Source organism: Streptomyces sp. NPDC048420 (assembly GCF_040651535.1).
Lineage (GTDB): Bacteria > Actinomycetota > Actinomycetes > Streptomycetales > Streptomycetaceae > Streptomyces.
Genome location: NZ_JBEZKG010000044.1, coordinates 1 through 45,897, shown reverse-complemented (window position 1 = coordinate 45,897; position 45,897 = coordinate 1). Strand labels below are relative to the sequence as shown.

General features: G+C 69.2%; 42 protein-coding genes and 4 pseudogenes. 23 read left to right on the top strand and 23 right to left on the bottom strand.

Going from position 1 to position 45,897, the window contains the following annotated elements:
* Positions 1–107: pseudogene (locus AB0D34_RS44260) on the top strand (transposase); the annotation flags it as partial.
* Positions 108–166: 59 nt separating this feature from the next.
* A pseudogene (locus tag AB0D34_RS44255) lies at positions 167–322 on the top strand (transposase); the annotation flags it as partial.
* Positions 323–336: 14 nt separating this feature from the next.
* Here the strand turns inward: AB0D34_RS44255 and AB0D34_RS44250 are convergent.
* The 5 genes and pseudogenes from AB0D34_RS44250 to ilvA all read right to left on the bottom strand — a co-directional run.
* Positions 337–741: pseudogene (locus tag AB0D34_RS44250) on the bottom strand (helix-turn-helix domain-containing protein); the annotation flags it as partial.
* Between the two features lie 437 nt (positions 742–1,178).
* Entirely contained in the window at positions 1,179–1,979 is an 801-nt protein-coding gene (locus AB0D34_RS44245) for an ABC transporter permease (protein WP_362673146.1), read from the bottom strand.
* A 74-nt stretch (positions 1,980–2,053) separates the two neighbouring features.
* Positions 2,054–2,179 (bottom strand): annotated as a pseudogene (locus AB0D34_RS44240) (ABC transporter permease); the annotation flags it as partial.
* Positions 2,176–3,156, bottom strand: a complete 981-nt coding sequence (locus tag AB0D34_RS44235) for an ATP-binding cassette domain-containing protein (protein WP_362673144.1) — start codon at positions 3,154–3,156, stop codon at positions 2,176–2,178. The pseudogene AB0D34_RS44240 and the gene AB0D34_RS44235, both read right to left, overlap by 4 nt.
* Positions 3,157–3,318: 162 nt before the next feature.
* Entirely contained in the window at positions 3,319–4,548 is a 1,230-nt protein-coding gene (ilvA, locus tag AB0D34_RS44230; RefSeq protein WP_362673141.1) for a threonine ammonia-lyase, read from the bottom strand.
* A gap of 163 nt (positions 4,549–4,711) precedes the next feature.
* On the opposite strand from ilvA, the gene AB0D34_RS44225 reads away from it, so the two are divergent.
* The 3 genes from AB0D34_RS44225 (at position 4,712) to AB0D34_RS44215 (ending at position 6,279) form a co-directional block, all read left to right on the top strand.
* Positions 4,712–5,215 carry a MarR family transcriptional regulator gene (locus AB0D34_RS44225; protein WP_362673158.1) on the top strand — a complete coding sequence of 168 codons (504 nt, stop codon included), beginning with the start codon at positions 4,712–4,714 and terminating at the stop codon, positions 5,213–5,215.
* 121 nt (positions 5,216–5,336) lie between these two features.
* Positions 5,337–5,837: a sigma factor-like helix-turn-helix DNA-binding protein gene (locus tag AB0D34_RS44220; protein ID WP_362673155.1), complete on the top strand. Its 501-nt coding sequence runs from the start codon at positions 5,337–5,339 to the stop codon at positions 5,835–5,837.
* 193 nt (positions 5,838–6,030) lie between these two features.
* Positions 6,031–6,279 (top strand): hypothetical protein, encoded by a 249-nt coding sequence (locus AB0D34_RS44215; protein WP_362673139.1) that lies wholly within the window; start codon positions 6,031–6,033, stop codon positions 6,277–6,279.
* A gap of 11 nt (positions 6,280–6,290) precedes the next feature.
* Here the strand turns inward: AB0D34_RS44215 and AB0D34_RS44210 are convergent, their stop codons facing one another.
* The gene (locus AB0D34_RS44210) at positions 6,291–7,448 is read right to left on the bottom strand and encodes a cystathionine gamma-synthase (protein WP_362673136.1); all 1,158 of its coding nucleotides are present in this window, start codon (positions 7,446–7,448) and stop codon (positions 6,291–6,293) included.
* 193 nt (positions 7,449–7,641) lie between these two features.
* Between AB0D34_RS44210 and AB0D34_RS44205 the strand changes: the two genes are divergently transcribed.
* The 6 genes from AB0D34_RS44205 to AB0D34_RS44180 all read left to right on the top strand — a co-directional run bounded on the left by AB0D34_RS44205 (position 7,642) and on the right by AB0D34_RS44180 (position 14,621).
* Entirely contained in the window at positions 7,642–8,760 is a 1,119-nt protein-coding gene (locus tag AB0D34_RS44205; protein ID WP_362673134.1) for a hypothetical protein, read from the top strand.
* A 172-nt stretch (positions 8,761–8,932) separates the two neighbouring features.
* Positions 8,933–10,558, top strand: a complete 1,626-nt coding sequence (locus AB0D34_RS44200; protein ID WP_362673132.1) for a M48 family metallopeptidase — start codon at positions 8,933–8,935, stop codon at positions 10,556–10,558.
* On the top strand, positions 10,555–11,691 hold the full coding sequence (locus tag AB0D34_RS44195) for a hypothetical protein (protein WP_362673130.1): 1,137 nt from the start codon (positions 10,555–10,557) through the stop codon (positions 11,689–11,691). The genes AB0D34_RS44200 and AB0D34_RS44195 overlap by 4 nt, the downstream gene beginning before the upstream one ends.
* A gap of 96 nt (positions 11,692–11,787) precedes the next feature.
* A complete protein-coding gene (gene msrA / locus AB0D34_RS44190) occupies positions 11,788–12,456 on the top strand; it encodes a peptide-methionine (S)-S-oxide reductase MsrA (protein WP_362673127.1) in 669 nt (222 codons plus the stop codon).
* 353 nt (positions 12,457–12,809) lie between these two features.
* Positions 12,810–13,619: a HEAT repeat domain-containing protein gene (locus AB0D34_RS44185; protein ID WP_362673153.1), complete on the top strand. Its 810-nt coding sequence runs from the start codon at positions 12,810–12,812 to the stop codon at positions 13,617–13,619.
* Between the two features lie 3 nt (positions 13,620–13,622).
* Positions 13,623–14,621, top strand: coding sequence for a MerR family transcriptional regulator (locus AB0D34_RS44180; RefSeq protein WP_362673124.1), 999 nt, complete (start codon positions 13,623–13,625; stop codon positions 14,619–14,621).
* 47 nt (positions 14,622–14,668) lie between these two features.
* On the opposite strand, the gene msrA (AB0D34_RS44175) is transcribed toward AB0D34_RS44180, so the two are convergent.
* The 3 genes from msrA (AB0D34_RS44175) to AB0D34_RS44165 form a co-directional block, all read right to left on the bottom strand.
* Positions 14,669–15,181 carry a peptide-methionine (S)-S-oxide reductase MsrA gene (msrA, locus tag AB0D34_RS44175; protein WP_362673121.1) on the bottom strand — a complete coding sequence of 171 codons (513 nt, stop codon included), beginning with the start codon at positions 15,179–15,181 and terminating at the stop codon, positions 14,669–14,671.
* A gap of 650 nt (positions 15,182–15,831) precedes the next feature.
* Entirely contained in the window at positions 15,832–18,369 is a 2,538-nt protein-coding gene (locus tag AB0D34_RS44170; RefSeq protein ID WP_362673119.1) for a hypothetical protein, read from the bottom strand.
* A gap of 42 nt (positions 18,370–18,411) precedes the next feature.
* Positions 18,412–18,657, bottom strand: a complete 246-nt coding sequence (locus AB0D34_RS44165; RefSeq protein WP_362673116.1) for a hypothetical protein — start codon at positions 18,655–18,657, stop codon at positions 18,412–18,414.
* A gap of 395 nt (positions 18,658–19,052) precedes the next feature.
* On the opposite strand from AB0D34_RS44165, the gene AB0D34_RS44160 reads away from it, so the two are divergent.
* Positions 19,053–19,766: a hypothetical protein gene (locus tag AB0D34_RS44160; RefSeq protein ID WP_362673113.1), complete on the top strand. Its 714-nt coding sequence runs from the start codon at positions 19,053–19,055 to the stop codon at positions 19,764–19,766.
* Between the two features lie 68 nt (positions 19,767–19,834).
* On the opposite strand, the gene AB0D34_RS44155 is transcribed toward AB0D34_RS44160, so the two are convergent.
* From AB0D34_RS44155 to AB0D34_RS44145, 3 genes are all read right to left on the bottom strand, one after another.
* Positions 19,835–20,458, bottom strand: coding sequence for a hypothetical protein (locus tag AB0D34_RS44155; protein WP_362673111.1), 624 nt, complete (start codon positions 20,456–20,458; stop codon positions 19,835–19,837).
* Between the two features lie 622 nt (positions 20,459–21,080).
* Entirely contained in the window at positions 21,081–21,686 is a 606-nt protein-coding gene (locus AB0D34_RS44150; RefSeq protein WP_362673109.1) for a hypothetical protein, read from the bottom strand.
* Positions 21,687–21,918: 232 nt separating this feature from the next.
* Entirely contained in the window at positions 21,919–22,623 is a 705-nt protein-coding gene (locus AB0D34_RS44145) for an NAD(P)-binding domain-containing protein (RefSeq protein WP_362673107.1), read from the bottom strand.
* A gap of 27 nt (positions 22,624–22,650) precedes the next feature.
* Between AB0D34_RS44145 and AB0D34_RS44140 the strand changes: the two genes are divergently transcribed.
* Together AB0D34_RS44140 and AB0D34_RS44135 are read left to right on the top strand one after the other, a co-directional pair.
* Positions 22,651–23,073, top strand: a complete 423-nt coding sequence (locus AB0D34_RS44140) for a helix-turn-helix domain-containing protein (RefSeq protein WP_362673104.1) — start codon at positions 22,651–22,653, stop codon at positions 23,071–23,073.
* A gap of 343 nt (positions 23,074–23,416) precedes the next feature.
* Positions 23,417–23,830, top strand: coding sequence for a hypothetical protein (locus AB0D34_RS44135; protein WP_362673102.1), 414 nt, complete (start codon positions 23,417–23,419; stop codon positions 23,828–23,830).
* 87 nt (positions 23,831–23,917) lie between these two features.
* On the opposite strand, the gene AB0D34_RS44130 is transcribed toward AB0D34_RS44135, so the two are convergent.
* On the bottom strand, positions 23,918–24,301 hold the full coding sequence (locus AB0D34_RS44130; protein WP_362673100.1) for a VOC family protein: 384 nt from the start codon (positions 24,299–24,301) through the stop codon (positions 23,918–23,920).
* 117 nt (positions 24,302–24,418) lie between these two features.
* Here AB0D34_RS44130 and AB0D34_RS44125 point away from each other — a divergent pair, with 117 nt between their 5' ends.
* From AB0D34_RS44125 to AB0D34_RS44115, 3 genes are all read left to right on the top strand, one after another.
* Complete coding sequence (locus AB0D34_RS44125) at positions 24,419–25,459, top strand: iron-siderophore ABC transporter substrate-binding protein (RefSeq protein ID WP_362673098.1); 1,041 nt, start codon at positions 24,419–24,421, stop codon at positions 25,457–25,459.
* Entirely contained in the window at positions 25,456–26,448 is a 993-nt protein-coding gene (locus tag AB0D34_RS44120) for an iron ABC transporter permease (protein WP_362673095.1), read from the top strand. Before AB0D34_RS44125 ends, AB0D34_RS44120 begins: the two co-directional genes overlap by 4 nt.
* 125 nt (positions 26,449–26,573) lie before the next feature.
* Complete coding sequence (locus tag AB0D34_RS44115) at positions 26,574–27,650, top strand: iron ABC transporter permease (RefSeq protein WP_362673093.1); 1,077 nt, start codon at positions 26,574–26,576, stop codon at positions 27,648–27,650.
* Between the two features lie 45 nt (positions 27,651–27,695).
* Here the strand turns inward: AB0D34_RS44115 and AB0D34_RS44110 are convergent, their stop codons facing one another.
* The gene (locus AB0D34_RS44110; RefSeq protein WP_362673090.1) at positions 27,696–28,736 is read right to left on the bottom strand and encodes an NAD(P)-dependent alcohol dehydrogenase; all 1,041 of its coding nucleotides are present in this window, start codon (positions 28,734–28,736) and stop codon (positions 27,696–27,698) included.
* Positions 28,737–28,918: 182 nt separating this feature from the next.
* On the opposite strand from AB0D34_RS44110, the gene AB0D34_RS44105 reads away from it, so the two are divergent.
* A complete protein-coding gene (locus AB0D34_RS44105; RefSeq protein ID WP_362673088.1) occupies positions 28,919–29,815 on the top strand; it encodes a helix-turn-helix transcriptional regulator in 897 nt (298 codons plus the stop codon).
* Here the strand turns inward: AB0D34_RS44105 and AB0D34_RS44100 are convergent.
* Complete coding sequence (locus AB0D34_RS44100) at positions 29,806–30,576, bottom strand: antibiotic biosynthesis monooxygenase (RefSeq protein WP_362673085.1); 771 nt, start codon at positions 30,574–30,576, stop codon at positions 29,806–29,808. The two genes, AB0D34_RS44105 and AB0D34_RS44100, sit on opposite strands and share 10 nt — an antisense overlap.
* Before the next feature lie 710 nt (positions 30,577–31,286).
* Between AB0D34_RS44100 and AB0D34_RS44095 the strand changes: the two genes are divergently transcribed.
* Both AB0D34_RS44095 and AB0D34_RS44090 read left to right on the top strand, forming a co-directional pair.
* On the top strand, positions 31,287–31,754 hold the full coding sequence (locus AB0D34_RS44095; RefSeq protein ID WP_362673083.1) for a hypothetical protein: 468 nt from the start codon (positions 31,287–31,289) through the stop codon (positions 31,752–31,754).
* A 74-nt stretch (positions 31,755–31,828) separates the two neighbouring features.
* Positions 31,829–32,134, top strand: coding sequence for a hypothetical protein (locus AB0D34_RS44090; RefSeq protein WP_362673081.1), 306 nt, complete (start codon positions 31,829–31,831; stop codon positions 32,132–32,134).
* A gap of 410 nt (positions 32,135–32,544) precedes the next feature.
* Here AB0D34_RS44090 and AB0D34_RS44085 read toward each other — a convergent pair whose 3' ends face one another.
* The 4 genes from AB0D34_RS44085 to AB0D34_RS44070 form a co-directional block, all read right to left on the bottom strand.
* Entirely contained in the window at positions 32,545–35,868 is a 3,324-nt protein-coding gene (locus tag AB0D34_RS44085) for a S8 family peptidase (RefSeq protein ID WP_362673079.1), read from the bottom strand.
* A gap of 180 nt (positions 35,869–36,048) precedes the next feature.
* Complete coding sequence (locus tag AB0D34_RS44080) at positions 36,049–36,732, bottom strand: ABC transporter ATP-binding protein (protein ID WP_362673076.1); 684 nt, start codon at positions 36,730–36,732, stop codon at positions 36,049–36,051.
* 231 nt (positions 36,733–36,963) lie between these two features.
* A complete protein-coding gene (locus AB0D34_RS44075; RefSeq protein WP_362673073.1) occupies positions 36,964–38,421 on the bottom strand; it encodes an ABC transporter permease in 1,458 nt (485 codons plus the stop codon).
* 125 nt (positions 38,422–38,546) lie between these two features.
* Positions 38,547–39,407: a DUF3710 domain-containing protein gene (locus tag AB0D34_RS44070; protein ID WP_362673071.1), complete on the bottom strand. Its 861-nt coding sequence runs from the start codon at positions 39,405–39,407 to the stop codon at positions 38,547–38,549.
* A gap of 46 nt (positions 39,408–39,453) precedes the next feature.
* Between AB0D34_RS44070 and AB0D34_RS44065 the strand changes: the two genes are divergently transcribed.
* Entirely contained in the window at positions 39,454–39,714 is a 261-nt protein-coding gene (locus AB0D34_RS44065; protein WP_362673068.1) for a hypothetical protein, read from the top strand.
* Between the two features lie 79 nt (positions 39,715–39,793).
* Here the strand turns inward: AB0D34_RS44065 and AB0D34_RS44060 are convergent, their stop codons facing one another.
* Positions 39,794–41,056 carry an Ig-like domain-containing protein gene (locus tag AB0D34_RS44060; RefSeq protein WP_362673066.1) on the bottom strand — a complete coding sequence of 421 codons (1,263 nt, stop codon included), beginning with the start codon at positions 41,054–41,056 and terminating at the stop codon, positions 39,794–39,796.
* A gap of 216 nt (positions 41,057–41,272) precedes the next feature.
* Positions 41,273–41,617, bottom strand: a complete 345-nt coding sequence (locus tag AB0D34_RS44055; RefSeq protein ID WP_362673064.1) for a hypothetical protein — start codon at positions 41,615–41,617, stop codon at positions 41,273–41,275.
* 130 nt (positions 41,618–41,747) lie between these two features.
* Between AB0D34_RS44055 and AB0D34_RS44050 the strand changes: the two genes are divergently transcribed.
* Together AB0D34_RS44050 and AB0D34_RS44045 are read left to right on the top strand one after the other, a co-directional pair.
* A complete protein-coding gene (locus AB0D34_RS44050; RefSeq protein ID WP_362673151.1) occupies positions 41,748–42,029 on the top strand; it encodes an LPXTG cell wall anchor domain-containing protein in 282 nt (93 codons plus the stop codon).
* Between the two features lie 42 nt (positions 42,030–42,071).
* Positions 42,072–42,830 carry a hypothetical protein gene (locus AB0D34_RS44045; protein ID WP_362673062.1) on the top strand — a complete coding sequence of 253 codons (759 nt, stop codon included), beginning with the start codon at positions 42,072–42,074 and terminating at the stop codon, positions 42,828–42,830.
* Positions 42,831–42,873: 43 nt separating this feature from the next.
* Here the strand turns inward: AB0D34_RS44045 and hutH are convergent, their stop codons facing one another.
* Complete coding sequence (gene hutH / locus AB0D34_RS44040) at positions 42,874–44,412, bottom strand: histidine ammonia-lyase (protein WP_362673148.1); 1,539 nt, start codon at positions 44,410–44,412, stop codon at positions 42,874–42,876.
* A gap of 83 nt (positions 44,413–44,495) precedes the next feature.
* A complete protein-coding gene (locus AB0D34_RS44035) occupies positions 44,496–45,644 on the bottom strand; it encodes a sensor domain-containing diguanylate cyclase (RefSeq protein ID WP_362673059.1) in 1,149 nt (382 codons plus the stop codon).
* Positions 45,645–45,897: the final 253 nt, after the last annotated feature.

Sequence of the window (45,897 nt, the reverse complement as noted above, 5' to 3'; positions counted from 1 at the left end):
GCCGGATGTCGGCCGGGGTGGCTCCGCAGTACTGCGGGGCCTTGGGAAAACGGGCCAACTGCCAGGTCGCGGTCAGCGTCCACGCCGCGACCGATGGGACCTGTCCCCGAGTGGTGGACACCTCTGAGCCCGGCCCCGGCAGGGGGCTGGGTAGGAGGAATCTCTTATGGTGATGAAGGTCTACTCGCCCGAGTTCAAGGCGGACGCTGTCGCGCTGTACCTGTCGGACCCGAGCCACACCTTCGAGGGCATCGGCAAGGACCTGGGGATCAGCCGGGAGACGCTGCGTAACTGGGTCCGGGCCGAGCGGGCCCGCCACGGCGGGGGCAGGTCCCCCCGGCCGATCCGGACGGGCCGGGCGATGTTCCTGCGCAGGTGATCGGCGAGCTTGCGGATGGACCAGCGAGAGAAGGGCTTGCCCAGCACGGTCGGGCGGGTGGTGGCCGTCTGGACGACGAAGTCCTCGTCGTCACGATCGAGAAGGCGGGGACGACCTCCCGCCCAACGAGGGTCCAGGCATGCGAGCCCGATCTCGTTGAACTTGTGAATCACGTCGCGGACGGTGTCCTCGTCCGCCTGGACCAGACGTGCTATGACCGGGACCGTGCTGCCGCCGGCGGAGGCCAGCAGCATCATCGCCCGCCGGAACCGCACCGAGCTGGTACTGCCTCGCCGGACGATGTGTCGGAGTTTCTGCCCCTCCTGCTCGGTCAACCCGCGAACCCGGACCGGTTGCGCCATCCCGCCTCCCCCACTGCCCCGGGAAAGCATTACCAACCAGCACACGAGCAACCCGGCGAACCTTCCCAGTCACAGCACTAGCAGTCACCCGTGCTCGCCTTGCAGATGTGCATCAAGAAGAAATGGAGGCCCTCCGGGAGCAGAAGATAGGGCTGGAATGCCAGATTTCCGATGTCCGTGCCAGTGCGTCAGATGTGCACCATCTGAACCAGTCAAGAAGCTTGTTGCTGATGAGCATGCGAAGGGTTTCGTACCGGCGATACATTCGTTTTCTTTATTTCAGATCGTAGAGCGCCGGAAAGGCAGCGCCTCCACCGCTTTGAGCAGATCAGAGATTACTCCAACTTCACCTCGCCACGACCTTCTGAGGACGCCCGCCGAAACGGGCGTCCTCAGAACCACTTTCTAGACTCTCCGGTGCGAGGAAGAAACAACCATCAGCCATGCGCCCGGCGGTACTTGCGGACCGCCAGCGTGCGGAAGATCAGGACGATCACAACCGACCAAATCAGCGAGGCCCAGACCGGGTGCTGCATGGGCCAGGCGTCGGACGTCTGGAACCCTGGTGGAAGGTTGCCGAACAGTTCGCGGCAAGCCTGCACTGTGGCACTGAATGGGTTCCACTCCGCGATGTGGCGCAGGAAGGTTGGCATCTGGTTCGCGTCCACGAATGCGTTCGAGATGAACGTCAGCGGGAATAGCCAGATCAGACCGCCCGAGGTGGCCGCTTCAGGAGTACGGACGGACAGGCCGATGAGAGCGCCGATCCACGAGAACGCGTAGCCGAGGAGCAGAAGCAGGGCAAACCCGGCGAGCACCTTGCCAAAGTTCTCATGCGTGCGCCAGCCGACGATCACGGCGACGATCGCCAGGACGACGAGAGTGAGCGCTGTCTGTGCCAGATCGGCGATTGTTCGACCGGTCAGCACCGCGCCCCGGGTCATGGGCAGCGAGCGGAAGCGGTCGATAAGTCCCTTGTGCATGTCGTCGGCGATGCCCGCGCCGGCGCCCGCGGTGGCGAACGTGACGGTCTGAGCGAAGATGCCCGCCATCAGGAACTCTCGGTAGGCCTGGGTCGAGGTGGAGGAGCCAACCTGGATCGAGCCGCCGAAGACGTAGGTGAACAGCACCACGAACATGATGGGCTGGACCAGCCCGAAAATGATCATCTCGGGAATCCGGCTCATGCGGATCAGATTCCTGCGGGTGATGACCAGGGAATCGCTCACAGCACTCACTTCGCCTGCTCCTTCCGGGCGCTCACGTGCAGGTCTCGGATGCGCAGCGAGATGAATCCTGACCGACATGAGCGAACAGGATCCGGGATCCGGGACATCCGGATCAGATTGCGCTGGGCGACGACCAGCGAGTCCCGGACGGACTGGCTGAGGGGGTTGCCGGGAGCCGCGACCCGCGCGGTGTCGGTGACGGCGCTCACTTTGCGGTCTCCTTCTTGTCGTTCTCCTCGTTCTTCTCCTCGGCCACGTGTCCCGTCAGGGACAGGAAGACGTCGTCGAGGGTCGGGCGGCGCAGTCCGATGTCGTCGATCTCGATGCCGCGGGTGTCGAGTTCGCGGATGACCTCGGCGAGCAGCTTGGCGCCGCCGGTGACGGGCACGGTCAGTTTGCGCATGTGGTCCTCGACCGTGGTCTCACCCTTGCCGAAGCCGCGCAGCACCTCCGAAGCGGTCTGGATGTGCTCGCGCTCGTGCACGACGACCTCGACGCGCTCGCCGCCGGTGCGGGCCTTGAGCTGGTCGGAGGTGCCCTTGGCGATGACGTGGCCGTGGTCGACGACGGCGATGTCGTGGGCGAGGTGGTCGGCCTCTTCGAGGTACTGGGTGGTCAGCAGGAGGGTCGTACCGCCGGATACCAGCTGTTTGATGACCTCCCACAGCAGTTGCCGGTTGCGCGGGTCGAGGCCGGTCGTGGGCTCGTCCATGAACATCACGGGTGGTGAGACCACCAGGGCGGCCGCGAGGTCGAGTCGGCGGCGCATGCCGCCGGAGTAGGTCTTGGTGGGGCGGTCGGCGGCGTCGGCGAGGTCGAACTGCTCCAGCAGTTCGGCGGCGCGGGCCTTCGCCGGCTTGGCCTTCATCTGGTAGAGCCGGCCGACCATCTGGAGGTTCTCGCGGCCGGTGAGGTATTCGTCGACCGCCGCGAACTGGCCGGAGAGGCCGATGGAGCGGCGCACGGCGTCGGGGTGCTTGAGGACGTCGATGCCGGCGACGACGGCCGAGCCGCTGTCCGGCTTGAGCAGGGTCGTGAGGCAGCGGACGGTGGTCGTCTTGCCCGCGCCGTTCGGTCCGAGGAGGCCTAGGACGGTGCCCTCCGGGACATCGAGGTCGACGCCGTCCAGAGCCTTTACGTCGCCGAAGGTCTTGACCAGACCTTCGGCATAGATGGCGCCTGGCATATGAGTCTCCACGTCGTCGGGGATTCGTGAGAAAGCCTGGGTTGGTACGTTTTCTTCCGCCTGACGGACGGCGGTGCGATGAGCGGCACGGACACACCATAACGCGATGTATCGCGTCTCTCAATGGACTTACCCGAACGAGTGAACCCGAGCCTGGTGACCTCAGTCGATGACCGTGTAGCCCGCCTCGCGCAGGGCTCGGCCGACCTCGGCGCAGTGCTCCGGTCCCTTCGTCTCCAGGTGCAGCTCGACCTCCGCCTCCGCGAGCCCGAGCCGTGGGTCGGTCCGGACGTGGCTCACGTCGAGGACATTAGCGTCGACCACTGACAACACCCCGAGAAGCGTCGCGAGGGCACCCGGCCGGTCCGTGAGCCGGAGCCGGACGGCCAGGTAGCGGCCCTGCGCGGACATGCCGTGGCGCAGGACGCGCTGGAGCAGCACCGGGTCGACGTTGCCGCCGGACAGCACGGCGACGACCGGCCCCTCGAAGGCGCCCGGGTTGCTGAGCAGGGCCGCGACGGGGCTCGCCCCGGCCGGTTCGACGACCAGCTTGGCCCGCTCCAGGCACAGCAGCAGCGCGGCGGACAGCTCGTCCTCCGTCACCGTGCGGACCTCGTCCACGAGCTCGTCCACGATCCCGAACGGCACATCGCCGGGCCGGCCGACCTTCATGCCGTCGGCCATCGTCGCCGGGTTCTCGATCGACACCGGGCGTCCGGCGGCCAGCGAGGGCGGATACGCGGCCGCGCCCGCCGCCTGCACGCCCACGATCCGCACGTCGGGCCGCAGCGCCTTCACGGCGATCGCGACACCGGCCGCGAGACCGCCGCCGCCGATGCCGAGGACGACGGTGCGCACCTCCGGGCACTGTTCCAGGATCTCCAGGCCGACCGTGCCCTGGCCTGCGATGACGTCGGGGTGGTCGAAGGGGTGGATGAACACCGCGCCCGTCTCGGCCGCGTACTCCTGTGCGGCGGCCAGCGTCTCGTCGACCACCTGGCCGTGCAGGCGCACCTCGGCTCCGTAGTCCCTCGTGGCGCTGATCTTCGGCAGGGGGGCGCCCTTCGGCATGAACACCGTGGAGCGCACGCCGAGGAGTGTGGACGCCAGCGCGACGCCCTGCGCGTGGTTGCCGGCGCTCGCGGCCACGACGCCCGCGGCCCGCTCCTCGGGCAGCAGCCCGGCGATCCGGACGTAGGCGCCACGGAGCTTGAACGACCCCGTCCGCTGGAGGTTCTCGCACTTGAAGTGCACCGGTGAGCCCACCAGCTGGGTCAGGTGGCGGCTGCCCTCCATGGCGGTCGTCCGCGCCACGCCCGTCAGCATCTTCTGCGCGCCGCGCACGTCGTCGAGCGTCACCGGCGGCACGGGGTGGGCCTTGCGGTAGTTCATGACTCAAGTCTCGCAGTTCACACGTGCAGGCCCGCGCTGTGACCAACGTCCGAGACGGGTTTGCGCAGCGCTGGTACGGCCTGCCTCCCGGCCGCGTACTCTGTCCCCCAATCCAGCTCCCCCTTCATGAAGTGAGCCTCCGGCCATGCCCACAACACCTGGAATGTCGATGGACATGACGACCGTCGGTGACACCGGTCTTCTCGACACCCTGCAGCACGAGGTGGCGGTCTTCGCCCGTCGTGCCGAACAGACCCGGCTCGGTGGGGTGGGGCAGGTGCGCAACTCCATGGACCGCGCCGCGTACCTGCTGCTCAACCGGCTCGACAAGGAAGGTCCGATGGGCGTCAAGGCGCTCGCGGCGAGCATGGGGATCGACTCGTCGACGGTCACCCGGCAGGTGGCGCCGCTCGTCGACACCGGGCTGGTCAAGCGCACCTCGCACCCGGAGGACGGTCGCGCGGTGGTGCTCCAGCTGTCCCCGCGCGGTCAGTCCCGGCTGGAGGAAGTGCGTTCCTCCAGGCGTCAGTTGATGGCCGAGTTGACCGGCGACTGGGAGCCGGAAGAGCGCGAGGCCTTCTGCACGCTCCTCACCCGCTTCAACACCGCCCTCTCCTCCCGGATGGCCGCCCAGGGCGTGCCGGGTCCTGAGGCGCAGTCCTCGTAGGGACACGCGCGCGTGTACCGCCCCGCCTCTTGACCGGACGGCCATGCCGGGCCTCAGATGAGACTGGGTCCTCGTGGCCGTACGAGGCCGTCGTACGGCCCATCCGCAGGCGGGAGGTGCGGTGCGGCAACGGCAGGTGTCCCAGGGCGTGCGTCGAACCCGCGAGTTCGAGGCGTTCGTCGCGGGCGCGGCCGGGCGGCTGCTGCACGCCGCGACGCTTCTGACGGCGGAGGCACCGGACGACAACCCGCGGGCGCGGCGCCTGCTGACGCTGGCGCTCGCCCACACGTACGCGTGCTGGGACCGGCTGCGCGGCGAGGACCCCTATGACCGCGCCCGCCAGTACCTCGCCCTGCGCTTCGCCCACGGAACGTGGCGCCGCCACGGCATCCTGTTCCTCGGCCGCCGCCACCCCGTCGGCCCGCTGGCCCGGCTCGCCCCTCAGGAACGTCTGATCGTGGTCCTGCGCCTCTACGAGGGTGTCGCCGAGGAACAGGCCGCGGCTCTGCTCGGCCTCCCCACCGAGCGTGTCCGCACGATCTGCGACCGCGCGACGGCCGCCCTCCTGGACCCGCCGCGCGGGCCCGCACCGGCGGTGGTGGCGAAGGCGGCGGCGTCGTGAAAGGGCGGGGCGGCCGTACCGGGGAGCGGCACGGAGGGCACGGTGGCCGTGACGGCGGCCAGGCCCTGGGCCGGCACGACAGGAGTCCCGGAGGCGGCATGGACCGCCGGGACCGGAGCGACGGCCGTGTCACCGCGGGGGCCGACGGGAAGCGCCGCGCCCGCACGCGACAGCCGGGTGACGGGAGGTGCTGGTGAACCGGGGCCAACGGGAGTCCGCCGTACGTCAGCTCATGGAGCGGGTGTCGCCGCAGGTGCCGGCGGATCTGTACGGGGAGGTCGTGCGGCGCGGGTCGCGCATGCTGCGGCGCAGGATCGTGGCGCGCCGGATGTTGTGGCTGCTGCTGTTCGCCGCGAGTGTGGCGTTCGTGGTGTGGGCGCTGACCGCTCGCCCGTGGGTGGAGCCGCCGTCCACGACGACTCCACCGATGACGGACTGGTGAGTCCGGCTTTCCTACTCGGCCAGTGCCTGCTGCAGGTCCTGCAGCAGGTCGTCGACGTTCTCGATGCCCACGGACAGTCGCACCAGGTCGGCGGGGACCTCGAGCGCCGAGCCCGCCACGGACGCGTGCGTCATCCGGCCGGGGTGCTCGATCAGCGACTCGACGCCGCCCAGGGACTCTCCGAGCGTGAAGACCTTGGCGCGGTTGCAGACCTCGACGGCCGCCTCCTCGCCGCCCGCCACCCGGAAGGAGACCATGCCGCCGAAGGACCGCATCTGCTTGGCCGCGACCTCGTGGCCGGGGTGGTCCTCCAGGCCCGGATAGAGGACATGCGTCACGCGCGCGTGCCGGGTCAGCATGTCGGCGATCTTCGTGGCGTTCTCGCTGTGCCGGTCCATGCGCACCGACAGCGTCTTGGCGCCGCGCAGCACCAGCCAGGAGTCGAAGGGCCCGGCGACCGCGCCCATCGCGTTCTGGTGGTACGCCAGTTCCTCGCCGAGCGCCTCGTCGGCGGTGACCAGTGCGCCGCCCACGACGTCGGAGTGGCCGCCCATGTACTTGGTCAGGGAGTGGACGACGACGTCGGCGCCGAGCGACAGCGGCTGCTGGAGGTACGGCGTGGCGAAGGTGTTGTCGACGACGAGCTTCGCCCCCGCGTCCCGCGAGACCTGGGCCACGGCGGCGATGTCGGTGATGCCGAGCAACGGGTTGGAGGGGGTCTCCACCCACACGGCCTTGGTCTTCGGGGTGATCGCGGCCCGTACGGCGGCCGGGTCGCTGGTGTCGGCCACCGACCATTCCACACCCCACCGGGCGACGACCTTCGCGAAGAGGCGGAACGTACCGCCGTACGCGTCGTTGGGGATGACCACGTGGTCGCCGGGGCTGAGCAGCGTACGCAACAGGCAGTCCTCGGCCGCCAGTCCGGACGCGAACGCGAGGCCCCGGCGGCCGCCTTCGAGGGCGGCGAGGTTCTCCTCCAGGGCGGTGCGGGTCGGGTTGGCGCTACGGCTGTACTCGTAGCCGCCGCGCAGACCGCCGACGCCGTCCTGCTTGTAGGTCGAGACCTGGTAGATCGGCGGGACCACCGCACCGGTGAGGGGGTCCGCGGTGTTGCCCGCGTGGATGGCGAGGGTCTCGAAGTGCTGACTGATGTGCCTGTCGCTCATGGGCTCCGAGGGTAGTCCGCTCGGGAGGCCGATGACGGACGCCGGGCTCCCCACGGCCGGACGGCAGGGTTTTCCCCAGGTACGGAAGCCGGCCCGACGTGTTTTCCACAGGGGCGGACCGGTCCCGGGCAGGTTTTCCACAGGCCGCTGACGGGGTTGGGCAATTGTCGGTGGCGTCTGGAACCCTTGAGGCATGGAAATTCTCTGGGTCCTGATGGCGGCTGCCCTGCTGGCCTTCGTGCTGCTCCCGTTCCTGCGGCGCAGGCGGGGCGGGATAGAGCTGGTCCCGGCGGGCCACCCGGACGCCGCAGACCCGGCGGACTACGGCTTCGTACGGCAGGAGGAGCTGGACATCCGCATGCCCGGCCCCGACCAGGATCTGCTGGACGTACTGGACCTGGTGCAGCGCACACAGGACTACAAGGCGGCCTCCCAGCTCCTGGCCGGCACCGAGCGGGAGGGCGAGCCGCGCTGGCAGCGGGTGCAGGCCTTCGCCGGGGCCGCGTCGCTGGAGCTGCAGCAGCGCCCTGGCGGGGTGAGCGAGGCGCCGGGCGGGCAGTGGTTGCGGGTGTGGCGGGCCGAGCATCCCAAGGACGCGGGCGGCGCGGCCGTGCACGCGGAGTTCCTGGTCCAGCAGGCGTGGCGGACGTCGACGCCGGGCACGGACGAGTTCCGGATCATCATGGAGGAGGCGAAGGCGGCCTGCGGCGAGGCGGCGCTGCTGGCGCCCGGCGATCCGATCCCGTACATCGTCGAGCTTTCGGTGGCGCGCGGACTGGGCTATTCCCAGGCCGAGTTCGAGCAGCTGTGGCTGAAGATCCTGGACCGCGCCCCGAACCACATGGGGGCGCACCTGGCCGCGCTGCACTACTGGTGCGAGAAGTGGCACGGCTCGCGGGAGCTGGCGTACAGCTTCGCGGAGGCGGCGGCCGCCCGGGCGCCGCACGGCTCGCTGCTGGCAGCGATGCCGCTGTTCGCGGTCTTCGAGCACCTGCCGGAGGTGAACCTGGTCAGCGGGTTCTACCAGAGCGAGGTCGTGACGAAGGCGATCCACGGCGCTCTGCACGCGGTCCACTCGGCCCGCGCCGACGACCCGATGCTGGCCCATGTGCGGCACCTGCTGGTGTTCTTCCTGGTCCGCGGTGAGCGCTGGGCGGAGGCGATGAGCCAACTGGTGCACATCGACGGCCATGTCGGCGCCCTGCCGTGGACGTTGTCCGCCGATCCGGCCGCGGAGTTCGCGATATACCGGGCGCTCGCGGTGGCGGGGTACGAGGCGAACGGTGGGAGCCCGGCGACGCTCACGCAGTGACGTCCCAGCCCCTCCCCGGGCGCGATCTTGCCTCATGGCGGACCGTTCGGTCATACTCCGCGCTCACCCGTGTTTAGTCATGAGCACGACCTACTGCGCTCATTCGACCGGCCGGGCCGCCGTTCCTTGATCATTGATCTTTTGATCCGTCCTGTGGGGGGACCTCTGCCCAATGGGCACGACTCTGCGTGCGCTGCGCGCTCTTCTGCTGCTCGCCGGCTTCTATCTGCTCGGCGTCCTGTTGCTGGCCGCGCTGGCCGGTGCCGACTACCTACTGTTCCGGCATGCCCCGACCAGCCTCGCGGGCAAGTTGATCATTGTCTCCGTACTGCTGGCGATCCCGCTGGTGCGCGGCCTGTTCATGCTGCGCACCCCGCAGGAGGAGGACATGGCGGGCCTGCCCGTCACCGAGGCCGAGGAACCCGAACTCTGGCGGACGGTAAGGGAGTTGGCCGACCAGGTCGGCACCGCCGCGCCGTCCCGGATCGTCTTGACGGCCGACGTCAACGCCGCCGTCGCCGAGGACGCCCGGCTGCTCGGCCTGCTGCCCGGACCGCGCCGCCTCTATCTGGGCGTACCGCTCATGCAGGGGCTGTCGCAGGCCCAGTTGCGGGCGGTCCTCGCGCACGAGCTGGGCCACTACTCGAACTCCGACACCCGGCTCTCCGCCCTCACCGTGCGCGGCCGTGCCCAAGTGCTGCGCACCATCGAGCACTTCGAGCAGCGCGCCGACAAGACCGCGGCGCGCGAGAAGGCCAGGCAGGAGAAGAAGAACACCAAGGCCGAGGCGAAGGGCAAGCGGACCAAGGAGATCGACACCGACGGCGCGGGCATCACGTACCGCGCGATGGCGCAGCTCTACATCGGCTACGCCAAGCTGTACTTCCGCGCCACGCTCTCCGTTTCCCGCCGCCAGGAGTACGCCGCCGACGCCGCGGCCGCCCGCATCACCGGACGGGACGCGACCGCGTCGGCGCTGCGCGAGCTCCCTGCGCTGGACGGGGCGTTCGACTTCTACATGAACTGCTACGCCACCCTCGGCACCGGCCAGGAGCTGCTGCCGCCGCGCGGTGAGATGTTCGGCGGCTTCGGCCGGATGCTGAGCGCCCGGCAGCTCGAGCTGGTCGACCGGCGCGACAGTCTGCCGACGGGGCCCTCGTCGCCGTACGACTCGCATCCGCCGATCGCCGACCGGGTGCGCCGGATCGAGGAACTGCCCGACGACGGACGCGCGGACGAGGCCCGCGGCGCCGCCCTCGATCTCCTCGCCGACCCGCGGCGGACGCTGACGGAGCTGGAGGACGCGGTCCTGTCCGAGGAGGTGCGAGGGTTCCGCCGTACCGCGGACTGGCAGGAGCTGCTCGATCTGGTGATGGCGGAGTCGTTCCGTGCCGGCACCACGCCGCTGGACCGGGCGTACGTCGCCTACACGAACGAGCAGCCGACCCTGTCCGCGCTGCTCGACCTGATCGAGGACGGGCGGCTGTGGGAGCTGGCGAAGCGGCTGCCGTTGTCCGACGAGGCGGCCGCCGCTCAGGGGCGGGTGTTCCGTGAGTTCGTACGGCCGACCCTGCGCAGGTCGCTGGCGAGCACGGCGCTGGCCGAGCTGAACGCCCGGGCGCTGCTGCGCTGGGAGTTCTCCTGGGAGCGGTCGGCGATACCGCATCTCCCGCCCGCCGCCGACGGCACCGAACCCGATCTCGACGAGGTGGTCGCCCCGGCGGTCGCCGACACCCCCGACACCGCCCCGCTGCGGGCACTGCTCGCCCACGAATCCCCTCAGCGAGGTGCGCTGTGATCATCCTCTGGGTCGTTCTGGCCGTCATCGGACTGCCCCTGCTCGCGCTGGGCCTGTACTTCGCCAAGGCCATCGTCCAGGGCGCCGTCGAGGGCTGGCGCGGAGCGGACGAGTCCGACGACGACGCCGACAAGCCGTACGAGCTGCCCGCGGCGGCCGCCGCCCTCGGGCTGCTGCCGCCCGAGCAGCAGAACCGGGACTCCGCGGCGCCGGTCCCGGCCGTACTCACGGCGGCGCTCGACGCGGCGAAGGCCGGGGACTGGCGGGCCGCCGCGGATCTGCTGGCCGCGACGGCCGCCGAACGGGACTGGGAGCACCGGTCCTTCCACAGCTGGTCTCTCGCGGATGCCGCCGCCGAGGACGACACCTGGCTGCTGGCCTGGGAGTCCGCCCGCCCCGACGACCCGGGCGCGGCTCTGGTGCGGGCGCGCAGCACGGTGGCACTGGCAGGGAAGGTCCGTGGCGCGAAGCGGGCGAAGCACACCACCTCCGAGCAGTTCCAGGGCTTCCACCGGCTCATGGAGGAGTCCCGCGCGCACCACGAACGGGCGGCCGCGCTCGGCGTCGAGGGCGACCCGGTGCCGTACATCGGACGGATCTCGACGGCGCTGGGTCTCGGTGATCCGCACATCGAGGTGGAACGCATCTGGAAGGAGATAACCGACCGCGACCCGTACCACTACGAGGCCCACTACATGGCGCTGCAGTACTGGTGCGCCAAGTGGCGGGGCTCGGAGAAGCTGGCCCGGGACTTCGCGTCGGAGGCGGCGGCGAAGGCACCGCTGGGCAGCCTGATGACGGCGTTCCCGCTGATCGCGCACTTCGAGCACGACGAGTCGGATTCGACGGACGCCGACCGTACGCCCGAGATGCGCGCCCTGGTGGACGCGGCGCTCGCGGACGCGGCGGCGGCCGATCCGGCGCACCCGCGGCTGCCCGAGGTCCGGCACCTGCTGGCGTACTACCTGTGTCTGCAGGACCGGGACGAGACGGCGATGGAGCAGTTCCGGCTGGTCGACGGGTATGTGGACGCGCTGCCGTGGCGTTACCGGGGCGACCCGGCGGGCGAGTACTGCCGGATGCGGGATCTGAGCCTGGCGAACACGGGCGGCGGCACGGAGTCCCAGGACTGACGCGGCTGGGCCGGAATGCGGGGCGGCACGGGCAAGTTGCAGAGCGTGCCGCCCCGCGTCCCCACCCCGGGACGCACGAGCGAAGGAGCCCACGTCATGCTGTTCGGCCGTACGCCCGTCCTGCCCACCCCCGAGCAGGCGCTGACGGGCCGCTCCGCGCCGGCGTACACGGTCCCCGACCGTCACACCGTCCTCGGCACCCCACTGCTCGGCCCCTACCCCAAGGGCTACGGGACCGCCGACTTCGGCCTGGGCTGCTTCTGGGGCGCCGAACGCAAGTTCTGGCGGCTCCCCGTGGGGGTCTGGACGACCCTGGTCGGCTACCAGGGCGGACACACCGAGAACCCCATGTACGAGGAGGTCTGCTCGGGCCTCACGGGTCACAACGAGGTGGTCCGCGTGGTGTACGACCCCGCCCTCATCTCGTACGAGCGTCTCCTGAAGACCTTCTGGGAGTCCCACGACCCCACGCAGGGCTTCCGCCAGGGCAACGACGTGGGCACCCAGTACCGCTCGGCGATCTACACCCACACCCCCGCCCAGGCCACGGCGGCCGAGACCTCCCGCACCGCCTACCAGCGGGCCCTCACGGCCTCGGGCCACAGGGGCACGATCACGACGGAGATCCTGCCGGCGCAGGGCCGGGTCTTCTATCCGGCGGAGGGGTATCACCAGCAGTACCTCGACAAGAACCCGGCGGGGTACTGCGGGATCGGGGGGACGGGCGTGTCCTGTCCGGTCGGTGTGGCGGGGGCGGATGGCTGAGCCGCTGTCCGGATGTCAGGGCGACCCTGCGGGTGCTGTTGGCCGGTTTCGGATCCGGTCAGCGGTGCGCTGCTGGCCCAGGTGCCCCACACGCGAGTGGTGGGCCGATGCGGCTGCGGTTGCGTGACGGTCGATCTGGACGTGGACCGTACGGCGGTGGCTCCGGCACCGTCCCGTGAGAATCCGGCGATCGACGCCGGGTACACCGAGCCGCACTGGGCCGGTGTCATGCCGCCTGGCCCGATCCCCGGTTCATCGAGCGATGAGTCATGATCTCTGCTGCGGCGCAGCCCCTTGACCTTGACACCGTGGCAAGGCCTTCACTGTTTGCCGAGGAGGTGGTCTCGGTGACCATGGCGGGGCAGGGGCAGGGGCAGGGCCCGGATGCGATGCGGATGCTTCGGGAATTGGAGGACGGCCGTGCGTCCGTGCGGTTGCGGGCGGCCCTGATGGTCGGTACGGCGCCGGAGGCGCGGTTCGTCGGTCCGCTGGTCGAGCGGTGCGCGGTGGAGCCCGAGTTCTTCGTCCGTGACATGCTCACCTGGGCCCTCACCCGCCACCCCTCGTCCGTGACGTTCCCCGCGCTGCTCCGTGAGGTCCGCTCGGAGCGTGCGCAGGCGCGGAGCCAGGCGCTGCACACGCTGTCCAAGATCGGGGACCGGCGGGCCTGGCCGGCGATCACACGGGCACTCCTCACCGACGCCGACGACGAGGTGGCGCGCACCGCCTGGCGGGCGGCGGTCTTGCTGGTGCCGGACGGCGAGGAGCCGGGGTTGGCCGCCGTCCTGGCGACGCAGTTCGGGCGCGGTGAGCGGGAGACCCAGCTGAGCCTCAGCCGGGCGCTGGTCGCGCTGGCCTCTCCGGCTGATCTGGACTTGCTGGACTCTCCGAACGCCCTGGTGTCTCCGATGTCTTCAGCATCTTCGGCCCCGCTGACCTCTCTCGCCTCTCTAGCCTCTCCCGCCTCGCCGGGTGAGAACGCGCAGGAAGCGGTCGTACTGCCCGTTCTCCTCGCCGCGGCCTCGGCCCCCGACCCGCGGGTGCGGGCGCACGCGCTCGCCACGGAACGGATGTTGCGCGACCCCGACGAGGGGTTCGGGTTCGCGATCGAGGAGGCGAAGCGCGTGGTGGCCCTCGGCGAGGCCGGGCGGGCGGGACGATAGGGCGTGTTGATCGGTGAGGTGGCGCGACGGTCCGGGGTCAGCGCCCGCATGCTCAGGCACTACGAGTCGCTCGGCCTGCTGCGCCCTTCGGGACGTACGGGCTCCGGCTATCGGGAGTACTCCGGTGACGACGTCCGGCGGATCTTCCACATCGAGAGCCTGAGGTCGCTGGGACTGTCGTTGCGGGAGATCGGGCGCGCGCTGGACGACCCCGGCTTCACTCCCTCCGCGCTCGTCGACGACCTCATCCGTCAGACGCGCGCACGGATCGCGGCCGAGACCGAGCTGCTCGCGCGGCTTCGCCGTATCGATGCCGCGGAACCCGCCGACTGGGAGGACGTCCTCCAGGACGTGGCGGTGCTCCAGGCGTTGGGGTCGAAGAGCGCCGCCGCGCGTCAGCGAGTCGCGCTGTCCGCGGTCGACGAGGTGCCGGTGGAGGCCCTGGTCGAGGCGGTCCTCAGGGAGTCGGATCCGAACGTGGCCGGGGCACTTCGATGGGCGCTGGCACGATCGGGCGACGGCAGCGCGGCACTCCTGGCGGAGGGCCTGGGCTCACCGTCGGCCGCGGTGCGGGAACGTGCCGTTCGGTCCCTCGCCGAGTTGCCCGATGACGAGGTCACCGCCCGGCTGCGTGACGCCCTCGCGGACCCCGATGCCGTGGTCCGCGGACATGCCGCGCTGGCGCTCGGGACGCGTGGAGTCGCCGATGCCGTTCCGGCGCTCATCGACATGATCGTGGCGGGGCGGAACGACACCGACGCGGCCGACGCACTGGGCATGCTGGCGAGCGACACCTCGACGGCGGACCGGATCGCCGCCGGGCTCGTCGAGCGCCTCGCCCACGACGACACCGAGGCGTCCGCCCGCGCCCGGCTGACCCAGGCACTGGCCGACATTCCGGGGCGGACGGCCTCATGTGCCCTGGTGGAGCTGTCGTACGACCCGGACCGCGCCGTCGCGCTGACCGCGGCGTACCTTCTCCAGCTGCGCGATGCGCGGTAACGGACCTGTCGATCTGTCGAACTGTTGGGCTACGGAGCCTGTGCCGGTCAGCCCTCGGCGCGGGCGGGCAGCCGCCATCCCGGGCGCGGGAAGTGGCAGGTGTAACCGTCCGGGTAGCGCTGGAGGTAGTCCTGGTGCTCGGGCTCGGCCTCCCAGAAGGGGCCCACCGGCTCCACCTCGGTGACGACCTTGCCCGGCCACAGACCGGAGGCGTCCACGTCCGCGATGGTGTCCTCGGCGATCCGCTTCTGCTCGTCGTCGACGTAGTAGATCGCCGAGCGGTAGCTGAGGCCGATGTCGTTGCCCTGGCGGTTCTTGGTGCTCGGGTCGTGGATCTGGAAGAAGAACTCCAGGAGCGTACGGAAGTCGGTCTGCTCGGGGTCGTAGAGGATCTCGATGGCCTCCGCGTGCGTGCCGTGGTTACGGTACGTCGCGTTCGGCACGTCTCCCCCGGTGTATCCCACCCGGGTCGCCGTGACGCCCGGAAGCCGGCGGATCAGCTCCTCCATGCCCCAGAAGCATCCGCCCGCCAACACGGCCCTCTGTGTCTGCGCGGCCATTGCGGCCCTCCCTGTCTGTCGGCTCGGTCACTCGGGCCACTCTGCTCGCACACCATCGGCATCCTGCGCCCACCCTCCTCAACGCGCGGGAGTTCCGGACGATTCCGGCCCGGCCGGACCGGCCGCGGAGTCGCGCCGGAGCGACGGCGCACCCACTCTGAGACCGTCGCTCTCGCCTGGCCTGGCCTGGCCTGGCCGAACGTGTCCGCGCCCCCACACGGCATCCACGATCACCGTCTACCAGGCATACAGTTTCCCCGCGGTGTGGAAGCGGGACCGGATGACATGGATCAAGCAGTGCTCACAGCCTTTTCCCATGGCTGAAGACGACGCGAGCGAGCAGACGGACGCCCGGTTACGGCGAGCCCTCCGGGCCAGGCAGACAGCCGGTACCCAGAGGGCGAAGAAGCACCGGTCCAACTGGACCGGGGAGTCCGCAGCGATCTACTGCCGCATCTCGCATACGAACGACGACGACCAGACCGGCGGAGCGACGGGGCCGGGCCCTGGCGGTACCGGGGCCCGACGCCGCTATGGTGCCGCGACCGGTCGTCCGTCGAATCCGCCTGTCCTTGAATGTCGAATCCGCCTGTCCTTGAATCCGGCCGTCACCAGGACGAGCGCGCCTGGACGTGGGGCAGACCTCCCCCTCAGGGTTGCGGAGCCTTGGAGATGTAGCCGAGGGCCAGTTGGATCCTGGTGACACCGGTGAGATCGACCTGGCGCGCCTGTGCCACCTCCGCCTCGATGGACAACGACCACTCCGTGGCGATGCTGCGCCGCCAGAAATCGGTGGGACGGCTGTTCGCGGGAATCGCCACCGCGCCCGCAGCGGTGTCGTTCTGGGCGGCTACCTGCACGAATGTGCTCCGCGGCTGCAGGTACTGGGTCACTTCCGTCCCGTCTTTGAGGAGCTCGGTGCATCGGGGGCCGTGAGTCACCACGACGGGGAAGGTAGGTGTTCCTGCCGTTATCCCGGAGATGGTCACCGCGGCAGCCATGGTCTTCGCCTCCCATCGCTCCCCCGCAAGGTCGCCGTTGTCCACCACGACGGAGAGGACGAGATCCCGCCGGAAGGCCGCGAGCTCGCCCGGGTCGTCGATGGTGACGTAGTGGACGTCCCCCTTGAACCCTGAAAGATCGTAGGCGTCGAAGACTTTCGTGAGGGAAACAACCGCCAGTTCGGTATTTGTCGCGAGCAAGCGACTCTGAAACTCGACCGCATCGACAAGGTTTTGCTCGAAGTCGAGTTCGATGTCGGGGTGCACATGCCAGCGATCCAGGCGCAAAGCCGCCGACTGGTCCGTCCGCGTGTAAATTTCCACAGCCCGTGCGGCACGGACCTGGCATTCGAGGAATGCGTCGCCGTATCGGCGCACGACATGCAGGAGCGACAGCGCGGTCTCTCGCAGAAGAGTGACATCGGAGCGCGCCTGGGAATGCAGTTGTGCGTAGGCCGTACGTTCCCGCTCCAGTCCCTGTGCCCGCAGGACGGCGATCTGCAGCTGTCGTTGGGCCGACGCGACCTTGGCCTTTGCCGCGAGGGCCTCCTGCAGGCGCAGGGCGAGATCCTTCACCACCTGCTTGAGCTCGGGGTCGCCGGTGGCCTCGTCGATGTCCTTGACGAACTTCGCGAAGCTGACCAGTACGGGCACCGCGCCACCCGCCCACGCATCGATGTCGATCTGCCCGTCCTTCTGATGCCCGGCGGCCTCTTTGAGCCCCTGCGCTCGGATCTTCGAGAGTTCCCCTCCGGCCACGACGGCGTCCTTGAGGATCTTCGTCTCGTCGTCGGACCCGCTGAAGTTGACATTGCCGAGTGTCATCAGATCGGGAATCGAGCCGATGATCTTGCCCGCGTGCTCGCCCACGTACGCGCTGACGACCAGCCCCACGACAGCGAACAGACCCACGACGACGATCCCGCCCCAGTCGATCGGCTCTTCCAGCTCCGCCTTGCGGTTTCTGACCTCTTGGAGTGTGGCCGCCCACCGGGCATCGGCGGCTTTCAGCTCGGCCGTGGCTACGGTGAGGGTGTCCTGCGCGTCGATGCGTGCCGCCTCCAGGACCCGGCCGGTGAAGTCCAGGGTCGCCAGCTGCACTTGCAGTTGCGACTCCGTCAGACCGGTGCCGGCTGTCGCCGTGAGCAATGCCTTCACGTCTGCGAACAGCCCCTCGATCCACGAGCCGTCCGATTCGAGGCGCGCTCGGAAGCGCTCGAAGTCGGCGACGACATCGAGGTTGCGGGGCAGACCCAGAAAGTTGTCGCCGTTGGTGAACTGGGCCTTGAGCGCGGCCGCTTCGAGGCGCAGCGGATCCGCCGCGATGACCAGGTCCAGCAGACCGAGGATCGTGTCGGCCTCGGCAGAGGTGGGCAGTCCCCGCACTTGGCGGAAGCGGAACTCCGCGGTGCGCAGCCATTGCATCGCCGCCGCGGCCAGGTCATCGCTTCGTTCCTCACGGACCTTCAACCAGAGTTTGTCCGGGGGAAGCTCCTCCGCTACGGCAGTACCCGCAAGGCCGGTCGGGCCGGGTTGGCCAAGAGGGCCATCAGGCGCTCCGGGACGCGGCCGGCCCTGCGCCGTGGGAGCCCCCTTCCCCCCTTGGCCGCCCTCGCCGGCCGTCCCTCCGGCACCACCGGCGGCGGTGACCCGTGCCGCGGCTCCCGAACTCCAGAACACCCTCGCGACGCCCCCCGGGCCCCCGGCGCCACCCGAGCCCCCGGGCGCTCCGCCGGTGGGAGGCTCGAACTCGCGGTGCGGCTTGCCTCGGTCATCGATCTCGATGGTGACGATCTCGTCCGCGCCGGGAGTACCGTCGGGACCGGCGCCACCCGTGCCGCCGTCGGCAATGACCGTAAGCTCGTGACGCAAGAGACGTGCGAAGACCTGGGCCGAACGCCCGGAGTGGCCGGCCTCGGCGGGCATGACGGCGGAGGCACCTGCCATGTTGACGGTGAGCCCCGGAGCTGTGCAGTCATCCGCGACAAGCACCAGGTTCAACAGGTAGGAGGGGTCGGCCGGGTCCCGGAGGTCGAACACGTACCCGGGTGTCGCGGTGAGCGTCCGTACCGCGATGACCAGGGTGCCTCCCGTCACCAGCCCTTTGGTGCGGGCGAATCGCAGGAGGCGCTGCTGAGTCGCATCGGAGAGATCGAGCGTCTCCCGGACATACAGAGCGATGTTCATGACTACCCCCGGGGATGGTTCTTGGCGGCTTGAGCAGCCTGATCAGTTCTTCTCACCGACAGCACGACAGCCGTCGATCAACCTCTCCTGCTGTAGCCGTACAAGCTCCAGGGCTTCTTTCAGGGAATCGAGTTGACCCGCCACGAGGAGCGATTCCGCGGGTGTGGTCCAGCCCGGTCGCCGCCAGGATTCCCGGAGCGTCTGCCAGAGATCCTCGTCCCGGATCGTTGTGATGACGCGCACGATTTCATGGACCTTGCCGTCCAGTTCTTCGATGTCCCTTTCCATGCCCTCTCCCCGAGATCCAGGAAAAAACCGTTCCGAGAGCATCCAGCCGCAGGGAAACCGGGACAAGGTCTCTCACTTCTTCCCGGCAGATCAGCGATTTCTTTTGGCCTCGTGCATCGCTCTCACACTTCCCAGACCTCACACGGTTCCCGTGGGGCACCGCATGGCGAATCGTCGAATGTGCCACAGCTTGCGCCTGCCTCGCGTTCGCCGCCGGATGGACCGAAGGGTGGGAGCCCCGAGGAGCAGAGGAGAGAGTGGCGTGAAATCGACGCCCGTGCCATGAGCAGTCAGCCTCCGTCTGAACACGCAGAGCCCGGACCGAGGAGTCTTCGTGCCCGCCGAGCGTCTACAGCGACGGCAGTCCCGCGCATCACGAAACGAGGCGCCGAAGAATGGGCACCGAGCTGACCACCCCTGCCAACGGGTTCTTGGAGTGCCGTCTCACCAACGATGTGACCGAGGGGCTGACGCGGCGAGCACGGCGGTTCGTCGTCGCGCACGGCGTCAGGATCGATGTGCCGCCGGTGGGCCGGCTCCGGGAGCAGTGGCTTGCGCTCGGAGTCCCGTCGGTGCAGATCGACCGCGTGACGGAGTATCAGGAGCGCTGGGGAGGTCTCGTCCTGCCTCCCGCTCCGCACTACGACGGTGGGCCGAAGTATCTGGACTCCGACCTTCCGGAGGGGTCGGCGGAGGAAGGGTGGCTGTTCCCCGCGGGAACCGACCGGACCGCCGTCCCCTACTCGTTCATGATCGGACCCGGCGGCGAGTTTGGCGTGTACGGCATGCGCTGGACGCCGCTGCACCGAACCGTCGAGGGGTGGGTGGAGTCTCTCGCGCTGGCCCATCATGCGTCGATGTGGGCACGGCAGGTCACCAGGGTCACCGGGGATGAGGCCGACGCCGTCGCTCTCGACTCGTTCGAGCCGGTGGAGGAGGTCATGGGGATGACGGACACATGGTGGCGAGGAACCGACTCCCTGGTAGCCGTGTACGCGGGAGAGGCCGAGTGCTTCTCCGCCCCTGCGTGCCGCACCGCGTTGATCTACTCCGGCCTCGACGACTGGGGGCTGCGCGGAGGCGTTGGTGACGGGCTGAAGGGTCTGTGAGCGTGCCTTGACACGGGTCATCATGCCGCGTTCACAGACCCTGAGCACGGGTGTGGGGCAGCGCGCCCTCAGTCGAACGCCATGACCAGGCGGACGCCGTCGTCGCCGAAGCGGGCGGCCAGGGCCTTCATCACGGCGAAGACGTGTGGCCAGCGTGTCGTCGGTCCCAGGACACTGCCGATGGTCAGTGGTTCGTAGGCACAGACCAAGTCGTCAGTGGTCCACTCGACGCGTTCTGAAGCGCTGTCCGAGTCGGCAGGCGGTACGCCCACGGTGGACAGGATCGCCGTCGGCCACGGCTGAGATACGAGTTGGCGCCGTTGTGTCGCCGGCTGCGACTTCTTGTGCCAGGTCACTCGGCCGACGAAGTCCGCGGGCCTGGTCGCGGGATCGATGGAGGCGAGTTCGGCCCAGCTGATCCAGCTCGCGCCGTCCATCTCGCCCTGGGAAACCCATGAGCCCAGCTCTGCGCACAGGGCGCTCGACAGGTCGGCGGGAAGGCCACGACCGGCTGCGAGCGGCCGGAAGCCCACGTAGTTGCGGACTCCGAAAAGGAGGCCGAAGGCCGCGTAGTCGGTCTCGTCGTACAGCGGCCACAGATCCATGGCGGTCACCCATGGTTCGCCGTCGTAGTAGTCGGTGCCGACGTGGGGATGGCGGAACTCGATCCCACCGTGGATGTCCGTACCCATGGTGGCGAACCCTAACTGTCCTCAGAGGCCGGCTGGATCGCTGGAAAGCCAGTCTTGGTGTTGGTCCGTGTCCGCGACCAAGACTTCGGCCAGCGCCTCGTCCGCCACGGCTCGAAACAGCCCGTCGAGGCAGCCGCGGTTCCACCGGCGCCGGACGGCGGTCAGACGTGTGTGAGTGTGGAACTCCGGGTCGGGGTCGGGGGTCGTGCTTTCCGACTCCGTCCACCAGCGGATGCCGTCAGGATGCAGTGTCTGTCGTGGCGTCGGGTAGCCCTCGGGCCCGGTCGGCCTCGGACTCCGGGTAGCGCTTCGAGTCGGGAAGGCTGTGGAAGCGCACCCAGCGCACCCAGCGCACCCAGCGATCCCAGCGATCCGCGCACCTGGTGCGAAACGTGTGAGCGGCGGGAGGGTCCGGCGGATGGCGTTCCCTCCACCAGGCCGCCAAGAGATCAGGGTCGATGGCGGGACTCCCCCCTTGGTGGGAGCCACACCGATAGGACGGCAGGCTCTGTGCGGTCAGTTGAACGCCCCCACGAGGCCTACGCCGTCCTCACCCGCCCCGACGCCGTCTGCCCGTTCGGAATGGGCAGACGTCATGGAGCCCATACGCAAACCGTCCTCGTCACTTGGCAGCCGCCGGCTTGCTGAGCTTGTTCAGCTGAGCCTTGATGATCGCGTTCGGTACGTCGGCCGGGTCCTTGTCATTCGGCCCCTTGGGGCGGTTGAAGCTGGTGAACACGGCGACCGTGGCCCCTTGTCGGACAGCCACCACCGCATAGGGCACCCGGACCGGCTCCTCGCCCTCGAACGACGCCAGCTGTGTGAGCCGGAGGGACACGGATTCATCGCCGTAGCCAGGATCGGGTCGGAGTTGGACCGCGTCGTAGTCGAAGTCCGCCAGGATGTCCTTGAAGGTCTTGCACCGCTCGGCGGCCGTCCGCAACGCGTCAATCACCTGCTCGGCATCTCCTGGGCTGTGCGACGAAAGGGTCATGTGCGCACCGGGGCCGTGCTCCTTCGAAAAAACGCTCCGGGCGATGCGCGCGGTGGCAGCGAAACCACTGCTGCCGCCCACCGCCTCCATGACAGGCGCGCATTCTGCAGGGTCCGCCGTCTTGCGGGACGCGAAGGTGGCAGCGAGGGCCCGCTCCACTTCGTAGCCGCCGAGATCTGCGCCTGTGATCGTCGCCCGCTCCAGGTCCGTCTTGCTCAACGGCTTGTCCTGCACACCGGGCGTCCCTGTCGGCTCCGATGCGGCATCTGTCCGAGAGCCCTGCCCGGTTCCGCATCCGGCGAGCGCCAACGAAGTCATGAGCATGGCAACCGTAACGCCGACACCTGATTGGCGAACCACTGTTTCTCCACCCGTTTGATCCTGGAACGCGAGCCCTTCGCCCGGCTCAACGCATTGAGTAGCACAGTAGTTCGTCAGTGCGAGCGTGCGAGTGCGAGAGACACGCCTACCCCTCTGAGCCGGCGCGCCTGTCGTTCGAGGGGACGTGAGGGACGGCGGAGCCGGGGTCGAAGCCTGCGAAGGCCAAGCCGATGACGAAACCCGCCACCTCTTCCAACTGGCGGACGCGATCCAGCGTCCCCAGAGTCGCCGGGACTCCACCGACGTCACGGACCAGTTCACCGACGACATGCAGGGCGGTCGCATCGTCGCCGCACATCGCCACTGTCACACGGGACTGGCCACCACTGGGCCCGCTCGTCCACTGGTCAGCGGGAAAGAGATGGAACGCCTTCACGACCCGGGCTCCCGGAGCAAGTCCGGCGATCCGCTCCGCCATCGCCTCGCCGTGTTCGGTGAGCAGGGTGCCGACGCCATGCGTCACGGCGTTCGTGGGATCGATCAACGGCATCCCTTCGAGCCCGCCGTCGGATGCGCCCACCATTCCCAGCATCTCCTCGACACCGTCCCAGGACACGGCGAGGAGCACCGCATCGCGCCCGGTGACCGCCTCACGCGGTGCGACAGCGAGCACTTTGTGGTCCAGCCGCTCAGCAAGCCTCTCCGCCTTGGCCTGCGACCGTCCGCCGATCGCCACCTCATGTCCCGCACGTGCCCAGCCCCTACCCAGGGCCGCCGCCAATGTCCCGGTTCCCAGGATCCCGATGCGCATCATCCGTGCCTCTCCCGTAGTGGTCGGTCGGGTGGTCACGGTAGGGAACGCGTTACGCACCGATCAGTGCGTGACCGGCGCGCGATGATGGACGGCGAGATGACTGATTACGACGCCCACTGCTATGAGTTGGTCGCCGATTGCCGTTTGCGCGCGGCCACCGATCTCTTCGCCCATACCTGGGATCCCGTTGTACTGGCGGCGCTTCGCTTGGGACCGTACCGACGTCGTGAGTTGCGCGCCATGATTGGCGGCATCAGCGACAAGGTTCTGACCGACTCCTTGCACCGTCTGCTCGCGAGCGGACTGATCCAGCGCCACGTCCATGCCGAGGCGCCGCCACGCGTCGACTACGCCCTGACCGGCTTGGGGCAGAGCCTGGTCGAGGGCCCCATGAAGGCGCTTGGACGCTGGGCGATCGAGCACGGTGACGAACTTCTTGAAGCCCAGGAGAACAGTGAGCGCAAGGGGTCTGTGAGCGAGGCTTGAGGTGGGCCATCAAGCCGCGTTCACGATGCGGCGGACGCCCTCGTCACCGAAGCGGACGGCCGGCTCGGCAGGCGGTACGCCCACGGTGGACAGGGTCGCCGTCGGCCACGCACGGGCCGGCGAAGTCCGCCGATCTGGTCGCGGGATCGATGGAGGCGAGTTCGGCCCGGCTGACCCAGCTCGCGCCGTCGTCGTACAGCGGCCACAGATCCGGCGGTCACCCATGGTTCGCCGTGGTCGTAGTCGGTGCCGACGTGGGGATGGCGGAACTCGGTCCCACCGTAAATGTCCGTACCCGGGCGGCCCTCGGCGGAGGCGCACAACCCCACTGAAAGGTATGGCGATGGACGAAGACGAGAGCCTGGACCGCTACGGCCTGCACCCCGTCGGGGCGCACCTCGACGAGGTACGAGGTCTGCTCACCGTACAGACCCGGCTGGAGAAGCGTGCGCAGGGAGACGGTGACACGGAGCTGATGAAGTTGTGCTGCGTGCAGCTGTACAACGCCGGGAATCTGGAAGACGTGCTCCTGATCTGGAAGGCGAAGTCCGCCAGCATGGACGCGGCTTGCTCAATCGGTATCCAGTTGCTGTGCGGCAGCGGCCTGGCCACGACCAAGGCATACCTGTCGAGCCTTCGCCTGCCCGAAGCTGAAGCGGCACTGCGACGACTGCTCCAGTGCGAATCGGCCGGCGACTTCGAGGGCTTCTCCGTCGAAGGCCACTCGGGCTTCTACGCCGCCTGCTATGCGCCCTGACGACGGTCGCCGACCCTACCGTTCGCTCGCTCGCAACCCGGACGAATGGGTCGTCTCCATCAGCGACAACACGGCCCGCTGACGCCGTCAGCCCCCACTCCCGTACGGCCGCGTCAGTATCTCCAGTCGGTGCCCGTTCGGGTCGTCGAAATACGCGCCCCGGCCGCCGTCGTTGTGGTTGATCTCGCCGGGGCGGTGGTGGAAGGGATCCGCCCAGTACGTCAGTCCCGCCGCCTGGACGCGGGCGAAGATCGTGTCGAAGTCGTCCTCGGAGACGAGGAACGCGTAGTGCTGGGGCGTGATCTCGCCGGTGGTGTCCAGGTAGTCGAGGGTCACGCCGTTGGGGATCCCGACGGGGACGAAGGGGCCGTACTGCGGGCTGACTTCCAGGCCCAGGATGTCGGCCAGGAAACGGGCCGAGGCGTGCTTGTCGTGTGCGGCGACGATGGTGTGGTTCAGCTGAACGGTCATCGTGGAGGCCTCCTCCTCCCGACCATACTCCGCCGCCGGTTAAGGTAAGCCTTGCCTTAACAAACCATTGGGCCAGCGGACCAGTGGCCCAGCAAACCAGCACCATCCGGAGTAGTCGTGCGTACAGCAGCAGTCCGAGCCGTCCTGGCCTCGATCGTCGTGGGAGGGCTGCTCGCCGGCTGCTCGTCGTCGGGCACCGGCGGGACGACCGAGCAAGCCGAACGCAACCCGGTCAAGGGCGCCACCGAGGGCCCCTCCGCCGCACCCAGCGCCCTCGCCGACGGCATGGGCTCCGACCAGGACACCGACGGGGCCTTCCCGCGGACGGTCACGCACTTCAAGGGCGAGACCACGATCAGCGCCGAGCCGAAGAAGATCGCCGTGCTCAGCACCGGGCAGCTCGACGACCTGCTGTCCCTCGGGGTCGTGCCCACGGCCACCACGCGCGCCGACAACGCCGGGCTCGTGCCCGACTACCTCGCGGAGGCCTTCCCGGCGGACAGGAAGCGGCTCGCCGCCATGACCGACGCGGGCACCCGCCAGGCCCCCAACCTGGAGACTCTCGCCGCGGCCGAGCCCGACCTCATCCTCGCCAACGACTCCCTCGGCGACCTCTACCCCAAGCTGTCGAAGATCGCGCCCACCGTGATCACCGCCGGCAACGGCATCAACTGGAAGCGCGACCTGCTGCTCGTCGGCGACGCGCTCGGCAAGGGGCGGGCGGCGCGGGCGATGCTGGACGGCATCGTCGCCGACGCCGAGAAGCAGGGCGCGGCGGTCGAGGGCGGCCCGAGCGTCTCCATGGTCCGCTTCACGCCCGACCGCACGCGCATGTTCGGGGTGTCCTCCTTCACCGGGTCCATCGCCGTCGACATGGGGCTCGCACGTCCCAAGTCCCAGCAGTTCAAGGCCATTTCGGAGGACATCGGCGCGGAGAGCATCGACACCGCCGACGGGGACTGGATCTTCTACTCCGTGCAGGGGGACGCGTCGAAGACGGACGCGGCGAGCGTCGTCGCCGGGCCGCTGTGGAAGTCGATGAAGGCGGTGCAGGCCGGACAGGCCGTGAAGGTCGACGACGACCCCTGGTACCTCAACGCCGGCCCGTCCGCCGCGCGTCTGGTGATCTCGGAGCTCGCCGAGAACCTCGGCAAGTGATACGTCGTCTCGCCTGGCCGGCGGCGCTCCTCGCGGTGACCGCGGCCGGGGTGCTCAGCCTCGCCGTCGGAACGCGGCCGGTGCCCTTGTCCGCCGTCGTGGACGCCCTGCTGCACGGGGGCGCCTCCCCGTCCCCGGACGCGCTCGTCGTACGGTCCCTGCGCCTGCCGCGGACCGAGATCGGGCTCACCGCCGGGGCCGCCCTCGGGGTCGCGGGGGCCGCGCTCCAGGCCGTGACGCGCAATCCGCTCGCCGACCCGGGGATCCTCGGGCTGAGCCAGGGAGCGGCGGCGGGAGTCGTGCTCGCCATCGGCCTCGGGCTCGCGAACGGGTTCTCCGGGTATGTCTGGTACGCCTTCGCCGGCGCCGTGCTCGCGGCCTGTCTCGTGTACGCCATCGCCGCGCGCGGACGGGACGGGGCGTCGCCGGTGAAGCTCGCGCTCGCGGGGACGGCGTTGTCGGCGATGACCGCCGGCGGGACGACCGTGGTGTTGACGTCGAGTTCCGCCACGCTGGATCAGTTCCGGTTCTGGCAGGTGGGGTCCTTGAGCGGACGCGACGCCGGGACCGTCGTACGCATGCTGCCGTTTCTTGTCGCCGGGGCGCTGCTCGTGCTCGCCTGTGCCCGGGGGCTGGACGCGTTGGCGCTCGGGGACGAGACGGCTCGGGCGCTGGGGCACCGGGTTTCGCTGGTGCGGGGGGCCGCGGCGCTGGGAGCCGCGCTGCTGACCGCGGCGGCGGTGGCCGCGGCGGGGCCGATCGCGTTCGTGGGGCTCGCGGTGCCGCATCTGGCGCGGCGACTCGTGGCGGGCGGGCATCGGGGGGTGCTGCCGTTGTCCGCGGTGCTGGGGGCCGCGTTGCTGGTGGGGGCGGATGTGCTGGGGCGGGTGGTGCGGGCTCCTGCGGAGGTGCCGGCGGGGGTGATGACGGCGTTGGTGGGGGTGCCGGTGCTGGTCTTTCTTGTACGGCGTCGAGGGGCTGTTTCGTGAAGGCAGAGCGGCGTGGGGCGGCGCCTACCGGTGTGCCTCGGCAGGTGATCTCGCGACTGCGGGAGCGTCGTGGCCGGTCGCGCCCCGCCGCGAAGCGGCAAGTCGACACAGCCCCGCGCCCCTGGGTGGGGACAGTCACGCCGACTTCCACCGCACCCACCCACGGGCGCGGCCGAACGACCACCGTCCTCCGGCCCCACCCCCGCCTCTCCCTCCTCGTCCACCGGAGATCCCTCGCCGTCGCCTGCGTTCTCCTTGTCCTGCTCCTCACCGCCATGGCCGCCTCCGCCTCCCTCGGCCAGACCTACATCTCCCCCGCCGAGGTCTGGCACACCGTCCGCACCGGAACCGGCCCCTACGACCTCGTCGTCAACGAACTGCGCGTCCCCCGGATCGTGTTCGGTGCTCTCGTCGGGGCCGCGCTCGGGCTGTCCGGGGCGCTCGTCCAGACCGTCACGCGGAATCCGCTCGCCAGCCCTGACGTCATCGGCGTCGGGCACGGGGCCGCCGCCGCGACGGTGATCGCGCTCGCCACCGGGACCGTCTCCTCGCCCGGCGCGATGCCGGCCGTGTCCGTCGTGGGCGGGCTCGGCGCCGCCGCGCTCGTGTACGCGCTGGCCTGGCGTCGGGGTATGCAGGCCGGCCGGTTCGTGCTGGTAGGGGTGGGGATCGGGGTCGCCCTGTCCGCCGTGGTCCAGCTGTATCTCACCGACTCCGAGCTCGAGGCCGCCGAGCAGGTCAAGCTGTGGCTCACCGGGAGCCTCAACGGGCGGGGCTGGGAGCAGGCGGGCCCCCTCGGTGTCGTACTCCTGCTGTGTCTGCCCGCGCTGGTGTGGGCGGGCAGGGCGGCGCGGCCGATCGGGCTGGATCCGGACACGGCCGCCGCGCTGGGCGTACGGGTGGACCGGGTGCGGCTCGGGCTGACCGTGCTCGGGGTCGTGCTCGCCGCCACCGCCACCGGGGCGGCGGGGCCGATCGGGTTCGTCGCGCTGACCTCGCCGCAGCTGGCCAGGCGGCTGACCCGGACACCTCAGCTGCCGCTGCTGTGCTCGGCGCTGACGGGCGCGCTCGTGCTGGTCGCCGCCGATCTCGTCGCGCGGACACTCCTGCCGCCCCTGGAGATCCCGGTCGGCGCGCTGACCTCGCTGGTCGGGGGGCCGTATCTGCTGTGGCTGCTGGGGCGGCGGACGGCCGTACGGTAAAGGGCCCCGGCGCGAGACCGGGGCCCTTCTTGTACACAAGAACCGTCAGATCGTCGCCGTGTCGATCACGAACCGGTACCGCACATCGCTGTTGACCACGCGCTCGTACGCGTCGTTGATCTCGGAGGCGGCGATCAGCTCGATCTCGGCGCCGATGCCGTGCTCGGCGCAGAAGTCCAGCATCTCCTGGGTCTCGGCGATGCCGCCGATCGCCGAACCGGCGAGGGTCTTGCTGCCGCCGATGAGGGAGAAGAGGTTCAGGGCGATCGGCTCCTCGGGGGCGCCGACGTTCACCAGGGCGCCGTTCGCCTTGAGCAGGCTCAGGTAGGCGCCGAAGTCGAGCGGCGCCGAGACCGTGGAGAGGATGAGGTCGAAGGAGCCGGCCAGCTCCTTGAAGGTGGTCTCGTCGCTGGTGGCGTAGTAGTGGTCGGCGCCCAGCTTGAGGCCGTCGTCCTTCTTGCGCAGGGACTGGGACAGGACGGTGACCTCGGCGCCCAGCGCGTGCGCGATCTTGACGCCCATGTGGCCGAGACCGCCCAGGCCGATCACGGCGACCTTCTTGCCGGGGGCGGCGCCCCAGCGCTTGAGCGGGGAGTAGGTGGTGATGCCGGCGCACAGCAGCGGCGCGGCCTCGTCGAGGGCCAGGCCCTCGGGGATGCGGACGACGAAGTTCTCGTCGACGACAACCTTCTCGGAGTAGCCGCCGTAGGTGGGCTCGCCGTCCTTGCCGACGGCGTTGTACGTGCCGACGTTGCCGTTGGTGCAGTGCTGCTCCAGGCCGGCCTTGCAGTTGTCGCACTCACGGCAGGAGTCGACCATGCAGCCGACGCCCACGCGGTCGCCGACCTTGTACTTGGTGACACCGGGGCCGACCTCGGAGACGATGCCCGCGATCTCGTGGCCCGGGACCATCGGGAAGATGGCCTCGCCCCAGCCCTCACGGGCCTGGTGGATGTCGGAGTGGCAGATGCCCGCGAACTTGATGTCGATCAGCACGTCGTGCTCGCGGACCGCACGGCGCTCGATGGTGGTGCGCTCCAGGGGTGCCTTGGCGGCGGGTGCGGCGTATGCGGCGACAGTGGTCATGCCGGTTGTTCTCCTAGCGGGGGTCCGTGCCCGGCTGCCTTCTGTCTGTCCATCCGTCCGGGCACGATCACCAGGGTGCCCCATGAATCGGGATCCACCCAGGCCACGGCTCTGCGTACGTCCGCCGGTCCTACTACTGGCGGGGACAGGATGCTGTGCGTACGACCGTGAATACTTGACGTATGGACGACATGGCCGAGGAACACCCCGGAAGCGGCTCACTGGACCGGCGTGCCGAGCTCAGCGAGTTCCTGCGCACCCGGCGGGCTCGGCTGAAGCCGGAGGACGTGGGGCTGCCGGACTTCGGGCGGCACCGCAGGGTGCCCGGGCTGCGGCGCGAGGAGCTGGCGCAGCTGGCGGGCGTCTCCGTGGCGTATTACACACGCCTGGAGCAGGGCAACGGGCGCAACGTCTCGGCAGAGGTCCTCGACGCGATCGCCCGCGCGCTGCGGCTGTCCGACGCCGAGCACGCGCATCTCATGCACCTCGCGAAGCCGAAGCAGCACAAGAAGAGGGCGACCGCGCGGACCGAGCAGGTGCGGGGCGCGGTGCGGCAGCTGCTGGACTCGATGGAGGTCCCGGCGTACGTCTCGGGGCGGCGTTCGGACATCCTCGCCTGGAACCGGATGGCGGCGGCGGTCTTCGGGGACTGGTCGGAGCTGCCGGCACAGGAGCGGAACTGGGCCCGGCTGGTGTTCCTGAGGCCGGAGTACCGGGACCTGTTCGTGGAGTGGGACCAGAAGGCGTGCGACATGGTCAGCTACCTGCGGATGAACGCGGGCTGCCATCCCGACGACCCGGGCCTGGCGGCCCTGGTGGGGGAACTCTCCGTCAAGAGCGAGGAGTTCAGGCGCCTGTGGGCCAGGCACGACGTCAAGGAGAAGAACTACGGCGTCAAGCGCCTGCGTCACCCCCTGGTCGGCGAGCTCACCCTGCACTTCGAGTCGTTCCCGCTGTCCGACGGCACCGAACAGTCCCTGATCACCTACCACGCGGAACCGGGCTCCCCGTCCGCCGAGGCACTGCGGCTGCTGTCCAGCTGGGGGGCGGACGCGTTCCACGCACGCCCTCAGGCCTGATACGGCCGTGCCGCCCCCCAGTTCCACTTCGGCACCGGCTGCTCGGCGGGCGGCTTCGCGTCCGGCCCCGAGAAGTACACCGCGAGCCTCGTCCCCCACTCCACGTAGGCCAGGAACGCCGAGCGGAACTCCGCGTCCGTCGGCAGGCCCGCCTCGTCGGCCGCGTCCTGGATGAGGTTCACCCAGCGGCGGCGCTGCGGCTCGGTGATGCCGCGCCCCATGTGCTTGGCGACCATGTGGCCGTGCCCGCCCTGGGTCTCGGAGTAGGTGGACGGGCCGCCGAAGACCTCCGCGAGCCACAGGGCGACATGCTCGGCGTGCTCGGGGGCGAGGCCCGCGAACACCGGGGCCAGGAGGTCGTCGGCGAGAACCTTCTCGTAGAACACCGTGGTCAGCCGGGCGAAGGCCTCCGCGCCGCCCGCCCACGCGAACAGGGTGGGCTCCGAGGCACCCCTGCCCCGTACCGTCGTCGGCTTGTAGTGCCGCATCTCCTCGATGTTCCCGACGTACGGCCGGATCTCGGCGAGGAAGTCCGGGAACAGCTCCGACGTGCGGAAGCCCTCCAGATGGTCCTCGGTGGAGGTCCAGGTGATGCGCAGGACGTAGTGCTCGAAGTCCTCCTCGCAGCGCGCCAGTTCGTAGTCGACGCACTGCGGGGCGGCCGCCAGCTGCTTCGCGGCGTGGGTGTAGGCGGACAGGAACTCCGCCGAGCGGTCTTCCGGGATGCGGTAGCGGATGTACTCGACGGTCTCTGTGGTCATGGCCTCACACAAACACGGACGCCCGCCGGAGGCTGCCCCTCCGACACGGCGTTCGCTGTGGGCTCAGCAGGGGGCTCGGTTCCGACGGGCGATCGTCCTGGCCAGAGGCCGCACGCCATGTCGGCAGTGACCTCGACGCGCTTCCCCGTCGCCGCTGCTGCAGTCGGTCCGTTTGCTTGCCATTTCGGAAGAATCGCAGATGCAGGGCAAACTACCCCGAGAAGCGTGTCATCGAAGCAGCTTTCCTCTGCTATGGGAACACTCGCCACGGCCTGCCGACTTGACATATGAAAAACTAACCGGCGGCGGCGCCGTAACGAATTGCGAGCCCGCAGCACCGGCCAGAAGAGAGGGAGTGGCCGAGCAACTTCCACCAGGGCACGCGCTTTCCCCTGAGCGAACCTGAGCATCACAAATGGAGCGGTAACTTCCTCGGCTAAAAATCAGCCACACAAGGCACATGCGCACTCGCCGATACGAATTGCTCACACCCCGTACACACAAACGAATTTGGTGCACAGTCAGCTCTGCGGCCCCAAGACGATTCGGCCAAGCTTCGCGATCTTCTTGCTCCCGATCAACCTGCCGCGTAACTTCCTTGCGAGCCCGGCGCTCGGCCGGGATGCGGACACCCCTCCCTCGCACACGGTTTCCAGGCCATCAAGTGCGTTGAAGGGTGCCCGCATCGTCTTACCCGAAAGGTCATGTTAATGACTCGCAAGCAGATCCGCATAGGTGTGGCAACCGCCCTCGTGGCTGTGACAGTCGGCGTGGTCGCTCCCAGCGCCATGGCTGCAGAGGGCCACACCACGGCGCCTCGCTCCATCTCGGCAAGTCTCGTCGCCGCCGAGGCCGAGCCCACCAACCACGCCGAGTTCGTCAGCTACCTCAATTCCGCTGAGGGACAGGCTCTCCTCGCCGAAGCCGAGCTGACCAGCGCCGAACGCGAAGCGCTCTACTCCAGCGACGCGACGACCGACGCCGTGGTCCAGAGCAGACTGTCGGGCATCATCAAGCTCCTCAAGAAGGTCAGGGGCTGGGCCGCCGCCGCGAAGGCCAACTACACCAAGTTCAAGGAGTGGTACAACGACAAGGTTCCTTCGGCGATCCGCTGGATCATCCGCTGGGGCTACGACCTCTACACGATCTACACGATCCTCAAGGCTGCCGCGTCGTAGTCGGAACCTGAGTGGTGGCTGCCCAATGTTCGACCATCGGGCGGCCACCACCCCGAACACCTCTTGGGAAACTCATGTTCACGATGCGCCATGAAGGCAAAGACACCAGCACCTACGTCGGCACGCTCGACTGGCTTGTCGCTGGCGTTCTCTTCGCCATCCCGGTCTTCCTCGACCATGCCTTCGGAGCCAGAGGCTGGACCGCCTTCGTCAGCTGGCCCATCTGGATCCTGGCTCTCGGACTTCTGCTGCTCCACTGGTCGACAGCACTGCGCCCGTTGCGCGGCAGAGAGGTGGAGGTCTGGGGTTGGTGGGCCGCTGCCCTGGCCCACGTCATCGCCGCATGGCACGTCATCGCCGTCATCAAGGATGTGCAATGAATCGAATCGCAGCGGCGTGCGTCACGGCCGCCTATCTGGCAGCGAGCTTCCTGATCTCTTCGGCTGTCCCTGCTTCTGCTCAGTCCAGTAGCATTACCTGCACCAAGATGCCCATCCCGCCCATGATCTACGGCGCATTCAACAAGTGCACGGACAGCGCGAATGAAACAACGCGCTATTACGGAACTGTCAGCGCGGCAAACGGGGCCGCCATCATCCGGTTCCCGGGTTGGGCGCCGGACGTCCTCGTGTGCTTGGACACGAAGTTCGATACCGGTTACAGGCCGGGCTCCCCCGCCGTCGCATTCTCCAGCGTAGGGGCAAGCGCCTGCAGGTAGTTCAGTCCAGCGCCACCCGCAACGAGGGGGCCTGCCGGAAGTCACGCTCCGGCAGGCCCCCTCAACTACGAACTACTTCGCGTAGTACGCGTTGTAGATCGAGATCGTCGACTTGTTGCCCTTCTTGTCGGCGATCTTGGCGTGGAAGGAGATGGCCTTCCCCTTCGCCGGGTTCTTCACGGTGATCTTGCCGCCCGAGACCGTGACCTTCTTCCAGGTCTGGCCGTAGTCGTAGGACACGTACACCGCCAGGGACTTCAGGTTGGAGCCCTTGGCGGAGCCCTCGACGGTCACCGGGATCTTGACCGTCTTACCGGCCTCGACGCGGTTGTCCAGGCCCGTCTTCGCGTTGAAGCGGACCATGGAGGCCGGGAGGGTGGCCACGTTGCCGGCGGACGGCTTCTTCGACTTGAACTCCCAGCTCGCGTCAATGCGGGTGGAGGCCGCCGCGACCTTGACGCTGCGCTTGACCGAGGTGGTCAGCTTGTACGCCGCCTCGCCCGACGGGACGGTGAACGCCTTGGCGCCGAAGAGCGGGTCGTCGTTCGTGCCCACCTTGGTGCCGTTGCGGTAGAGGCTGGTGCTGACCGCGGTGAAGTCCGAGGAACCGGCGTGCCCGGCGCCGTCGGAGAACAGCGGCACGTATCCGTAGATGCTGTTGCCCTCACGGAAGAGGCCGTAATACGCGTTCAGATGCGGGCCGAAGACCGCCGTGTTGAAGGTCTTCGTGTACTTCTGGCCCGCCTTGAAGGTCTGCGGGTCACCCAGCGTGTAGTAGGCCTCCGAGATCGGGAAGCCGTCCGCGTCCTTGCCCTTGTACTGGGAGAAGTCGAACGACCACTGGATCTTGTCCGCCGTCGACAGGTACAGCGTCCGGGAACCAGGCAGCTTCTGCTCCACCGCCGTACCGAAGGTGAAGTCATTGGGGAAGAAGCCTACCGGAGAGAGCGACCCGGTCTTGCCGGCCGCGCCAGAACCCAGGTTGTTCTTCACCGTGGCGAGCTCGCTCGCCTTGAAGTGGCGGACCTTGTCGCCCTGGAGCTTCTTGACGTCGGCGCTGGTGGCCACGTCGTACTCGGCGTTCGCACCCTTCGTCCACTGGCCGCTCCAGGTCTGGTGCAGGCCGGAGACCTCACCGCCCAGGGGCGCCACGCGTAGGTCGTCGAAGGACTGGAGTCCGACGCCGAAGCCGATCCCGGCCGTGTCGTACATGTAGCTGATCATGCCGAGCTGCTGCTTGGCCTGCGAGTCCGGGACGGTGATGTCCGACGCCTTCGTCTTGCGGGCGTCGATCGTCACCGAGGTGTTCTTGGTGACGCTCAGCTTCGGCTGGACCAGCCAGTCCAGGCCGCCCTCGAAGTTCACGAAGTCCTTCGCGATCCAGGCGTCCAGGAGGTAGTTGCCCTTGGGAACCCGCATCGTCGTCGTACCGGAGTCCGAGATGGTGACCTGGTAGCCACGGCCCTCGGCCAGGCCCGAGAAGCCGAACAGGATGGTGTTGTAGTCGGCGGTCGGCTGCCCGTCACGGCCGATGTGCTTGATCGTGACGTCGTACGACTCGACCTCGCGCTGCACCGCGGCCGCCGTGCGGATGGTCTGGCCGCCGCCCGTCGCGGTCACGTACGCCGAGTACGCGCCGTCGAGCGTGCCGCCCAGCTTGGTGTTGACGGTGACGTCGACAGAGGCCGTGCCGCCGTTCGCCGGGACCGTCACCGTGGTGGCGCCCAGCTTGAAGAAGCCGGCCGGAGCGGCCTGTCCCTTCGGGTTGGTGGCCGTCGACGTCAGCTTCAGCGTGACGTCCTTCGTACCGAGGTTGCGGTACGTCACCTTCTTGGTGTCCGGCTTGTCGTCGGTGTGCGGCCACTGCTGCGTGCCGAAGCTCACCGACACCGGGTCGGCGATCACGGTCTGCTTGATGGCCTTGTCGACCTGGATACGGCCCGAACCCTGCTGGAACGGGTTGTACTTGCCGCCCTTCGTGGAGCCCGTGAGGGCGCCCTTCAGCTCGGCGTACTTCCAGTCCGGGTGCTCCTGCTTGAGGATGGCCGCGGCACCCGCGACATGCGGGGTGGCCATCGACGTACCGGAGATGGTGAGGTAGCCGGCCGGGTTCTCGCCGACCTCCTGGTCGATGACGCTGCCCTTGGCGGCGGCCGCGGTGATGTCCACGCCGGGCGCGGTGACGTCGGGCTTGATCGCACCGTCGCCGGCCCGCGGGCCGGTGCTGGAGAACTCGGCCAGCGCGTCCTTGTCGTCGACCGCGCCGACCGTGAGCGCGGCGTCCGCGCTGCCCGGCGAACCGATCGACTCCGGACCGGAGTTGCCCGCAGCGATGGCGAAGAGGATGCCCTTCTCGGCGGAGAGCTTGTTGACCTCCGCCTCCAACGGGTCGATCTCCGGAGTGTCCTGGCCGCCGAGGCTGAGGTTGACGACGTCGGCGCCCTGCGCAGCCGCCCACTCCATGCCGGCGAGGATGCCGGAGTCGTCACCGAAGCCGTTGTCGTCGAGGACCTTGCCATTGAGGATCTTGGCGCCGGGTGCGACCCCCTTGTACTTGCCGTTCGACTTGGCGCCGGTGCCCGCCGCGATGGACGCGACGTGCGTGCCGTGACCGAAGTGGTCGGTGGCGTCGGCCGCGGTGGAGAAGTTCTTGGACTCGATCACCTGGCTCTTTAGGTCCGGGTGGGTCGTGTCGACACCGGTGTCCAGTACGGCGATCTTGACACCCTTGCCGTCGTAGCCGGCCGCCCATGCCTTGGGGGCGCCGATCTGCGGTACGGACTTGTCGAGGCTCGCCTTGCGAGTTCCGTCGAGCCAGACGTGGGCGATGCCGGAAGCGGTCCTGTCACCGTTGGTGACCGCGTCCCAGAGCTCGGGCGTCTCCTTCTGCGGCGTCTGTACGGCGTCCGCGTTGAGCGTCGTCAGGGTCCGCCGCAGGGTGCCTGCATCCCGGACGTCGGCCTTGGCGGCCGTGGCGGCGCCCTGGTAGCCGACGATGACCTTCAGTCCCTTGGCCTGGGACTTGCGGGTGGCGGCCTTGTTGAGCTCGGTGATGTCGAACAGCCGCTGATCGAGCTTGCCGCTCGCGACCAGACGGACCGCGTCCGCCGGCGTCACGAGCGTGTGCCCGTCGGCCTTCCGGATCTGGACGGGTATGTGCTCGCGCCCCTTGGCCCGCTCCAGACCGATGACCCGGCCCTTGGCATCCACGACGACACGGTCACCGGTGATCAGGGTGATGCGGTGCTTGGGCGTGAGCTGCGCCTTGTTGGGCTGGGCGACGCTCGCCGTCTGCTGCGCGTCCGCCGACGCCGGGCTGGTCATGCCCGCCGCCAGCGCTACCGCGGCCGCCGTGGCGATCGTGGCCGCGCATGCCTTTTTCACTTGTCTGCGCAAGATTCCCCCTTGCAGAAGAACCAGGTGAATTCCCCGTTCACCCGGCCAGGGGGCAGATCGCACGCCTATGCGTGCACCCCCCGGTGCTCGAAGTATGCCGAGGGGTGATCACGACCTCAAGAGACAGGCAGCTGACAGCAAAGTCTGTTACAAGACTGCCGGGTTCAGGGCCTGTTGGCTTCAGGGGGCGGCGTTCTCCTTCACCGTGATCCTGCCCTTCCGGATGGTGGCGAGGCGCGGGGCCTTCTTCGCGATGGCGGAGTCGTGGGTGACCATGATGAAGGTCAACCCCAGCTCCTTCCACATGCGTTCGAGTGCGTCCATGATCTCGTCGCGCATCGACTCGTCGAGGTTGCCGGTGGGCTCGTCGGCGAGGAGCACCTTCGGCTGCTTGACGAGGGCGCGGGCGATGGCGACACGCTGCTGCTGTCCGCCGGACATCTCGGCCGGCAGATGCGAGAGCCGCTCCCCGAGACCGACGGAGGCGAGGGCCTCGGCCGCCCGTTGCCTCCTCTCCTTCGCCTTCACACCGAGGGGTACGAGGGCGGTCTCGACGTTCTCCTGGGCGGTGAGCGTGGGGATCAGGTTGAAGGACTGGAAGACGAAGCCGATGTTCTCACTGCGGACCTTGGTGAGCCTGGCCTCGGAGAGCTTGGCCAAGTCGGTCCCGTCCAGCACGACTTCGCCCTCCGTGGGCTTGTCGAGCCCGCCGAGCATCTGGAGGAGGGTGGACTTGCCGCCGCCGGTGGGGCCCTGGATGACGAGCCGGTCCCCGTCGGCGATGGTGAGGTCGACTCCGGCGAGCGCGTCGACGGTGTCCTTGCCTCGGGAGTAGCGCTTGGTGACGCTTTTGAGTTCGTACATGGTGAGCTCCTGGGGTGGTGGGGTTCGGGGTGGTGCGAGTCGTTGTCGGCTGCGGGGCGGTGGGGGCTGGTCGCGCCCGCGCGGCGGTAGCCGCAGATCGGATGCAGCCCCGCGCCCCACGTGGCCTCTTAGGGGCGCGGGGAACTGCGCGACCAGCCACGGCGCTCCCGCACCCGCAAGCCCACAAGGCGAGGCACATCCATAGGCGCACCGGCACCGCAGCGGCCCCCGCTACTCGACTCGCCGCAACGCGTCCGCCGGCCGCAACCGAGACGCCCGCCAGCCGCCGAACGCCCCGGCGATGAGACCACCGGCAACCGCCAGAGCCACTGCGACCGCCACCGTCGTAACGCTGACCGGGGCCGTCAGTGCGACGTCCAGCGTCTTCGCGGCCGCCTGCCGACGAAAACCGCCGAAGCCACCTCCGCCGCCGGGACCACCCGCACCACCGCCACCCAACTGCGCCTGCAGCGTGGGACTGACGGCCGTCACGACGTACGCCCCCGCGAGCCCGAGCGCGATCCCCAGCGCCCCACCGAGCAGCCCGTTCACCATCGCCTCACCGACGACCTGCCGGGTCACCCGCCCCGACTTCCACCCCAGCGCCTTGAGCGTGCCGAACTCCCGCACCCGCCGCGAGACGGCGGACGAGGTCAGCAACCCGGCGACAAGGAACGCGGCGATCAGCACGGCGACGGACAGCCACTTGCCGACGTTGGTCGCGAGCGAGGACGCCGTCGACAGCGACCCCGACACCGTGTCCGCGAGATCCGCCGAGGTCGTCACCGTCGTACCCGAGATGTTCTTCTGGATCGTCGACTTGACGGAGTCGATCTTCTTCGAGTCGGTCGCCTTGACGTAGATCGTGGTGACCTTGTTCTTGGAGTCGCTGAGCGTCTGCGCCTGCGTGAGCGGGATGTAGACGTTGGCGGCCGCGTCCCCGCTGTCCGCCGTGGCGATGCCGATCACCTTGAACTTGACGTTCTTGATGGTGACGGTGGAACCGACCTTGAGCTTCTTCTCCTTGGCGTACGCGGAGTCCAGCACGGCGACCTTGGCGTTGGTCTCGGTCGACGTGAACGTACGGCCGCTGGTGAGCTTGGAGGAGGTCAGCGGGCCGAGGGCCGGCTTGGTGACGTCCGTGCCGTAGACGGAGTAGTTGTTGACGTCGAAGTCGGCGCCCCCGCCCCGCACTTCACCCTGAGGCCGGTCGGTGGAGCCGCCGTTCCGGCCGAAGCCGCCTTCACCGCCCCCGTTGCCGTTCTGCTGGAACTCGCCGCGAGTGAACTGGCCGTTGATCTTGATGACCTGCAGGCTCAGCCCGCCGACCGCGTCGGAGACACCGGTCTGCTGGTCGACCTTGGTGACGGTCGAGGTGGACAGGGTCTCGAAGCCCTGCACCATCACCCGGTCACTGCTCTGCTGAGCGTTCGAGCCGCTGTCCTGCGCGTCGAACCGGAAGCGCGGCCGGTCGGACGAACCGGCCTGCGGCTGGGCCGCCTTGGTGACGGTCATGTCGGTGCCCAGCCCGTACAGCGACTGGAGGACCTTGTCCTGGGCCTTCCCCATGCCGGACGACACGGAGCTGACCACGATGACCAGCGCGATCCCGAGCGCGAGCCCGGAGGCGACGACGAGGGCCGCCTTTCTGCGGCGGCGCAGTTCGCGCCTCAGGTAGGTGAAGAACATGGCCGCAAGCTAGGTACGGCGCGTGATGACTCCATAAGCCGCCTATAAGAGCTGCATGAGAAGGCTGTCCGGGAGTCGGCAAGCACCCCGGACGAGCCTGTCAGAAACGCACGACCCCATGCCGGCTACGGCATGGTCACCTCCACCACGGTGCCCTCCAGGGCGGCATCCGCGGCGGGCGGCAGGTCGACGACGGTCTGCGTGAAGAGAAGATGGACGCGAGGGTCCACCACCTCTGCCAGTGCGTCCGGTCCGCGGAAGAGTCCGCGCAGCAGCCAGCCCGGTCCGTCACAGCCGAGGAACCGGGTGGGCAGGAGCTCCCGGTGTCCGTCCCAGGTGACGGGGATCGTCGCGCGGAGCTCCGGTCCGAGGGTGCTCTGACTCTCCGTCACCGTGCCGCCCCTTGTCAGCGTCGCGCTTTCCAGTTGCGGACGCACGGTGTCCCACATCGGTCCCCGAGGCGCGCGAAACACCTGCAGCCACAGGTCGTGGCCTGCAAAGTCGACGACGATGCCGACCGTGTGATCGCCTTCGTGGAGAGGACGCTCCCGGGCACCGCTGAGCCGCGGCACTTTCAGGACGCCGCAGTCGATCCGCTCTGTGTCTGCGGGCACGGGATTCTCGGCCGCGTCCCAAGGGCCGTTCTCGCCGTCCCGCACACGGGGCCGGGTCACCTCGCCGGATCCGACGATCTCGGACCCGAGGCTCTCGGCCTCGGTGAGGAGCGCGGCAAGGGCGTTCGGCGGAGTACCGGGGCGGCTCACATACGCCTGTATCACGGCAATCATGTCGTCCCAGCGGAACGCGCCGCTCTGCTCGGCGAGGGCGAGTCCCTCGAGCCCGTCGCGCAGCATCGCCGTCAGTACCCTCACGCCGGGCACGGCGATCGCCTCCACGAGTGTCGGATCCTCGGCGTCGATGAGTACAACGGCCCCGATGAGGAGCAGTCCCGGCGTCACTCGGTCCCAGACCCCGAACTCAGCCACCCGCAGACTCTGCGCAGAAACGGCCCCGTCACTGCCGTATTCCTCGATGATCGCCCTGGTGAGCGCGTGGACCTCGCTCATTCGCCGCCTGCCGCTCTCCTTCTCGCCCACTTCGCCAGCCTCGCTTGAGGCCTTCGGCACCGACCGTGAGCACGACGGCCACCGTGGTCGCCGCGTCCGCCGAGGGCGCTGCCTGCGTGAAGTTGTCATGGATGTTGCCCGCGACAGTACCCGCTTCCTCGACGGTGCCCCGGGTGACTGGTGTCTTGCCCGGTACGACGCCGGCGACCACGTCAATCTGACGTAGCGAACCCGCGGAGGAAACACGGAAGGCGGTCACCCCCGCAGGGTGACCGCCTTCTCGCGTCAGTGGAGGGTGGCGTCCGTCAGACCGCCGACCCCGCCTTCCAGTCCGCCCAGCTGAGGTTCCAGCCGTTGAGCCCGTTGTCCGGGGCCACCGTCCTGTCGCCGGTGTTCTTGACGACCACCACGTCGCCGATCATCGAGTTGGTGTAGAACCAGTAGCCCGCCGTGCCGGTGTCGTTGGCGCCCTTGGTGTCGGAGAGGCCGACGCAGCCGTGGCTGGTGTTGACGTTGCCGAAGACGGACTTGGCGCCCCAGTAGTTGCCGTGCACGAAGGTGCCGGAGTTCGTCAGACGGATGGCGTGCGGCACGTCCTTGATGTCGTACTCGCCCTTGCCGTCGTCGTCGGTGAAGCCCACGGTCGCGCCGTTCATGCGCGTCTCCTTGAACTTCTCGGACATCACCATGATGCCTTCGTACGTCTTGTTCTCCGGCGAACCGGCCGAGATCGGGATGGTCTTGATCGTGGCGCCGTTGTGCGTGATCTTCATCTGCTTGGTCTTCGCGTCGACGTACGAGACCTGGTTGCGGCCGATCTTGAAGGTGACCGTCTTCTGCTGGACGCCGTAGACCCCGGAGGCGCCCTCGACACCGTCGAGCGCGAGCTTCAGCGTGACGGTGGAGTTCTCCTTCCAGTAGTCCTCGGGGCGGAAGTCGATGCGGTTGGCGTTGAACCAGTGGCCGACGACCTCCTGACCGCTGCTGGAGGAGACGGTGATGCCCTTCTGGACGGCCGCCTTGTTGGTGATCGCCTTGTCGAAGTTGATCGACACCGGCATGCCAACGCCGACGGTCGAGCCGTCCTCCGGCGTGAAGTTGCCTATGAAGCTGTTGGCCGGGGAGACCGTCGTGAACGAGGCGTTCTCGTGGGCGACGAGCCCGTCGGTGTCCTTGGCCTCAGCGGCGACCTTGTAGGTCGTGGACCGCTCCAGCTGCGCGTCGGGCTTCCAGCTGGTCTTGTCGGCGGACAGCTCGCCGGCGACCTTGGTGCCGTCGGTGGTCGTCATCGTCACGTCGGTGAGCGTGCCCTTGCTCACGGTGACGGCGGCGGAGTTGTTGATGGAGGCGTTGTCCGTGCCGTCCTTGGGTGTGATCTTGATCTCGGCCGCGGAACTCTTCTTCGCCGCCGCCTCGTCGGCCTTGGCCTGCGAGGTGTCGCCGCTGTTCGAGGAGGTGTCGTCGCCGCCGCTCGAACACGCCGAGAGCACCAGCACACCGCCGAGCAGAGCGGACGCGACCGTGAGGCCCCTGCGCCGCTTACTGACCGTCATCACACGCTTCTCCATCGTTGCCGAATCCCCAGATTCACCAGAAACCCCGAGAGTCCCCGTCAATAAAAACTAAACGCTACGACCGGTTCGTCCCGTTCCACCTTCTGAGAAGGTGTGGGGCACACCACGTTCGCCGTGGCGGAGGGTGTGTCTGTCGGTCCGTGCGACCCCTGAGACGACGAAACCCCGGACGGCGGTTGCCACCCGGGGTCACGATTTCCCCAAGCGTGCTCAGCCGACGGCCTCTTCTTCCTCGTCCTCCGCGACATCATCCTCGTCGAGGTCCCAGTCCGGCGAATCAGGGTCGTAGTCGATCTGCTCGCTGCTCCAGGATGCCTGCGCGAGTTCGACCCCCGGCACCTCTCCGACCACGTCGAACGGGTCCACGAGGTAGGCGAGGGCCTCCGCCGTGTCTTCCGTCACAGCGCTCTCGGCGTGCGTCCGCTCGTCGGCCGGCATGTCCGGATCGTCGGCGATCCGCGCGAGGGCCGCCCGGGTCACGGCCTCCTGGTCGTCGACCTCGACGACAAGTTCCACCCGAAGCCGTACAAAACGTGATGTCTCTTCAGTGCTCATGCCCGGAGCGTAAAGCCCATCGCTCCCGTGACTTTCCCGTGACCCGCGCCTTTCACTAACATCGCCCCACACGGCCAATTCGCCAGCACCACAAGGGGATCGATATTCCGTGTCATCCGTTCGTCGTCCGTTGCTGACCGCCACCGCCGCGGGGACCCTTCTGGGTGCCCTGTGGTTCGTCCCGTCCGCCAACGCGACCCAGGACCAGCCGGCGAGAACAGAGCCGTCCGTGCAGGCCACGGCACAGGCGCGGGTCACGACCTCGAGCGCGGAGACGTCCACGGACAGCGTCCGGCTCGCCGACACCGGCAGCTTCGACACCACCCCGTACGTCGTCGGCGGCACCCTCTTCCTCACGCTGGGTGCGGGCTTCGTCGTCTATTCGGTGCGGCGGGAACGGCTGGGGTTTTAAACGGGCTTGACGTGCTCTTGACGCAAGCTTCATAGTCCGCGCATGAAGAGATCATCGACGGCGCGCACAGGTGTCACAGCGGCGGTGGGCGTGCTGTCGCTCGCGCTCATCACAGGCTGCGGCGGCGGCTCGGACGACGACGCGAAGGCGTCCAGGAGCCCCCGGCCGTCAGAGGCGTCCGCCTCGCAGGGCACCGCCGCCGCGAAGGCGCTCGGCACGGCCGAGTTGGAGAAGCTGCTGCTCACCCAGAGCGACCTGCCCAGGGACAAGGTCGCCGACGGCGACGCCACCCTGCCGAAGTCCCGGAGCGAGCTGAAGACGGACAAGGCCGCGTGCGCCCCCCTCGCCTACGCCCTGACCGGCCTGCCCCCGGGCGACACGGACGCGGGCGCGAGCAACACCGTCACCTCGGAGGAGCGGCTCGAGAACTCCTTCGAGGTCACCATGACCACCGTGGGTCTCTCGTCGTACGAGGGCGACGGCGCGGAGAAGGCCCTCGCGTCCGTCTCCTCGGGGATCGCCGCCTGCTCCGGCGGGTTCGGCATCACGGCCCAGGGCGAGCAGTTGAAGATCACCAAGGTCGCCGCGGGCAAGGCCTCCGGCAAGGGTGACGAGTCGGTGGCCTTCGTCCTGGACGCCGACATGGACGGCGAGGGCACGGGCGCCTTCACCGTCGAGGTGGTGCGCGTCGGCACCATCGTCTCCACGTACTACTCGGTGGACTTCGCCTCGATCGAGAGCGGCAAGACGTCCGCCGTCCCGCTCGCCGTGATCGACGCCCAGGTGGGCAAGCTCAAGTAGCGCCCCGGGCCCCGCCGTCGGCGTACGGCGGGGCCCGTTCCCCTTACCGCAACGGGCCGGTGACCGTCTCCACCGCCTCGACCAGCCGCCCCTCCCGCACGAACACGTCGGCCGCCGCGAGGTCGGGCGCCAGGAACCGGTCCGGACCGGGACCCTCCACACCCGCCTTGCGTACGGCGGTGATGGCGGCCTGCGTCGCCGGTGCCGGGCTCAGGCCCTCGCGCAACTCGACGGCGCGCGAGGCGGCGTAGAGCTCGACGGCGAGGACCCGGGTGAGGTTGTCGACGGCGGTGCGCAGCTTGCGCGCGGCCGACCAGCCCATCGAGACGTGGTCCTCCTGCATCGCGGACGAGGGAATCGAGTCCGCGGACGCCGGAACGGCCAGTCGCTTCAACTCACTGACCAGCGCGGCCTGGGTGTACTGCGCGATCATCAGCCCGGAGTCGACCCCGGCGTCGTCGGCGAGGAACGGCGGCAGCCCGTGGGACCGGTTCTTGTCGAGCAGCCGGTCGGTGCGCCGCTCGGCGATCGACGCGAGGTCGGCGACGGCGATGGCAAGGAAGTCGAGGACGTAAGCGACGGGCGCGCCATGGAAGTTGCCGTTGGACTCCACCCGACCGTCGGGCAGCACAACGGGGTTGTCGACCGCGGACGCCAACTCCCGCTCCGCCACCAGCCGGGCGTGCGCCATGGTGTCCCGCCCGGCCCCCGCGACCTGCGGGGCGCAGCGCACGGAGTAGGCGTCCTGGACCCGGGGCGCGTCGTCCTGGTGGTGCCCGGTGAGCTCCGAACCCTCCAGCACGGCCAGCATGTTGGCGGCCGAGGCCCCCTGCCCCGGATGCGGCCGGATGGCGTGCAGCTCGGGCGCGAGCACCTTGTCGGTACCGAGCAGTGCCTCAAGGCTCAACGCGGCGGTGATGTCGGCGGACTTGTACAGCATCTCCAGATCGGCGAGGGCCATCACCAGCATCCCGAGCATGCCGTCGGTGCCGTTGAGAAGGGCGAGCCCCTCCTTCTCCCGCAGCTCGACGGGCGCGATCCCGTGCTCGGCGAGCAGCTCACCGGCGGGCCGCACGGTCCCGTCCGGCCCCTCGGCGTCCCCCTCCCCCATCAACGTGAGGGCGCAGTGGGACAGCGGCGCGAGATCACCCGAGCAACCAAGTGACCCGTACTCGTGAACGACGGGCGTGATCCCGGCGTTGAGCACATCGGCCATGGTCTGCGCGACCTCGGGCCGCACACCGGTGTGTCCCGAGCAGACGGTCTTCAGCCGCAGGAACATCAGCGCCCGTACGACCTCCCGCTCCACCCGCGGCCCCATTCCCGCGGCGTGCGAGCGGACGATGTTCCGCTGCAACTGGGCCCGGAGCTCAGGGCTGATGTGCCGGGTCGCGAGGGCGCCGAAGCCGGTGCTGACGCCGTAGACGGGCTCGGGCCTGGCCGCGAGGGCGTCCACGATCCCGCGGGCCGCGGCGAGAGCGGCGAGGGCCTCCTCGGAGAGCTCGATGCGGGCACCGCCACGCGCCACGGCAAGGACGTCGGACGCGGTGACCCCGGACGTCCCCACCACCACAGTGTGCATATCCATATTCAGGAGCGTACGCATTGAATTCCAGGATGTCACTACTGGGTCGGGGTTACGCCCCTTACAAGCAGCGGGCCTCCTCAGGGCTGACGCCCGCGGAACTGCCGCCGCTCGGCCGACGGCCCGGAAGGGGCCGCATCCGCCAGCCGTACGACGGGATCGTCCACCCCGCCCCGCCCCGCGACGACCGGCCTGGCGGCCCGCTCGGCCTTGGCCCGGTACTGCGCGGCGTCGGCGAGCCGGAAGAGCCGCCGGGCGGACCGCACGGGCCCGATGGGATCCGCGGTCGAGGCGACCCCACAGGCCACCCCCTCCCCCAGCTCCAACTCACCGGCCCGGCGGCAGAGTTCATCGGCCGCCCGCACCACCTCGTCGGCGGACGGCCCGACCGCGAGCAGACAGAACTCGTCCCCGCCGAGCCGCGCGGCGAGGGCCCCCGGCAGCATGGCCCCGCACAGCGACAGCACCGACCCGAACCGCTCCAGCAGCCGGTCGCCGACGGCGTGCCCGCGGGTGTCGTTGACCCGCTTGAGCCCGTTGAGATCACACACCACGAGACTGACGACGACACCGTCCCGCTTGTGCCGCTCGACCGCCTCGTCCAGCCGCACATCGACGGCACGACGATTCGCGAGCCCGGTCAGCGCATCGGTGAACGCCAGCCGTCTCGCCTCCTCCAGCCGCTCCGCCTGGGCGATCCCGGCGCCCACGACGGCGGCCAGCACGGTGGCGAAGTCGGCGTCCTCCCGCCCGAACACGGGATCACCGGTGGCCCGGGCCACATACAACTCCCCCCAGGCCCGCCCGTTCAGCACGATCGGGGCGACGACACAACTCCCACGCCCCCTCCTGCGCAGCGCGGCGACCCGCTGATGCACATACCCGGGCTGCACCCCGGCCGCCGGCCCCTCCGCCGTCTCCACCCAGGCGTTGGGCTCCCCGCCCCCGGCCCACCGCTCATGCAGGAACTCGGTGATCTCGGGGAACTGGTGCACGGGATAGGCCTCACCTTCCGGGAACTCCTCCTCACCGGCGGCCCGCTCCCCCACGTTCACCAGCACCCTGAGCCGCCCGAGCTCCCGCTCCCACACGGACAACGCGGCGAAACTCCCCCCGAGCGCACGGCACGCCCCGGCGGCAGCGGCCCGCCACACCTCCCGCGAGCCGTGGGCCGCCGCCATGCCCTGCGCCAACGCGACGACCGCGGCCAGCCGGATGTCCTCACCCATCACTCCAGGCTAGGGAGGATTCGGGTGGGGGCTCGGGTGTGGTTGGGCCGTTCGAGGCGGGGCTGGCGGGAGAGTGCGGCCCGGTGGGGGCTGGTCGCGCAGTTCCCCGCGCCCCTGGGTCGGCCATGTGGACGCTCCTCAAGCCGCGTACGGCGCGCAGGGGACGGGGTGGGGGGTGTCCGCCCGCAGCGGCCGGCGTCCGTTACAGAGCCCCTGTTGCAGGGACCGAGCCGCCGGACCGAGGACGGATACC

What these genes read in the sequence shown, in the direction of transcription:
- AB0D34_RS44235 (WP_362673144.1), bottom strand. Translation starts at nt 3,156, where the DNA reads ATGCCAGGCGCCATCTATGCCGAAGGTCTGGTCAAGACCTTCGGCGAC.
- ilvA (WP_362673141.1), bottom strand. Translation starts at nt 4,548, where the DNA reads ATGAACTACCGCAAGGCCCACCCCGTGCCGCCGGTGACGCTCGACGAC.
- AB0D34_RS44225 (WP_362673158.1), top strand. Translation starts at nt 4,712, where the DNA reads ATGTCGATGGACATGACGACCGTCGGTGACACCGGTCTTCTCGACACC.
- AB0D34_RS44210 (WP_362673136.1), bottom strand. Translation starts at nt 7,448, where the DNA reads ATGAGCGACAGGCACATCAGTCAGCACTTCGAGACCCTCGCCATCCAC.
- AB0D34_RS44205 (WP_362673134.1), top strand. Translation starts at nt 7,642, where the DNA reads ATGGAAATTCTCTGGGTCCTGATGGCGGCTGCCCTGCTGGCCTTCGTG.
- AB0D34_RS44200 (WP_362673132.1), top strand. Translation starts at nt 8,933, where the DNA reads ATGGGCACGACTCTGCGTGCGCTGCGCGCTCTTCTGCTGCTCGCCGGC.
- msrA (WP_362673127.1), top strand. Translation starts at nt 11,788, where the DNA reads ATGCTGTTCGGCCGTACGCCCGTCCTGCCCACCCCCGAGCAGGCGCTG.
- AB0D34_RS44185 (WP_362673153.1), top strand. Translation starts at nt 12,810, where the DNA reads ATGGCGGGGCAGGGGCAGGGGCAGGGCCCGGATGCGATGCGGATGCTT.
- msrA (WP_362673121.1), bottom strand. Translation starts at nt 15,181, where the DNA reads ATGGCCGCGCAGACACAGAGGGCCGTGTTGGCGGGCGGATGCTTCTGG.
- AB0D34_RS44170 (WP_362673119.1), bottom strand. Translation starts at nt 18,369, where the DNA reads ATGAACATCGCTCTGTATGTCCGGGAGACGCTCGATCTCTCCGATGCG.
- AB0D34_RS44165 (WP_362673116.1), bottom strand. Translation starts at nt 18,657, where the DNA reads ATGGAAAGGGACATCGAAGAACTGGACGGCAAGGTCCATGAAATCGTG.
- AB0D34_RS44160 (WP_362673113.1), top strand. Translation starts at nt 19,053, where the DNA reads ATGGGCACCGAGCTGACCACCCCTGCCAACGGGTTCTTGGAGTGCCGT.
- AB0D34_RS44155 (WP_362673111.1), bottom strand. Translation starts at nt 20,458, where the DNA reads ATGGGTACGGACATCCACGGTGGGATCGAGTTCCGCCATCCCCACGTC.
- AB0D34_RS44135 (WP_362673102.1), top strand. Translation starts at nt 23,417, where the DNA reads ATGGACGAAGACGAGAGCCTGGACCGCTACGGCCTGCACCCCGTCGGG.
- AB0D34_RS44130 (WP_362673100.1), bottom strand. Translation starts at nt 24,301, where the DNA reads ATGACCGTTCAGCTGAACCACACCATCGTCGCCGCACACGACAAGCAC.
- AB0D34_RS44110 (WP_362673090.1), bottom strand. Translation starts at nt 28,736, where the DNA reads ATGACCACTGTCGCCGCATACGCCGCACCCGCCGCCAAGGCACCCCTG.
- AB0D34_RS44105 (WP_362673088.1), top strand. Translation starts at nt 28,919, where the DNA reads ATGGACGACATGGCCGAGGAACACCCCGGAAGCGGCTCACTGGACCGG.
- AB0D34_RS44100 (WP_362673085.1), bottom strand. Translation starts at nt 30,576, where the DNA reads ATGACCACAGAGACCGTCGAGTACATCCGCTACCGCATCCCGGAAGAC.
- AB0D34_RS44095 (WP_362673083.1), top strand. Translation starts at nt 31,287, where the DNA reads ATGACTCGCAAGCAGATCCGCATAGGTGTGGCAACCGCCCTCGTGGCT.
- AB0D34_RS44090 (WP_362673081.1), top strand. Translation starts at nt 31,829, where the DNA reads ATGTTCACGATGCGCCATGAAGGCAAAGACACCAGCACCTACGTCGGC.
- AB0D34_RS44080 (WP_362673076.1), bottom strand. Translation starts at nt 36,732, where the DNA reads ATGTACGAACTCAAAAGCGTCACCAAGCGCTACTCCCGAGGCAAGGAC.
- AB0D34_RS44075 (WP_362673073.1), bottom strand. Translation starts at nt 38,421, where the DNA reads ATGTTCTTCACCTACCTGAGGCGCGAACTGCGCCGCCGCAGAAAGGCG.
- AB0D34_RS44065 (WP_362673068.1), top strand. Translation starts at nt 39,454, where the DNA reads ATGATCGCCCTGGTGAGCGCGTGGACCTCGCTCATTCGCCGCCTGCCG.
- AB0D34_RS44060 (WP_362673066.1), bottom strand. Translation starts at nt 41,056, where the DNA reads ATGGAGAAGCGTGTGATGACGGTCAGTAAGCGGCGCAGGGGCCTCACG.
- AB0D34_RS44055 (WP_362673064.1), bottom strand. Translation starts at nt 41,617, where the DNA reads ATGAGCACTGAAGAGACATCACGTTTTGTACGGCTTCGGGTGGAACTT.
- AB0D34_RS44045 (WP_362673062.1), top strand. Translation starts at nt 42,072, where the DNA reads ATGAAGAGATCATCGACGGCGCGCACAGGTGTCACAGCGGCGGTGGGC.
- hutH (WP_362673148.1), bottom strand. Translation starts at nt 44,412, where the DNA reads ATGCACACTGTGGTGGTGGGGACGTCCGGGGTCACCGCGTCCGACGTC.
- AB0D34_RS44035 (WP_362673059.1), bottom strand. Translation starts at nt 45,644, where the DNA reads ATGGGTGAGGACATCCGGCTGGCCGCGGTCGTCGCGTTGGCGCAGGGC.